Annotated in this window: 56 protein-coding genes and 1 pseudogene (1 of these 57 cut by a window edge); 18 read left to right on the top strand and 39 right to left on the bottom strand. The window is 58.5% G+C overall.

The window, feature by feature from the left end; genetic code table 11:
* From N7578_RS09985 to phnG, 15 genes are all read right to left on the bottom strand, one after another.
* Positions 1–386, bottom strand: partial view of an AraC family transcriptional regulator ligand-binding domain-containing protein gene (locus N7578_RS09985; RefSeq protein WP_311110200.1) — the beginning only. The gene continues 655 nt to the left of window position 1, outside the view; the window shows 386 of its 1041 coding nt (coding positions 1–386); the start codon lies at positions 384–386; its stop codon lies beyond the left edge, outside the window.
* A 56-nt stretch (positions 387–442) separates the two neighbouring features.
* Complete coding sequence (gene phnN, locus N7578_RS09990) at positions 443–1075, bottom strand: phosphonate metabolism protein/1,5-bisphosphokinase (PRPP-forming) PhnN (RefSeq protein WP_311110201.1); 633 nt, start codon at positions 1073–1075, stop codon at positions 443–445.
* Positions 1072–2208 (bottom strand): alpha-D-ribose 1-methylphosphonate 5-triphosphate diphosphatase, encoded by a 1137-nt coding sequence (locus tag N7578_RS09995; RefSeq protein WP_311110202.1) that lies wholly within the window; start codon positions 2206–2208, stop codon positions 1072–1074. The genes phnN and N7578_RS09995 overlap by 4 nt, the downstream gene beginning before the upstream one ends.
* Positions 2205–2903 carry a DUF1045 domain-containing protein gene (locus tag N7578_RS10000; RefSeq protein ID WP_311110203.1) on the bottom strand — a complete coding sequence of 233 codons (699 nt, stop codon included), beginning with the start codon at positions 2901–2903 and terminating at the stop codon, positions 2205–2207. The genes N7578_RS09995 and N7578_RS10000 overlap by 4 nt, the downstream gene beginning before the upstream one ends.
* 127 nt (positions 2904–3030) lie before the next feature.
* The gene (gene phnE, locus N7578_RS10005) at positions 3031–4380 is read right to left on the bottom strand and encodes a phosphonate ABC transporter, permease protein PhnE (RefSeq protein WP_311110204.1); all 1350 of its coding nucleotides are present in this window, start codon (positions 4378–4380) and stop codon (positions 3031–3033) included.
* Positions 4380–5366 (bottom strand): phosphonate ABC transporter, permease protein PhnE, encoded by a 987-nt coding sequence (phnE, locus tag N7578_RS10010; RefSeq protein WP_422646698.1) that lies wholly within the window; start codon positions 5364–5366, stop codon positions 4380–4382. Before phnE (N7578_RS10010) ends, phnE (N7578_RS10005) begins: the two co-directional genes overlap by 1 nt.
* 69 nt (positions 5367–5435) lie before the next feature.
* Complete coding sequence (gene phnD, locus N7578_RS10015; protein ID WP_311110205.1) at positions 5436–6341, bottom strand: phosphonate ABC transporter substrate-binding protein; 906 nt, start codon at positions 6339–6341, stop codon at positions 5436–5438.
* 94 nt (positions 6342–6435) lie between these two features.
* Entirely contained in the window at positions 6436–7311 is an 876-nt protein-coding gene (gene phnC / locus N7578_RS10020) for a phosphonate ABC transporter ATP-binding protein (RefSeq protein ID WP_311110206.1), read from the bottom strand.
* A gap of 83 nt (positions 7312–7394) precedes the next feature.
* Positions 7395–8033 (bottom strand): DapH/DapD/GlmU-related protein, encoded by a 639-nt coding sequence (locus N7578_RS10025; protein ID WP_311110207.1) that lies wholly within the window; start codon positions 8031–8033, stop codon positions 7395–7397.
* Complete coding sequence (gene phnL, locus N7578_RS10030) at positions 8030–8737, bottom strand: phosphonate C-P lyase system protein PhnL (RefSeq protein ID WP_311112458.1); 708 nt, start codon at positions 8735–8737, stop codon at positions 8030–8032. The genes N7578_RS10025 and phnL overlap by 4 nt, the downstream gene beginning before the upstream one ends.
* Before the next feature lie 66 nt (positions 8738–8803).
* Positions 8804–9580 carry a phosphonate C-P lyase system protein PhnK gene (phnK, locus tag N7578_RS10035; protein ID WP_311110208.1) on the bottom strand — a complete coding sequence of 259 codons (777 nt, stop codon included), beginning with the start codon at positions 9578–9580 and terminating at the stop codon, positions 8804–8806.
* Positions 9577–10479, bottom strand: coding sequence for an alpha-D-ribose 1-methylphosphonate 5-phosphate C-P-lyase PhnJ (locus N7578_RS10040; RefSeq protein ID WP_311110209.1), 903 nt, complete (start codon positions 10477–10479; stop codon positions 9577–9579). Before N7578_RS10040 ends, phnK begins: the two co-directional genes overlap by 4 nt.
* A 134-nt stretch (positions 10480–10613) precedes the next feature.
* Positions 10614–11723 carry a carbon-phosphorus lyase complex subunit PhnI gene (locus N7578_RS10045; RefSeq protein ID WP_311110210.1) on the bottom strand — a complete coding sequence of 370 codons (1110 nt, stop codon included), beginning with the start codon at positions 11721–11723 and terminating at the stop codon, positions 10614–10616.
* A 1-nt stretch (position 11724) separates the two neighbouring features.
* The gene (gene phnH, locus N7578_RS10050) at positions 11725–12333 is read right to left on the bottom strand and encodes a phosphonate C-P lyase system protein PhnH (RefSeq protein WP_311110211.1); all 609 of its coding nucleotides are present in this window, start codon (positions 12331–12333) and stop codon (positions 11725–11727) included.
* The gene (phnG, locus tag N7578_RS10055) at positions 12333–12800 is read right to left on the bottom strand and encodes a phosphonate C-P lyase system protein PhnG (protein WP_311110212.1); all 468 of its coding nucleotides are present in this window, start codon (positions 12798–12800) and stop codon (positions 12333–12335) included. The genes phnH and phnG overlap by 1 nt, the downstream gene beginning before the upstream one ends.
* Before the next feature lie 89 nt (positions 12801–12889).
* On the opposite strand from phnG, the gene phnF reads away from it, so the two are divergent.
* Positions 12890–13609, top strand: a complete 720-nt coding sequence (gene phnF, locus N7578_RS10060; protein WP_311110213.1) for a phosphonate metabolism transcriptional regulator PhnF — start codon at positions 12890–12892, stop codon at positions 13607–13609.
* A gap of 24 nt (positions 13610–13633) precedes the next feature.
* On the opposite strand, the gene dapB is transcribed toward phnF, so the two are convergent.
* From dapB to mepA, 4 genes are all read right to left on the bottom strand, one after another.
* Entirely contained in the window at positions 13634–14461 is an 828-nt protein-coding gene (dapB, locus tag N7578_RS10065; protein WP_311110214.1) for a 4-hydroxy-tetrahydrodipicolinate reductase, read from the bottom strand.
* A gap of 130 nt (positions 14462–14591) precedes the next feature.
* Positions 14592–15614 (bottom strand): glucokinase, encoded by a 1023-nt coding sequence (locus N7578_RS10070; RefSeq protein WP_311110215.1) that lies wholly within the window; start codon positions 15612–15614, stop codon positions 14592–14594.
* A 26-nt stretch (positions 15615–15640) separates the two neighbouring features.
* Complete coding sequence (locus N7578_RS10075) at positions 15641–16024, bottom strand: methylglyoxal synthase (protein ID WP_311110216.1); 384 nt, start codon at positions 16022–16024, stop codon at positions 15641–15643.
* A 100-nt stretch (positions 16025–16124) separates the two neighbouring features.
* A complete protein-coding gene (gene mepA / locus N7578_RS10080) occupies positions 16125–17168 on the bottom strand; it encodes a penicillin-insensitive murein endopeptidase (RefSeq protein WP_311110217.1) in 1044 nt (347 codons plus the stop codon).
* Between the two features lie 214 nt (positions 17169–17382).
* Here mepA and N7578_RS10085 point away from each other — a divergent pair, with 214 nt between their 5' ends.
* The 7 genes from N7578_RS10085 (at position 17383) to N7578_RS10115 (ending at position 27549) form a co-directional block, all read left to right on the top strand.
* Complete coding sequence (locus N7578_RS10085; RefSeq protein WP_311110218.1) at positions 17383–19227, top strand: extracellular solute-binding protein; 1845 nt, start codon at positions 17383–17385, stop codon at positions 19225–19227.
* Positions 19228–19431: 204 nt separating this feature from the next.
* Entirely contained in the window at positions 19432–20526 is a 1095-nt protein-coding gene (locus tag N7578_RS10090; protein ID WP_311110219.1) for a microcin C ABC transporter permease YejB, read from the top strand.
* On the top strand, positions 20526–21671 hold the full coding sequence (locus N7578_RS10095; protein WP_311110220.1) for an ABC transporter permease: 1146 nt from the start codon (positions 20526–20528) through the stop codon (positions 21669–21671). Before N7578_RS10090 ends, N7578_RS10095 begins: the two co-directional genes overlap by 1 nt.
* Before the next feature lie 5 nt (positions 21672–21676).
* Complete coding sequence (locus N7578_RS10100) at positions 21677–23317, top strand: ABC transporter ATP-binding protein (RefSeq protein WP_311110221.1); 1641 nt, start codon at positions 21677–21679, stop codon at positions 23315–23317.
* A gap of 113 nt (positions 23318–23430) precedes the next feature.
* Complete coding sequence (locus N7578_RS10105) at positions 23431–24678, top strand: FAD-binding oxidoreductase (protein ID WP_311110222.1); 1248 nt, start codon at positions 23431–23433, stop codon at positions 24676–24678.
* Between the two features lie 206 nt (positions 24679–24884).
* The gene (locus N7578_RS10110; protein WP_311110223.1) at positions 24885–26246 is read left to right on the top strand and encodes a glutamine synthetase family protein; all 1362 of its coding nucleotides are present in this window, start codon (positions 24885–24887) and stop codon (positions 26244–26246) included.
* Position 26247: 1 nt separating this feature from the next.
* Positions 26248–27549: an FAD-binding oxidoreductase gene (locus N7578_RS10115; RefSeq protein ID WP_311110224.1), complete on the top strand. Its 1302-nt coding sequence runs from the start codon at positions 26248–26250 to the stop codon at positions 27547–27549.
* On the opposite strand, the gene N7578_RS10120 is transcribed toward N7578_RS10115, so the two are convergent.
* From N7578_RS10120 to rirA, 7 genes are all read right to left on the bottom strand, one after another.
* Positions 27546–28034, bottom strand: a complete 489-nt coding sequence (locus N7578_RS10120; RefSeq protein WP_311112459.1) for a gluconokinase — start codon at positions 28032–28034, stop codon at positions 27546–27548. The two genes, N7578_RS10115 and N7578_RS10120, sit on opposite strands and share 4 nt — an antisense overlap.
* Before the next feature lie 111 nt (positions 28035–28145).
* Positions 28146–28886 carry an ABC transporter permease gene (locus tag N7578_RS10125; protein WP_311110225.1) on the bottom strand — a complete coding sequence of 247 codons (741 nt, stop codon included), beginning with the start codon at positions 28884–28886 and terminating at the stop codon, positions 28146–28148.
* On the bottom strand, positions 28883–29821 hold the full coding sequence (locus tag N7578_RS10130; RefSeq protein ID WP_311110226.1) for an ABC transporter ATP-binding protein: 939 nt from the start codon (positions 29819–29821) through the stop codon (positions 28883–28885). The genes N7578_RS10125 and N7578_RS10130 overlap by 4 nt, the downstream gene beginning before the upstream one ends.
* Positions 29818–30984, bottom strand: a complete 1167-nt coding sequence (locus N7578_RS10135) for an ABC transporter permease (RefSeq protein WP_311110227.1) — start codon at positions 30982–30984, stop codon at positions 29818–29820. The genes N7578_RS10130 and N7578_RS10135 overlap by 4 nt, the downstream gene beginning before the upstream one ends.
* Before the next feature lie 33 nt (positions 30985–31017).
* Positions 31018–31929, bottom strand: coding sequence for a glycine betaine ABC transporter substrate-binding protein OsmF (locus tag N7578_RS10140; RefSeq protein ID WP_311110228.1), 912 nt, complete (start codon positions 31927–31929; stop codon positions 31018–31020).
* Positions 31930–32092: 163 nt separating this feature from the next.
* A complete protein-coding gene (locus N7578_RS10145; protein ID WP_311110229.1) occupies positions 32093–33133 on the bottom strand; it encodes an AbrB family transcriptional regulator in 1041 nt (346 codons plus the stop codon).
* A 171-nt stretch (positions 33134–33304) separates the two neighbouring features.
* Positions 33305–33775, bottom strand: a complete 471-nt coding sequence (rirA, locus tag N7578_RS10150) for an iron-responsive transcriptional regulator RirA (RefSeq protein ID WP_311110230.1) — start codon at positions 33773–33775, stop codon at positions 33305–33307.
* Between the two features lie 172 nt (positions 33776–33947).
* Between rirA and N7578_RS10155 the strand changes: the two genes are divergently transcribed.
* A complete protein-coding gene (locus N7578_RS10155; RefSeq protein ID WP_311110231.1) occupies positions 33948–34997 on the top strand; it encodes a Fe(3+) ABC transporter substrate-binding protein in 1050 nt (349 codons plus the stop codon).
* A 51-nt stretch (positions 34998–35048) separates the two neighbouring features.
* On the opposite strand, the pseudogene N7578_RS10160 reads toward N7578_RS10155, so the two are convergent.
* From N7578_RS10160 to N7578_RS10170, 3 genes and pseudogenes are all read right to left on the bottom strand, one after another.
* Positions 35049–35414, bottom strand: a pseudogene (locus N7578_RS10160) (M48 family metallopeptidase); the annotation flags it as partial.
* A complete protein-coding gene (locus N7578_RS10165) occupies positions 35398–35628 on the bottom strand; it encodes a DUF898 family protein (RefSeq protein WP_311110232.1) in 231 nt (76 codons plus the stop codon). The gene N7578_RS10165 and the pseudogene N7578_RS10160, both read right to left, overlap by 17 nt.
* 78 nt (positions 35629–35706) lie before the next feature.
* Positions 35707–37203 (bottom strand): CoA-acylating methylmalonate-semialdehyde dehydrogenase, encoded by a 1497-nt coding sequence (locus N7578_RS10170; RefSeq protein ID WP_311110233.1) that lies wholly within the window; start codon positions 37201–37203, stop codon positions 35707–35709.
* Positions 37204–37354: 151 nt separating this feature from the next.
* Here N7578_RS10170 and N7578_RS10175 point away from each other — a divergent pair, with 151 nt between their 5' ends.
* From N7578_RS10175 to pncB, 8 genes are all read left to right on the top strand, one after another.
* Positions 37355–37669 carry a putative quinol monooxygenase gene (locus N7578_RS10175; RefSeq protein WP_311112460.1) on the top strand — a complete coding sequence of 105 codons (315 nt, stop codon included), beginning with the start codon at positions 37355–37357 and terminating at the stop codon, positions 37667–37669.
* Positions 37666–38547: a LysR family transcriptional regulator gene (locus N7578_RS10180; protein WP_311110234.1), complete on the top strand. Its 882-nt coding sequence runs from the start codon at positions 37666–37668 to the stop codon at positions 38545–38547. The genes N7578_RS10175 and N7578_RS10180 overlap by 4 nt, the downstream gene beginning before the upstream one ends.
* A 127-nt stretch (positions 38548–38674) precedes the next feature.
* On the top strand, positions 38675–39595 hold the full coding sequence (locus N7578_RS10185; protein ID WP_311110235.1) for a DMT family transporter: 921 nt from the start codon (positions 38675–38677) through the stop codon (positions 39593–39595).
* A 309-nt stretch (positions 39596–39904) separates the two neighbouring features.
* Positions 39905–41011, top strand: coding sequence for a DUF475 domain-containing protein (locus tag N7578_RS10190; protein WP_311110236.1), 1107 nt, complete (start codon positions 39905–39907; stop codon positions 41009–41011).
* Between the two features lie 363 nt (positions 41012–41374).
* Positions 41375–41719, top strand: a complete 345-nt coding sequence (locus N7578_RS10195; protein WP_311110237.1) for a MarR family winged helix-turn-helix transcriptional regulator — start codon at positions 41375–41377, stop codon at positions 41717–41719.
* 17 nt (positions 41720–41736) lie between these two features.
* Positions 41737–42588: an NlpC/P60 family protein gene (locus N7578_RS10200; RefSeq protein WP_311110238.1), complete on the top strand. Its 852-nt coding sequence runs from the start codon at positions 41737–41739 to the stop codon at positions 42586–42588.
* Positions 42589–42716: 128 nt separating this feature from the next.
* On the top strand, positions 42717–43043 hold the full coding sequence (locus tag N7578_RS10205) for a hypothetical protein (RefSeq protein ID WP_422646721.1): 327 nt from the start codon (positions 42717–42719) through the stop codon (positions 43041–43043).
* 137 nt (positions 43044–43180) lie between these two features.
* On the top strand, positions 43181–44485 hold the full coding sequence (pncB, locus tag N7578_RS10210) for a nicotinate phosphoribosyltransferase (RefSeq protein ID WP_311110240.1): 1305 nt from the start codon (positions 43181–43183) through the stop codon (positions 44483–44485).
* Between the two features lie 41 nt (positions 44486–44526).
* Here the strand turns inward: pncB and N7578_RS10215 are convergent, their stop codons facing one another.
* A complete protein-coding gene (locus tag N7578_RS10215; protein ID WP_311110241.1) occupies positions 44527–45921 on the bottom strand; it encodes a M17 family metallopeptidase in 1395 nt (464 codons plus the stop codon).
* Between the two features lie 352 nt (positions 45922–46273).
* On the opposite strand from N7578_RS10215, the gene N7578_RS10220 reads away from it, so the two are divergent.
* Positions 46274–46984, top strand: a complete 711-nt coding sequence (locus tag N7578_RS10220) for a tetratricopeptide repeat protein (protein ID WP_311112461.1) — start codon at positions 46274–46276, stop codon at positions 46982–46984.
* Between the two features lie 59 nt (positions 46985–47043).
* Here the strand turns inward: N7578_RS10220 and N7578_RS10225 are convergent, their stop codons facing one another.
* From N7578_RS10225 to N7578_RS10265, 9 genes are all read right to left on the bottom strand, one after another.
* Positions 47044–48030, bottom strand: a complete 987-nt coding sequence (locus N7578_RS10225; RefSeq protein WP_311110242.1) for a type II secretion system F family protein — start codon at positions 48028–48030, stop codon at positions 47044–47046.
* Between the two features lie 9 nt (positions 48031–48039).
* Entirely contained in the window at positions 48040–49044 is a 1005-nt protein-coding gene (locus N7578_RS10230) for a type II secretion system F family protein (protein WP_311110243.1), read from the bottom strand.
* 14 nt (positions 49045–49058) lie between these two features.
* Positions 49059–50534, bottom strand: a complete 1476-nt coding sequence (locus tag N7578_RS10235; protein ID WP_311110244.1) for a CpaF family protein — start codon at positions 50532–50534, stop codon at positions 49059–49061.
* A gap of 32 nt (positions 50535–50566) precedes the next feature.
* The gene (locus tag N7578_RS10240) at positions 50567–51856 is read right to left on the bottom strand and encodes a CpaE family protein (protein WP_311110245.1); all 1290 of its coding nucleotides are present in this window, start codon (positions 51854–51856) and stop codon (positions 50567–50569) included.
* A gap of 34 nt (positions 51857–51890) precedes the next feature.
* The gene (locus tag N7578_RS10245; RefSeq protein ID WP_311112462.1) at positions 51891–52580 is read right to left on the bottom strand and encodes a CpaD family pilus assembly protein; all 690 of its coding nucleotides are present in this window, start codon (positions 52578–52580) and stop codon (positions 51891–51893) included.
* A 53-nt stretch (positions 52581–52633) separates the two neighbouring features.
* Positions 52634–54223 (bottom strand): type II and III secretion system protein family protein, encoded by a 1590-nt coding sequence (locus N7578_RS10250; RefSeq protein ID WP_311110246.1) that lies wholly within the window; start codon positions 54221–54223, stop codon positions 52634–52636.
* Complete coding sequence (cpaB, locus tag N7578_RS10255) at positions 54220–55026, bottom strand: Flp pilus assembly protein CpaB (RefSeq protein ID WP_311110247.1); 807 nt, start codon at positions 55024–55026, stop codon at positions 54220–54222. Before cpaB ends, N7578_RS10250 begins: the two co-directional genes overlap by 4 nt.
* A gap of 126 nt (positions 55027–55152) precedes the next feature.
* Complete coding sequence (locus N7578_RS10260; protein WP_311110248.1) at positions 55153–55665, bottom strand: prepilin peptidase; 513 nt, start codon at positions 55663–55665, stop codon at positions 55153–55155.
* A 123-nt stretch (positions 55666–55788) separates the two neighbouring features.
* Positions 55789–55974, bottom strand: coding sequence for a Flp family type IVb pilin (locus tag N7578_RS10265; RefSeq protein WP_311110249.1), 186 nt, complete (start codon positions 55972–55974; stop codon positions 55789–55791).
* Positions 55975–55982 lie beyond the last annotated feature (8 nt).

Genomic DNA, 55982 nt, shown 5'->3' on the forward strand with positions numbered 1-55982 from the left:
GACGTGTACTGCCCGTCAGCCGCCATCGTGAAATGGCTGGTATTGGTCGCGTAATAAACATGGTCCTGAAGAAACTGCAGGAATGACCGGACGTCCGGTGCACTCATCAGGCCGTAGCCGAAAGCTCCCGAGCCTCCGGCCGGGAAGGTCGAAGCGCATTGCAGGCCGAATGCGTCATCGGCTGAAATCACGGCGCAGGTTTCCAGAAGGCGGCATAATTTCTCGAGGCTGACCCGCTCCGTGAGGCTGCCGAAACGGCTGGAGTCGATGCCCAGAGCTGAGCAGATAGGGACTATATCGATCCCTCGTGATTGCGCATAGCCAGCCACTCCGGCTGCCATACCGGCCACGACCGTTATGTCGTCGTTGACGTGTTTTCCGGGCATCCGTCGTCTGGCGCGTGATGTTGACGAATTGTCGTCAGATGCTAAGCCGTGATGAATTATTTGTCGAGTGTTGTCCTGTCGGAACGTGCGTTTCGGCAGGCGGAATAGCTCTGTTCCAGAACACGGATGATGGTTTTTCCGGCGTCTTCGATCGCGCCGCTGTTGTCGACAGTCGTCACATCGAAATCCCCGAGTACAGTCGGGGCGCTTCGTTGCAGTCGCCGGAGGATGTCGTCTCTGGTTTCGCGCCCGCGCTGCTCGAGCCGTTTTGCCAGAACCTCCGGTCGCGCAACGATATTGACGATCTTGAGATTTGGGAAAACCATGCCGAATTGCGGTAGGGCGGAGCGTGAACCATTGGCAACGACAACATGGCCCGCTTCGAGATGACCGTGGACGCTGGCGGGGATACCGTATTTCAGCCCATGCGCCTGCCAGAACACGGCGAAAGCACCATCCCTCTGGCGTTGATCGAACTCGCCAGCGGACACGGAATCGTGGTTTTCCCCCCCAGCATCACCGCTGCGCGTAATGACGCGCCGGGTGAAATGAAAACCTGGCTTGTCCGCAAAGTGCCTTGCGGCGTAGTCCATGAGGGTATCCTTGCCGGCCCCGCTCGGGCCGACCACTACAACCATCATGCCGGACGCTAGGTTGGGGCTCTGCGCGGTACGGTGTGGGTCGATCATGCGACACGTCTACCTTGGCGCCAGACGGAGCGAACGACCGGAACGCCGTCTTCGCGATGCACCCGAACGAGGTCGGCGCGAAGGCCGGTCTGTATGCGTCCACGATCATCGAGGCCCACGGTCCGTGCCGGCGTGGCCGTGACCATCGCCAATGCCTGCGGCAAGGTGATGTCTTCAACCTGATCGGCGAGCAGGAACGGCGCATATAGAAGGCTGAACGGCACATAATCGGACGAGAGGACGTCCAGCACGCCGATCTCGGCCAGATCGCGGGCGGCGATATTGCCGGAATGGGATTTGCCGCGCACGATGTTCGGCGCTCCCATCAGCACGCTCATTCCGGCGCCATGCGATGCCCTCGCGGCCTCGATGCTCGTGGGAAACTCCGCGAGCTTGACGCCATGTCCGATTGCTTCGCCGACATGCGCTTCCGTTGCGTCGTCGTGGCTTGCGACCGTGATGCCGCGTTCCGCGCAATTTGCGGCGAGGTAATCGCGGTGCTTTGCGGAATAGGCGGCGGAGGCGGCCACGCGGCGTTTCACGAATTCGGCGAATGCCTCGTCGGTCAGACCGCGCTTCTTCTGATAATAGAAGCTGTATTGCTCCATCGACTGGAACTGTCGCTGCCCCGGGGAGTGGTCCATCAGCGAGATGAGGCGTACGCGCGGATCGGTCTGGAAATCCTCGAAGTGATCGAGCACGTCCGACGACGCGACCTCGCATCGCAGATGCAGCAGATGATCGGCGCGCAGGCGGTTCTGGTCGGACGCCGCCTCGATGGCATCTGCCATCTCGCGCATTTCGCCTTTCTTGAAGCCGCCGTCTTCGTCCGACCCGAGCCGCAGGCAGTCAAACACCGTGGTGATGCCCGACGATGCGACCTGCGCATCATGCGCCTGAATGGCGGCAATCTTGTCCCAGGTGACACCGGGGCGGGGCGAATAGTGCTGTTCCAGATGGTCGGTATGCAGTTCCACCAGTCCGGGGATCAGGAAATCGCCACCGAAATCCTCGCCGACGGCGGAAGAGCCTTCGCTGATATCCGCGATCTTGCCGTCACGGATCAGGACGGAACCTGAAATGATATCGTCTTGCAGGACGATGCGGGCGTTGGAGAGAACATGTTCGGTCATGGCGTGGCATCTTTCTTTGGCGGTTGGCCGAGTGGCAACCAGCGATGGACGGCAAAAGGGGCGCCGCGCGTTTCTTCGGCAAACAGGGCAATGCCGGAAACGGTCAGCGGGCGGTCGGTAAATTCGGAGAATTCGTTGGTAAGGACATGGCGAAGGCCGGTCGCCTCGTTTTCATCCACGCGGCCGGTCAGCGTCATGTGAAAACGGAAGTCCTCCATCACATAGGGGTAACCCCAGAGCGAGAGGTTCTGACGCTGGCTTTCCGTCAGGCTTTGAGGCCTCCGCCGCGCAATGTCGCTTTCTGACAGCGGAGCGCGGAACCGGTCGAAATGATCGACGACCCCGGCCGCGAAGTCCTGCAATGGCTGATAGGTGCGATCCGGGACGAGGGCGAAAAACGGTCCAAGTGCATCAACGACGACACGTGGAATATCGAAGGCCGGTTGGTTCGCGGCAAAGTCGTCGAATGCTCTGATCAAGTCCGCTTCGCTGTATTTTTCAGACAGCTCGAACGGAGCTTTCAGCGTCGCATGGAAACCATAACGGCGTGGTTCCGCGGTGATGTCTGCAAAGCTGCTGTGGTCGTCATGCAATGTACCGGAAAACGCGTCTCGTCCTAGCCAGCGTGCCGCCGTTTCAGTCAACGGATGGTCTTTAGCCGGAGAAAAATAGATGGCATAGCGCACGTGCAGCACTCTTCAATGTCATGGAAACCGGAGGCGAGAAGCTATTTGGCGTGACTCGCCCGCTCCCCGCAAGGTCAGGAGTGCGACGTAAATGGTTTCCGTGACAGAATGATGATGACGGCGATAAAAATCGCCGTCAGTGGTGAGGTTTTCCGATGAGCCTGGAGCGCAGGGCGTTCGAAAGATTGTCGAAGACGAAAACTACGAGCAGGATCAGCAGAACCATGTAAGCAACTTTGTCCCAGTCGGCATTTGTGCCCATCGCTTCCAGCAGTTTCAGACCGATGCCGCCCGCTCCGACCGCACCGATGATCGTTGCCGAGCGGGTGTTGCTCTCCCAGAAGTAGAGCGACTGGGAAATGAACACCGGCAGAACCTGCGGCAGCACGCCGAAACGATTGATGGCGAGTGGGGACGCGCCGACGGACTTGACGCCTTCGCGCTGCTTGTCATCCACGTTTTCCAGCGCTTCGGCATAGACCTTTCCGAGTGCGCCCGTGTCGGTGAAGAAGATCGCCGCGATGCCCGGAATGGGCCCCGGGCCGAAGCTGCGGGTGAAGAACAGCGCCCAGATCAGCATGTCGATAGAGCGCAGGAAATCGAACAGCCGTTTCATGCCCCAGTTGGCAGCTTTGCTGGCGGTGATGTTGCGCGCGGCGATGAATGCCAGAGGCAGGGCGAAAAGCGTGCCGAACAACGTGCCGACAAAGGCCATGACGAGCGTCTGCATCAGCTTGGAGAGGATATCCGCATGCTGCCAGACATCGTTCTTCAGGAAGTCGTCCGTCATTGCCGAAAGGTTGGAGCGGGTGGGATCGACGCGCTGTTCCCAGAGTGCGAGTGCGGCCAGCTCGCCCCAGCTCTTGCCCCAGAACTGCGACCGCGTATCGAACAGGAAATTCGCCCAACCAAGGAAGCGGCGTTGCACGTAGACCTGGCTGCTGCGGATTTCCGCCTGACCGGCAAAGCCGTATTCGACGATGACCTTGGTTCCGTCCTGCCGGATCTGCGATGGCGCGCCTGCCGGTGCCTGCGCGGCGTCTTCGCTGATGCTGACGGGATAGGACACACCGTCGACATAGACGTCGGCGCGGGTGGGCGTCACATCGATGCGGTTCTCGGTGTTGCCATAGATCACGCTGTAGCCACCGTCCGGCAATGGCTGCAACCAGCTGATATTGGCATTGGCCGGATATTGCCCGCGGCTCGACCATTGCGGCACAACCTTGCCTTCGTCGAAGCGCAGCCGGGGCTGGGCGCGCCAGGAATACCAGTCCTGAATGTAGCTGGATGCACGATCCCATCGACCCTGCGTGAAAGCGGGACCGACGTTGAAGAAGAAGAAGCAGGCGACGAGATAGGCAAAAACGATGGATATGCCGATCAGCAGTCCGTGGCGCTGAGCAAAGCTGCGCTTGAAAACTTCCGGATGCGCTGCGGTGAGGCGTTCGCGGTCGGCGGCGTTGAGAACGAAGCTGGACGACATCAGGCGGCTCCCCGTCCGAATTCGAAGGATTGATGACCGATCAGCCTGCGACGCAGCCAGGCGGAGAACTGGTCGACGGCGATGATGGTGATGAGAAGCAGTATGATGATGGCATAGGTCTTGGCGGCATGATCGCGGCCGATGGCAAGGCGGAAAACTTCACCGATGCCACCGCCGCCAACTGCGCCGATGATGGTCGAGGCGCGGACATTGATTTCGGCGCGCAGCAGGGCATAGGAAACGAAATTCGGTAGAACCTGCGGCACAATGGCGAAGCGGACGCGCTCCAGCCAGCTGGCGCCTGCGGCTCTCAGGCCCTCATCCGGCTTCATGTCCGCGTTCTCGACGACTTCGAAGAACAGCTTTCCAAGCGCGCCGATCGTATGCACCGAAATGGCAATGATCGCCGCAATCGGCCCGATCGAAAGGATAGCCGTCAGGAGACCGGCAACGACGATTTCCGGGAAAGCGCGCAGGATTTCCATTGTACGGCGCACAGCGAAACGTACGGCACCTGCACCGACAAGATTTGTCGAGGCGAAGAAGCAGAGGATGAAGGCGAAAGTCGTGCCGATGATCGTAGAAACCAGGGCGATATTCAGCGTGATGATGAGCTGGTAGATGAAATGCGGAATGTAAAACCCGTCCGTGATATACACCCGGTCGGCCGTGTAGTCGTATTTGAGTGAGCCGTCTGCGTAGGGCGACGGCAGATCGAACATGGCGCGGAAGATTTCCAGCGGGCTGTCCGGCACGAAAGTTTTCAGAAAATCGAAGAAGTAAGGCAGGCGTTCGAAGAACTTCCCGGAATTCGCGTCATTGGCAAAATTCAGCGAGGCACCGAGGATGATCAGAAACACCACCAGCGAGATGACGGTGTAAACGCGCCGCGTGGCAAGCTGTCTCTGATAGTGGCGCATGACGGTGATGGAGGATGCGCTCAGTCCACCGTTTTGCAGGTCGCCTTGTTGCAGGGTCGTCGCCATGCCACTTTCCTTCTTGGAAAAAGCGGCAGTGCCCGGGGCACCGCCGCTCTCATAAAAATGTCGTTATGATCAGCCGCCGATAACGGACTTACGGGCGTCGATGATGGTCTGGTAGAAGGACGCATCAACCTTGATGTAGTCCTTGTTCTTGCCCTGGGTGAACGCCTGAAAGCACGCCAGATCCTTCTTCGGCAGTTCCATGAAGAAGTCCTCGATCTTCTGCTTCATGCCTTCACCGACCTTGTTGGCGACCATCAGCGGGCCATTCGGGATCAGCGGGGACTTCCAGACTTCGACGATATCGTCCATGTCAAGGTTGCCCTTGGCGACCATCTGGTGAAGGTTGCCGCCGGTGTAGCCCTCTTCCCACTTGCCAACGCCCGAACCGAAGGTGGTACCGACGTCGAACTTTTTGTCGAGAACGGCGAGAACGAGGTTCTCATGGCCGCCACCGAAACCGGTCTCGGAGAAGTATTCCTTCACCGGCGCGCCGATTTCCTTCGGCAGGGCGACGTTCGGAACGAGGTAGCCGGAGGTGGAGTCCGGATCGGCAAAGCCGAGCTTCTTGCCCTTGGCGTCGGCCAGTGTCTTGATGCCGCTATCCTTGCGGGCAACCATGATGGTGTAATAACCGCTGGAGCCGTCAGAACCGGTGTAGGTCAGGATCGGATCGACAGCCTTCGGATCCTGAAGGGCGATCTTTGCGTAGGAGGACGCGCCCATGGAGGCGATGTCGATCGTGCCGCCAAGCAGACCCTGGATAACGCCGTTGTAGTCCGGCGACGGGAAGATCTGCACTTCGGGGACGCCGGTTGCGACCTTCAGGCCATCGGCGACGCACTGTGCGTTACGCAGTTGGTCGGAAGCGTTTTCGGAACCGTCGAGGCCGATGCGCAGAACCTTGACGTCCTGAGCCATGGCGGAGCCGGCCAAAACGCCGAAAGCGACGGCCGAAAGAAGGGCTTTCTTCAACATGGTTTTTCTCCTGGTATCCGGCGAACCGGGTTTATTGTGATTGTGAAAGACGTACGGGCCACTTGACGCGGGCGCGAATGATACTGAGCGGCCCTCAGATTCCGACCATCGTAATCGGTTGATGAGCCAGCGGTTCGGAGCCGGCAGATTGCTGTGACGCGCGGGCTTGAAGCTGCGCGCCGGGAATGGTGATGCTGGTCGACGTCAGGGTTTCGTCGATGCCGGATCCTTGGGAATCCGTTCCGTAGATCGCCTTGACGGCGGAGGCGGTCAGCTCGGATGGCGTTCCGTCGAATACGACGCGTCCTGCGGCCATGCCGACGATGCGTTCGCAGTAGTTGCGCGCCGTATCCAGCGTGTGCAGATTGGTGATGACGGTGATGCCTTCGCGTTCGTTGATGTCACGCAGCGCGTCCATGACGATCTTGGCGTTCAACGGATCGAGAGAGGCGATCGGTTCGTCGGCCAGTACCATTTTGGGCGACTGCATCAGGGCGCGGGCAATGGCCACGCGTTGCTGCTGGCCGCCGGAGAGCGTACCTGCCGCCTGCATTGCGACATGCTCGATGCCAAGGCGCTCAAGCGCGGCAATCGCCATCAGGCGCTCTTCATGGGTGAAGATGTTCAGGAGGCTGAGCGCCGTCGAGCGGTGATTGAGGCGACCGAGCATGACGTTGGTGAGAACGTCGAGGCGTGGCACGAGATTGAACTGCTGGAAGATCATGGCGCAGTCGCGCTGCCAGTTCCGCAGCGAAGCACCCTTGAGCGAGGACACTTCCAGTTCGTTGAAGTGTATCGAACCGGATGAGGGATCGACAAGGCGGTTGATCATCCGCAGCAGGGTCGACTTTCCCGCGCCTGAGCGCCCGATCACGCCGACCATCTGGCCTTGCGGAATCTCGATATTCACGGCATCGACGGCAGTGTGATTGCCGAAGCGGCGCGTGACTTGCTTCAGGTGAAAACTCATTTCCCCGTCCAATCTGCTCTTATGACGGGGAACGACGTAACAGCGCTCCATGAAATGCGAATGTCAGTTTGATGAAGAAAATATTACGCGTTGGCCTGGAAAATCCTGTCTTCGTATTTGGAGACGAATTGCTCGGCACCGAGTGAACGGAAGTCATCAAGCGCAGTGCGAAGGGTGGCGTGATCCCAGTCCCACCACGCCAGCCGATCCATGCGCGTCCCGAGTTCTGCGGAAAAGCGCTCTCTTATCAGCTTTGCGGGGACGCCGCCGACGATGGTGTAGGGCGCGACATCTTTCGATACGACCGCCCCGGCACCGATCACCGCTCCATTGCCGACGTTGACGCCGGGCAGGATGGTGACGCCGTGGCCGATCCAGACATCGTGTCCGATCACGACTTTTTTGGCGCGGCGCGCATCGAAAAAGTCCTGCTCGTTTTCGGCATCATCCCAGTAACTGGCAGCGCGGTAGGTGAAATGGTGCAATGTCGCCCGCTCTACCGGGTGATTGGTCGCATTGATGCGCACTGACGCAGCGATGTTGACGAACTTGCCGATGGTCGCGCACCAGACCGCGCCATCCTGCATGATGTAGGAATAGTCGCCCATCTCGACTTCTTCGATCCGGCATCGCTCCGAGATTTCGGTGTACCGGCCGATGGTGGAACCGGTCACGCGGGCTGTGTCGTGAATGACGGGCTCGAGGCCAACCTTGACGCTCATGCTGCAGCCTTTCGTGGCGAGAATTCAGAAACGTCGATGATGCGGTCGGCGACGGCTTCGCGAACTTCCTCATCGTGGAAGATGCCGAGGAGCGCCGTGCCGTTGCGTTTCTTTTCGAGGATCATCTCGACCACGACACGCCGGTTTGCGGCGTCCAGCGAAGCGGTTGGCTCGTCCAGCAGCAGGATCGCGTGGTTCGTGATGAAGCCGCGTGCGATGTTCACGCGCTGCTGTTCCCCGCCGGAGAAGGTGGCAGGCGGTAGCATCCACAATTCCCGTGGCAGGTTGAGCTTGGCCAATAGTTCGCCAGCCCGCTCGCGCGCTTCCGCCACGGCGACCTTGCGAGCCAGAAGCGGTTCCGCCACGACGTCCACGGCCGAGACGCGCGGCACGGTGCGAAGGAACTGGCTGACATAACCGATGGTCCGGTGGCGAATGTCGAGGATCGTCCGTGGTGCGGCGCTGCCGAGATCCACAACCTGCCCTTCATGGCTGATCAGGATCTGCCCGCCGTCGATGGCATAGTTGCCGTAGAGCATTTTCAGGATCGAGCTTTTGCCGATACCCGACGGCCCGCCCAGAACGACGCATTCGCCGCTGCACACCGAGAAATTGACGTCGCGCACGACGGGCAGTTCGATGCCGTCGCGAAGATGCATGGTGAAGCTCTTGAAGACTTCTGAAACGACGAGAGGAGTTGGCATCATGAGTTCTTTCTTGTTGCGCGTGATTTTGTCCGAAAACGAGCGGCAGCTTTCGGAAGCACGCGGTTACACCTGCAGGATCGAGGAAACGAGAAGCTGAGTGTATGGCTCGCGGGGATCATCCAGCACGCGGTCGGTCAGGCCGTGTTCGATGACATTGCCGCCCTTCATCACCATCATGCGATGGGAAAGAAGCCGTGCGACGGCAAGATCGTGAGTGACGACAACTACGGCAAGACCGAGATCGGTCACCAGGTTGCGCACCAGATCCAGCAGGCGTGCCTGTACCGAAACATCAAGCCCGCCCGTCGGCTCATCCATGAAAACCAGGCGCGGAGCGGTTACCAGATTGCGGGCGATCTGCAGGCGCTGGCGCATGCCGCCCGAAAAGGCGCGCGGCTGGTCATCGATGCGGTCGGTGCCGATTTCCACGCGTTCCAGCCATTCGCTCGCCGACTGACGGATGTTGCCATAGTGTCTGTTGCCGACAGCCATCAGGCGCTCACCGACATTGGCACCGGCCGAAACCGTCATGCGCAGCCCGTCGGCGGGGTTCTGGTGCACGAAGCCCCAGTCCGTTCGCATCAGGAAGCGGCGCTCCGCTTCGCTCATCCGGTAAAGATCACGCACGGAGCCATCGCGCATCCGATATTCGATGCTGCCCGCCGTCGGCGCCAGCCGTGTGGAGATGCAGTTGAGAAGCGTGGTTTTTCCCGAACCGGATTCACCGACGATGGCCAGAACCTCGCCGGAATACAGTTCGAAGGACACGTTACGGCAACCGGCCCGGTCACCGTAATATTTGGAAACGTCCTGAATTTTCAGAAGTGGTGCGTCGCTCATTCGGCGGCCTCCTTCACGTCTGCCAGCATGGAGCCTTTGTGGCCATGAGCGCGACGATCTTCGCAATGATCGGTATCGGAGCAGACGAACATCCGTCCGCCTTTGTCGTCCAGCACGACCTCGTCCAGATAGACGTTCTCGGCTCCGCACATCGCGCAGGGCTTGTCGAAGCTCTGGATTTCAAAGGGATGATCCTCGAAGTCGAGGCTGACGACCTTCGTGTAGGGCGGAACGGCGTAGATGCGTTTTTCGCGACCCGCGCCGAAAAGCTGAAGCGCTTCCGACATGTGCATTTTCGGGTTGTCGAACTTCGGCGTCGGCGAGGGATCCATGACGTAACGCCCGGCCACCTTCACGGGATAGGCATAGGTCGTCGATATGCGGCCGTTGTGAGCGATGTCTTCATAGAGTTTGACATGCATGAGGCCGTATTCCTCCAGCGCATGCATGATGCGCGTTTCGGTTTCACGCGGCTCGAGGAAACGCAGAGGTTCGGGGATCGGCACCTGATACACGAGAACCTGTCCTTCGTGCAGTGCTTCTTCGGGGATGCGGTGGCGCGTCTGGATGATGCTTGCATCCCCGGTTCGTGTCGTGACGGCGACGTTTGCGACCTTCTGGAAAAAGGCGCGGATGGAAACGGCATTCGTCGTGTCGTCCGCTCCCTGGTCGATAACCTTCAGGACATCGTCCGGGCCGATGATGGACGCGGTGACCTGTACGCCGCCTGTTCCCCAGCCGTAAGGCATCGGCATTTCCCGGGATGCGAAAGGCACCTGATAACCGGGAATTGCGATGGCCTTGAGGATGGCGCGGCGGATCATCCGCTTGGTCTGTTCGTCCAGATAGGCGAAGTTGTAGGTCGCCAGGCCGTCTTCGAATGAAACTTCTTCAAGCATTGCGCGTTAACCTTGCGAAAAAAGGAGTACAAAGCTCATGGAGATGGGAATTCTTGCCGCAGTCTTCTTTGCTGTATTCGCAGCATCGAGCATTTTTTGCGCTTACTGGTTCGGCGAAGAGCGCGGTCGCTGATTTATTCGGCTGCATCGTTCATCCATTCGGCTTGTGAGGCAGTCATCGCGTCGAAATCGGCGCGCATTTTCCGGACGAGAGCAAGTTCCGCCTGAAAATCCACGTAGTGTGGCAGTTTCAGATGTTCCACGAAGCCGGTCGCCTGCACGTTGTCGGCGTGCGAGATGACAAATTCTTCGTCCTGTGCGGGGGCGACCACGTCTTCACCGAACTCACTGGCGCGCAGTGCGCGGTCGACGAGCGACATGGCCATGGCCTTGCGTTCGCTCTGGCCAAAGACGAGCCCATAACCGCGTGTAAACTGCGGCGGTGCCTTGGCCGAGCCCTTGAACTGGTTGACCATCTGGCATTCGGTGACCTGAATATCGCCGATGGAAACGGCAAAACCGAGTTCAGGCACGTCCAGCTCGATTTCCACAGAACCGATGCGGACCTCGCCCACGAACGGATGGTTGCGGCCATAACCGCGCTGCGTGGAGTAAGCCAGCGCAAGAAGAAAGCCCTCATCACCGCGCGCAAGAGACTGCAGGCGAAGGTCGCGCGGCATGGGAAATTCCATCGGCTCGCGCGTCAGGTCGCCCGGTACATGATCGTCCGGCATGTCGCCGTCTGTTTCGATCAGTCCCTCGCCAGCCAGAATGTCTGATACGCGCATCACGTGTTCGGCGTTGCCATCACGAAGATTGGCGGGTTCGACGGTTTCGTCGTCCAGCAGCGCGGGATCGAGCAGGCGGTGGGTATAGTCGAAGGTTGGGCCCAACAGCTGCCCACCGGGAAGATCCTTGTAGGTGGCCGAAACGCGGCGTTGAACTGCCATTCTTGCGTTGTCGACCGGTACCGAGTAACCGAACCGCGGCAATGTCGTGCGATAGGCGCGCAACAGGAAGATCGCCTCGATCATGTCGCCACGCGCCTGCTTGACGGCCATTCCTGCCAGTCCCGGGTCGTAAAGCGAGGCTTCCGCCATGACGCGATCCACGGCAAGGGAAAGCTGCGAAACGATCTGCGCGACAGACATGGCAGGCAGGTTGCGATCGCCGCGCCGTTTGTCGGCGAGCAACCGGTGAGCGTTGGCAATGGCGGCCTCTCCGCCTTTAACTGCAACATACATGTTACGCCTCCACTGGTTCGATGCGCGTCGTGCGCGGCAGGCAGATGAAATGGTCGCTCGACGTCAGGATGACATCGACGCCACGTGGGAAGATGGCGTTGTTCTCCGCCCACAGGGTTGCGAACATTTCTGGCAGGCCGCTCGGTCGGATGACGTTCCGATCGCGGATACCGGGTCCGGACAGGGTCAGTTCCGGGCCATTTTCAAGATCCGGCAATTCGATGACGATGGTTGTCGAGCGATCCGGGTAGTCCTGCGTTCCCTGCGCAAAAAGGCCAAGCGCGGGAACGCCGCTACCCATTTCCACGATTGCAAAACAGGCATCCTGCTTTTCTTCCGTCGTCGGAGCGCCCGTGTGAAAACCGATCCAGCTCGGCACGAGCGACTTTCGAACCGCGCCGCTCAGCCAGACCAGTGTATCGTGATCGCACAGCGCGAGTATGATGCCGCCCGTTGCCGCAGCGAGCGGTGCAGGTGGATGGATAGGGCCATCGATTGCTTGGAGCGTACCCGGCCGCGCCATGCCATCCATCAGTTTCTTGAAGATCTTCTGTGAATCGAGAACAGCATCGGTAAAGCCGCCCGTCAGTGCTTCTGCCTTGATGCCCATCAGTCTTCTCCCCGAACCATTGTGAAGAAATCGACGCGTGTTGCAGCCGTCTCTCTGGTCTGCCGGTCCTGTTCGTCGGCCAGCCTCTTCTCGACCGGCGCCAGGATCTCGTCTTCGACAAACCGACGCTTCAGCGTGTCCTGCCACAGCGCATCGAAGATCGCGGCATACCAGGCCCTCTTGCGGCTCGTACCCAGAAGGTGTGCATGACCGATGGAGCCGGAGGGCAGCTTAACGGTGGCGCGGGTCACGGTCGTTTCGCCGAGATTGAATGGTGCTCCGCCACCGCCAATGCGGCCTTTGACCATGACCAGCCCGGTTTCCGGGCCACGTATGGCTGTTGCCTGCGGGTCGGCATCCTGTTTGCTCCATGCAGCCTGCAGTTCCTGCAGCGTGGCGCGGGCGAGGAGTGCCGCCACCCGCCGGCGCTCTGAATGGTGAAGCTTCGTGTCTTGTTCGTGCATCATTGACCTCAAATGTCTATTGATATAGACAACTATACAATGTAAGGTACAATTACCGTCGATGAATGACAAGCGTGTGACACAGGCCCGTGATGAAGAGAAAGAATGGAGTGGCGCTCTGGCGTCAGATCGCCGACAGGATCAGGCAGGAGATCGCCGCTGGCGATCATGATGCAACGGGCATGTTACCGCCCGAGATGACCCTTTCGGAAAAATTCGGTGTGAACCGCCACACCGTCCGCAGCGCGATTGCGGCGCTCGCCAGCGAAGGCATCGTTGAGCCGTTGCAGGGGCGGGGGACGATGATCGTTCGCAAGGGCCGTCTGAGTTTCCCGATTTCGAAACGCACCCGTTTCACGGCTGGCATCGGGGAGCAGGCGAAGGATATGGAGGCGCTGCTTCTTTCGCATTCGATAGAGAAGGCGACCGAGGATTTGGCGACGCGCCTGAAGCTGGATGTCGGCGAGCCGTTGATCCGCATGGAGACACTGAGGAAAGCCGACCATCACCCTGTTTCCCGCTCGACGACATGGTTTCCGGCGAAACGGTTTTCGGGAATCGAGGAGGCTTACCGTGCCAGCGGTTCGATCACGGAAGCCTTCGCAAAGCTCGGGCTGAAGGACTATGTGCGCGATACGACGGTCATTTCAGCAACCCATGCGGATGCGGAGGATTTGTCCGATCTGGAGTTGTCTCCAGGTGCGATCGTGCTCGTCACATATGCGCTTAATACGGATATCGATGGCGTACCCGTTCAGTACGCCATCAGCCGTTTTTCAGCTGATACCGTGGAATTCACGATCGAAAACTGAGGTCGCAGTTTGGATGGGTGCTGCCTATTCGGGCAGTTGCAGGCCAAGTACATCCAGCATCGAATAGAGGCCCGGTTTTTTGTCGCGCCCCCAGATTGCCGCGGCAACTGCACCGCGCGCAAAGATCGATCTGTCGCCCGCATAGTGGGAAAGCTCGACGCGTTCGCCTTCGCCCGCAAAGATAACCGAATGTTCGCCGATGACGGAACCGCCGCGCAACGTGGCAAAGCCGATTGTGCCGGTTTCACGTGCACCGGTGTGTCCGTCACGTACGCGAACGGAAGATGCGGTCAGGTCGACCTTGCGTCCTGCCGCCGCCGCCTCACCGAGCAGAAGGGCGGTGCCGGATGGCGCGTCGACCTTGTGCTTGTGATGCATTTCGAGAATTTCGATATCCCAGTTCTGCGCATCGAGTGCGCGTGCCGCCTGTGCCGTCAGAACGCTGAGCAGGTTGACGCCGAGGCTCATATTGCCGGACTTGATGATCCGCGCATGACGCGATGCGGCCTCGAATTTCTCTTCGTCTTCAGGCGAGCAGCCCGTGGTGCCGATGACATGAACGATGCGTGCCTGCGCGGCAAGCCCCGCAAACGTGACGCTCGTTGCAGGCGAGGTGAAGTCGATGACACCTTCGGCATGAAGAAAGGCTTCGAGCGGATCGCTGGTGATCGCGATGCCGATTGGCCCAAGACCTGCGACTTCACCGGCATCGCGACCAACGAAGGCAGATCCCTCGCGTGCCACGGCGGCGTGGAGTGTGACGCCGGGTGTCTGGTGAACGAGGCGGATCAGCGCCTGCCCCATACGGCCTGCTGCTCCAACCACCACCAGTTTCATATCGTTGCCGCTCATGCTTTCACTCATTCCGTTTTCGGCGGATCAGCGTCCGCCAAGTCTGCCCGCTCAGGATTGGCGGCGAAGGTAAAGATCATCCGTCCGCTTCGCAAGCGTGGCATGCGAGCCTTTTTGCCGTGCCGTTAGCTCAGGCTTTCCAGCGTCGCCCATCAAGCGAAAGGCCGAAATCGGAAGGCGTTCTGGCATAGGTCGCCAGACCGGACAGTGCAGCCTGCGGATGGGTGACGACAAAGGTCGGGATGCTGCGCATCAACGCCTTGTGAGGCGCCTTGTCTTCGAACGCTGCCCGGAACTCTGGGCTTTTCAGTGCCGGGAGGATTTTCTGGGAGATCCCGCCCGCCAGATAAACACCTCCCTTGGCCATGAAGATCAGAGCAATGTCTCCTGCGACGCGGCCGAGATAGGTGCTGAACAGCGTCAGGGTTTCCTTCGCCTGGGCGTTCTCGCTGGAAAGTCCCTGGGATGTTATGTCGGCGGGATCGGAGAGCACTGGCTCGATGCCATCGGCGGCACACACGGCACGGTAGAGATTGACCAGTCCGCGTCCGCAAAGGATCTGCTCACCTGCAACACGTCCCTCGATGGTTTCGATATGGGGGAAAACGGCATAGTCGCGATCCGTTCTTGGGCCGATGTCGATATGACCGCCTTCGCCTGGAACCGGGAACCACATATGGCGGGCATAAACGAGACCTGCGACGCCAAGGCCGGTGCCAGGTCCAAGCACCACGCGGGACGCCAGTGCATCCTTCCGCTCGGGGCCGATAAGCTCGCGGTTGTCATCATCGAGAGCGGCAATCGCCAGCGCCTGCGCTTCGAAATCGTTGATGACGATGACGTCCTTCAGGCCGAGATTGGCCAGCATGTCCTTCGGTTTGACCACCCAATGGCAATTGGTCAGCGGAATTTCATCGCCCTCGATCGGCCCGGCAATGGCAAGAATGGTCGAAACCGGCTGGATGGACGTCTTGTCGAGAACCGCCTGCTGTATGGCGTCGTCGATGGTCGGGTACTCGGCCGTCTTGACCGTTGTGAAATGCGCGGGTTCCGCAAAGGCATCGATCAGAATGGAAAAGCGTGCATTGGTGCCGCCGATGTCGCCAATAAGGATCGGGAAGGAGAGATATTCGGTATCGGACGTCTTGGGCATTACCTGTTCCACTTTTGGTGCGAGCATCAGTCGGCGAGGTTGAAGTCGGTGAGCTTTTCCGCAGTGGCTCGATTGAGAGCCATGGGAATGTCGTAGACGGTGGCGAGGCGCGTCAGGGCCTTCACGTCCACGTCATGCGGCATCGGCGTCAATGGATCGGTGAAGAAAATCAGCATGTCCACGGCACCGGTTGCGATCATCGCGCCGATCTGCTGATCGCCGCCAAGCGGCCCGCTCTTGAGGCGAATGACGTTCAACCCCGGACAGGCTTCCTGAACGCGGCCACCCGTCGTACCGGTTGCAACGATCTTGAACTTGGAGAGCGCTTTTTGATGCCGGCGGGCAAAATCCGCCATGTCATCCTTTTTTTCGTCGTGGGCTATGAGCGCGATACAGCGTTCTTCAGCCATGGGCAGCTTATCTCCAATGAATAATTAAATCGATTTGAAGCCTTCTATAGCAGCTTGCCGCCATTTGAAAAGCGGCGCTTTTTAATGCTGCATTTCTGTTTCAGTTCAATGTCGGGCGCTGTAGCGGAAGAGGAATGTCGGCGGGTGGCTGAACGGGAGGAGCAGCCTGAATGACGGATTCGACGCTTTGCTGGTCTGTTGCCTGCGCTGGCGAATAGGCTTGCGCGGAGAGGCCTTCCGGATTGGCTGATGGAGCGGATGCGACAGCCGCGCATGCGGCCGGCAGATCGGACACCATGACCTGGCGTGGTTTGACCGGCTTGGCGTTCGGGTCTTTTTTCGGCGGCGCCCAAGGCTCCTTGGTAAACCACCATGCCAGCGATTTATCGCAACCGTCACCCTTGCCGACCGGTGCCTGAGGTTTGCAGTTCGCCGCACCGGGCGGGCATTCGAGCCTGATGTGAAAATGTTCGTCATGACCGTAGATCGGACGGATCTTGCCCATGAACGTGCGGTCGCCGGTCCACGTCTGGCAGAGTTTCTGCTTGATCGCCGGGTTGACGAAAACTCGTTCAACCTGCGGATAGCTGGCGGCCATCATCACGAGACGGGCATTCAGCGGCGTCCATTTGCGGTCGTCGACCGTCAGGAACTTGCTCTTGTCCAGCATGGAGACGAACGGCGTCGTTTCACGTTCCTGCGCGCTCAGCCGGTAGTTGGGCATCGGCCGCCACCAGACGTCGACATCGAGGCCGATCTGGTGTGATGCATGGCCGGAAAGCATGGGACCGCCACGCGGCTGGGAGATATCGCCGAGCAGAAGGCCCGGCCAGCCGATCTTCTGCGCATCCTGCGAAAACTGCTCGAGGAAGGATATCAGTTGCGGCTGCCCCCAGCGGCGATTGCGCGAAAGGCGCATGGCCTGCCAGCCGGGGCCATCCGTCGGCATGGCGATTGCGCCCGATTGGCAACCCTTTGCATAGGAACCGATCGGCTGGGATGTGGTTGCGGATGGCAGGGTTAGATGGCCGAAAACTTCCTTGGCAGGACGGTCTTCGGCAGTAACGGTTCCCGCCTGGAGCGCGGAAAGAACCGAAACGGCCAACAGAGCTCGTTTAAACACCCTCGATGATCCCGCCGTCATGTCGCTGCCGCCTGCTTCGTCCGAAATGATTCTCTTGTCCCGAGATTAAACTGGATCTGGAATTTGTTGAAACCATGTTTGGCGGCGATGCGCTCTGCGTTGAAAAGACCCTGTGATTGGGGAGATAAAGACCTTGTGAGCCACGGCATCTGTTTTTTGCCCATGTTTGTTTTATGCTTTGCGCAACGACCACGAAAAACAGGGGCTTTCCCGTATGGTATTGGTACAACTGAAATCCCGCCTCGTTATCGCGCTTGCCGCATCCGCATTGTTGATGCCGGCTTTTGCATCCGCTCAGGATGCGGATGGTTGGCGTAAGGGGATTTCAACCGTTGGCGACCTGAAGCACCCTGACGCTTTCCCCCATTTCGATTACGTCAATCCGAATGCGCCGAAAGGCGGCACGCTCCGGCTTTCGTCGGAAGGAAGCTTCGATACGCTGAACCCGCTTCTTGCACGCGGAGAGGCCGGTGAGGGGTTGGGTCTCGTCTACGAGACGCTGATGACCTCGGCACTGGACGAGATATCGTCCATGTACGGGCTTCTCGCCGAGGCCCTTAAACATCCAGATGACTTCAGTTCCGTGACATTCCGCCTGCGTGCGGAAGCCAGCTGGGCGGATGGCAAGCCGGTAACACCGGAAGATGTGGTGTTCAGCTTCGAGCAGGCAAAAAAATCGAACCCGCAGATGGAGTTCTATTACCGCCATGTCGTCAGCGCCGAGAAAACGGCAGACCGGGAAGTGACTTTCAAGTTCGATGAACCGAACAATCGCGAACTGCCGCAGATCGTTGGCCAGCTTCTGGTCGTTCCCAAGCATTGGTGGGAAGGCACAGGAGCCGATGGAAAGCCGCGCGACATTACGAAAACCACGCTTGAAGTGCCCATGGGCTCAGGCCCGTATCGTGTTGCCGCCGTCACACCCGGCTCCACCATCCGCTACGAGCTGCGCGACGATTATTGGGGCAAGAACGTCAACGTCAATGTCGGCCAGAACAATTTCGGTTCCATCGTCTACAGCTATTTTGCTGACCGTGACGTGATGTTCGAGGCATTCCGATCCGGCAATACCGACTACTGGTGGGAGAACTCCGCGCGTCGCTGGGCAACGGCCTACGATTTCCCCGCCGTCAATGATGGTCGCATCAAGCGCGAGGAGCTGGAAAACGAGATGCGTAAGGTCGGCGTCATGGTCGGCTTCATCTTCAACACCCGCCGCGACAAGTTTGCCGATCCGCGTGTCCGTGAAGCGCTGAACTATGCCTTCGATTTCGAAGAGCTGAAGCGCACGATCTTCTACGGCTCCTACGATCGCGTCGACAGCTTCTTCTTCCGTACCGAACTGGCGTCCTCCGGCCTTCCGCAGGGTCGTGAACTGGAAATACTGAACGAGGTGAAGGATCTCGTTCCACCACGCGTTTTCACCGAACCTTATACCAACCCAGTCAACGGCGATCCGGCAAAGCTGCGCGACAACCTTCGCAAGGCGGTCGCCATGCTGAAGGAAGCGGGTTACGAGCTGAAGGGCAACCGGATGGTCAACACGAAGACCGGCCAGCCCCTCACGTTTGAAATCATGCTCGGCGGCCCGACGATCGAGCCGGTCGCCCTGTCGTTTTCGCAGAACCTCAAGAAGATCGGCATCGATGCCACTGTGCGGAGTGTCGAGCAGTCCCAGTTCACCAACCGCTGGCGCTCGCGCGATTTCGATGTGATGTACAATGCCTGGGGCGAGTCGATGAACCCGGGCAATGAGCAGGCGGAATATTGGGGTTCGGATGCCGCCAGGCGCGAAGGCTCGCAGAATTACAGCGGCATCAGCGATCCCGGCGTAGACGCTCTCATCAAGAAGGTCGTCTTTGCGAAGGATCGCGAGGATCTCGTCGCGGCCGTCCACGCGCTGGATCGTGTCCTTCTGGCGCATCACATCGTCGTGCCGAGCTACAGCTCCAAGTCGTCGCGCATCGCCTACTGGGGCAGGTTGGCGCATCCCGAAAAACTGCCGGAATATTCTATTGGCATGCCGTCCGTGTGGTGGTCTGCCGAAGCAGCGAAATGATGGAACATCCTACACTCAAGCGTGAACGGAAGCTGCGGAAGGGTTACGTTTTCTCTCCGCAGCTCCAAAGCCTTGCTTTCGCTTCGAAGGCTTGATTCACATAGGCAGATACGAATCGCTTTAGAGCGCAGCGAGCGCTTTCAGGAAAGGACCGGGTTTGACCGAAACGAAAACCGCTGGCGCATTGGCCCGAGGCAGGGACTGATGGGAGGATATATTCTCAGACGTCTGGCTCTGATGATCCCGACGATGATCGGCATCATGGGCATTTCGTTTCTTGTCATCCAGTTTGCGCCCGGCGGCCCGGTGGAGCAGGTGGTTGCGCAACTGACCGGCCAAGGCGACAGCGCGTCGGATCGCCTGTCCGGTGGCGGTGATCTGCTCGGCCAGTCCGGAGGTTTCGATGAAAGCGGTTCGAAATATCGCGGAGCGCAGGGGCTTGATCCAGACCTCATTGCCAAGCTGGAAAAGCAGTTCGGCTTCGACAAGCCGCCGCTCACCCGTTTTCTCGATATGATGTGGAACTACATCCGCTTCGATTTTGGTGACAGCTTCTTCAGAAATTCGTCGGTCATCGATCTCATCATCGACAAGCTGCCGGTTTCGATGTCACTCGGTTTCTGGATTCTCATCATTTCCTACATGATCTCGATCCCCCTCGGCATCAAGAAGGCCGTGTCGGACGGCTCGACGTTCGATGTCTGGACCTCGGGTGTGATCATCATCGGTTATGCCGTGCCAAGCTTCCTCTTCGGTATCCTGCTGATCGTCCTGTTCGCTGGTGGGTCATTCTTCGACTGGTTCCCGCTGCGCGGACTGGTGTCGGATAACTTCGCCGAGCTGAACTGGTGGCAGAAGATCATCGACTATTTCTGGCACCTCACCCTGCCTCTGATCGCGCTCTCATTGTCGGCCTTTGCAACGACGACGCTGCTGACGAAGAATTCCTTCATCGACGAGATCAAGAAGCAATATGTGGTGACGGCTCGCGCCAAGGGCCTGTCGGAGCGCAAGGTGCTTTACGGCCATGTTTTCCGCAACGCCATGCTGATCGTCATTGCCGGTTTCCCCGGCGCATTCATCTCCGCCTTCTTCACCGGTTCGCTGTTGATCGAGAATATCTTCTCGCTCGATGGGCTGGGGCGTCTCGGTTATCTTTCGGTCGTCAACCGTGATTATCCGATCGTTTTCGGCACGCTCTATATCTTCTCGCTGATGGGGCTTGTCGTCGGTCTGCTCTCCGACCTTATCTATACATGGATCGATCCGCGGATCGACTTCGAGCGGAGGGATGTGTGATGAACGTCGCATCTTCCGTCGATGGCACCGTGACAGCGCCTCCGAAGCGTCCGTGGTTTTCGCCGACCAGCAAACGGCGCTGGCAGAATTTCAAGGCCAACCGGCGCGGTTACTGGTCGTTCTGGCTGTTCCTCATCCTGTTTTTCCTGAGCCTTGCCGCGGAATTCATCGCCAACGATAAGCCGATCCTCGCCTCTTACAAGGGTGAGATTCTGGTGCCTGTGATGGTAGATTACCCGGAAGAGAAATTCGGCGGCTTCCTGGCGCAGACCGATTACAAATCCTCCTTCATTCAGGATGAGATCAACGCCAACGGCTGGATGGTATGGCCGCCGATCCGTTACTCCTACCAGACGGTCAATTCCAACATTCCGCATTCCGCGCCCACACCGCCGTTCTGGCTGATGGACAGGCAGCAGCGTTGCTCGGCCTATCCTGAGGGCGATGCCGATCCTAACTGCACGCTTGGAAATCTCAACTGGCTGGGAACCGACAATCAGGCCCGCGACGTGACGGCACGCATGATTTACGGTTTCCGTATCTCTGTTCTGTTCGGTCTGGCGCTGACCATAGCGTCGGCTGTTGTCGGCGTAACCGCAGGTGCCGTTCAAGGCTACTTCGGCGGCTGGACGGACCTGTTGATGCAACGCTTTATCGAGATCTGGTCATCCATGCCGGTTCTCTACATCCTGCTCATCATAGCGGCGATCATGCCACCCGGCTTCTTCGTGCTGCTCGGCATCATGCTGCTGTTCTCATGGGTCGGGTTTGTCGGCGTGGTGCGTGCCGAGTTTCTCCGCGCCCGCAACTTCGAATATGTTCGCGCTGCTCGAGCGCTCGGGGTCGGCAATGGAACCATCATGTTCCGGCATCTGCTGCCCAACGCCATGGTCGCAACGCTGACCTTCCTGCCGTTCATCCTGTCCGGCTCGATCACGACGCTGACGTCGCTCGACTTCCTCGGCTTCGGCATGCCACCCGGCTCGCCGTCGCTCGGCGAAATGATCGCGCAGGGCAAGAACAATCTCCAGGCGCCCTGGCTCGGCCTGACAGCCTTCTTCACCATGTCGATCATGCTCTCTCTTCTGATCTTCGTGGGCGAGGCGGTTCGCGACGCCTTCGATCCGCGCAAGACGTTCCGGTGATCGCCATGACGGAAACAATGAACACTCCCCTTCTTTCCGTTCAGGATCTGTCGGTCGCCTTTCATCAGGGCGGCACGACGAGCCTTGCCGTCGATCATGTGTCGTTTGACATCATGCCGGGCGAAGTCGTCGCCCTCGTCGGTGAATCCGGTTCCGGCAAGTCGGTGACGGCCAACTCCATCCTGAAATTGTTGCCGTATCCGGCCGCAAGCCATCCATCCGGCAAGATCGTCTTTGACGGCAAGGACATGTTGAGTCTGCCGGAAAAGGCGCTGCGCGGCGTGCGCGGCAACGACATAACCATGATCTTTCAGGAGCCCATGACCTCGCTCAACCCGCTTCACACGATCGAGCGGCAGATCGGCGAAATCCTGGAGTTGCATCAGGCCATCAACGGCGCAGAGGCCAGAAACCGCACGCTGGATCTTCTGCGGCAGGTCGGCATCCGTGAGCCGGAAAAACGTCTCAAAGCCTATCCTCATGAGCTTTCCGGCGGTCAGCGGCAGCGTGTCATGATTGCGATGGCGCTGGCCAACCGGCCGAAACTTCTGATCGCCGACGAGCCGACGACGGCACTTGATGTCACGGTTCAGGCACAGATTCTTGAATTGTTGAGCGAACTCAAGACACAGCACGGCATGTCCATGCTGTTCATTACCCACGACCTTGGCATCGTCCGTAAATTTGCCGACCGGGTCTGCGTGATGACCAAGGGCAAGATTGTCGAGACGGGCACCGTCGAGCAGGTCTTCAACCGGCCTCAGCACGAGTATACGCGTCATCTGCTGGCAGCCGAGCCGAAAGGTGAGCCACCCGCAGCCGATGACGGAAAACCCGTTGTCATGCAGGGGGACGACATCAAGGTCTGGTTCCCTATCAAGGCAGGCCTGATGCGACGCGTGGTCGATCATGTGAAGGCGGTTGATGGCATCGATATTACGCTGCGAGCCGGTCAGACGGTTGGCGTCGTCGGTGAATCCGGCTCCGGAAAGACAACGCTCGGCCTGGCGCTGTCCCGCCTGATCGCTTCGAAAGGGCGCATCAGCTTTATCGGGCAGTCTATCGACAGCTATTCCTACAAGATGATGAAGCCGCTGCGAAATCGTCTTCAGGTGGTGTTTCAGGATCCTTACGGTTCGCTGAGCCCGCGCATGTCGGTCGGTGAGATCATAGAGGAGGGGCTGAAGGTTCACGAGCGGTCGCTTTCCGCGGATGAGCGAGACACGCTTGTCGCAAAGGCGCTGGAAGAGGTGGGGCTGGATCCGGCAACCCGCTGGCGTTATCCGCACGAGTTTTCCGGTGGTCAGCGCCAGCGTATCGCGATTGCCCGCGCCATGGTGCTCAAGCCCCGTTTCGTGATGCTGGACGAGCCGACGTCAGCGCTCGACATGAGCGTTCAGGCACAGGTGGTCGATCTGTTGCGTGACCTGCAGGCTCGTCACGATCTGGCCTATCTCTTCATCAGTCATGACCTGAAAGTGGTGAAGGCGCTTGCCAACGATCTGATCGTCATGCGCCACGGCAAGGTTGTGGAGAGCGGCCCAGCCTCCAGTATCTTCGCTGATCCGCAGGAGGATTACACCAAGGCGTTGCTGGCGGCGGCGTTCAACATCGAGGCGATGGAAACCAGGGCGGTTGGTCAGTAAGGGAGCCCGGTTAAACGGTAAGGTGATGATTTTTTTCATTGCTTTGCCGGATGCGCCGACCCATCTTGCTGGCATGTGCCTTGGCAGGTACGCGGTGAAAGTGGATGGGTGGAATGGCAGCGGATGTGATTGTTCTGGGGGCTGGAATCATTGGGGTTTCGGTGGCGTTGCAACTGGCGCGCAGGGGCAAGTCGGTCGTGCTGCTAGATCGGCGAGGGCCGGGTGAGGAAACCTCTTTCGGCAATGCCGGTTTGATCCAGCGCGAAGGCGTGGTGCCATACGGTTTCCCGCAGGATCTAGGCCTGCTGCTCAAATACTCGCTGAACAACCGTATCGATGCGCATTACCACCTGCGTGCGCTGCCTAAGATCGCGCCATTTCTCGGTCGATACTGGTTTCACTCCACCGCATCCCGTCACGCCGCGATTGCGAAGGCGTATGCGCCGCTGATCGAACATTCGGTTTCCGAGCATGATATCCTGATCAAGGAGGCGAAGGCGGAAGAGCTGATCGTCAAGAACGGCTGGATGGAAGCCTACAGAACCGCGGAAAAGCGCGATGCCGATTATGCTTTCGCTGAACGCCTGGCTCGTGACCATGGCATTTCCCATACGAAACTCAGTGGTGCGGATCTGGCCGAGGCAGAGCCGGATCTCAGCCACGATTTCGTCGGTGGCCTGAAGTGGAACGACCCCTGGTCCGTTCTCGATCCGCACGCGCTGACTCTCGCCTATGTCAGGCTTTTTGAAAGCCTTGGCGGTTCAGTCGTTCGCGGCGATGCGGCGACCCTCAGCCAGACGGTCAAGGGCTGGACTGTACGCACCGAGACGGGTTCGGTTGAAGCCGAACATGCCGTTGTCGCACTGGGACCGTGGGCAGACACGGTGACGGGGCGGCTTGGTTATAGGTTTTCGCTGGGGGTCAAGCGCGGCTACCACATGCACTACGCGCCGCAGACGGGCAGGAAACTCAACAACTGGCTGATCGATGTCGAGCGGGGCTATTTCCTGGCTCCGATGCGAAAAGGCATCCGCCTGACCACAGGCGCGGAATTTGCCGAACGCGATGCGCCGAAATCGCCGGTCCAGATCGAGCGCGCCGAACGCATTGCCCGCACGGTCTTTCCGCTGGGCGGCAAGCTGGACGCCGAACCATGGATGGGATCGCGGCCCTGCACGCCGGATATGATGCCGATCATCGGCAAGGCACCACGCCATGCCGCATTGTGGTTCGCTTTCGGTCACGCCCATCATGGCCTGACACTCGGGCCGATCACCGGCCGGATATTGGCGGAAACGATGCTCGGCGAGACGCCGGTTGTACCACTCGACCCTTACCGACCCGAAAGGTTCAATCCGTAAGAAGTGCGAAAATCTTCTGAATTCTCTGGCCTTTGGGCATTTGGCCACGTAGCATGGTCTCATAAAAGGGGAAAAGGCGCGGTTTAGCCGCGTAAAGAAGGGCGAACGTCATCATGACGGCGAGGTTTCTCATTTATCAGCAGCAGGACGATTTTCGTTAGCGCGCTCCGTGCTGCGCGAACCGAATGGAAACAGCCTGCTGGTGCATGATGGATGATATTGAAAACGCAAAGAAATTTTTCGCCGATAACCCTGATATCGAAATACTTGAAGCCTTTGTCATAGATGCCAACGGTGTGCCGCGCGGTAAATGGATTCCGCGTGAGCGGGCCATCGACGTGCTGGAGAAAGGCATGGCGATCCCGCGCTCCGTTTACGCGCTGGATATCTGGGGCCGAGACGTCCACGCCGCCGGGCTTGCGGAAGGAACCGGGGATCCGGACGGTTTCTGTTTCCCTGTTCCCGGTACCCTGTCGCGCGTGACCTGGCTTGGGCGGCCCACGGCGCAGGTTCTCCTTGCCATGCGCAACCCGGACGGGTCGGGTTTTTATGGCGACCCCCGGCATGTCCTGTCGCAGGTGCTGGAGGGGTACCGAAAAGCCGGACTGACGCCCGTTGTTGCTACTGAACTCGAGTTTTATCTGATCGATCCGGTGCGCTCGGCGCTCGATCCGGTCCGTCCGCCCAACAGTCGCGAAGGACGCTGGCATACCGGCCAGACGCAGGTTCTGTCGATTTCAGAATTACAGGATTTCGAGGATGTTTTTCACGATATCGCCACCGCCTGCCGTGCGCAGGGCGTGCTGGCCGATACCACGCTTCGGGAAAACGGTCCCGGCCAGTATGAGATCAATCTCAACCATGTGCCTGATGCCTTGAGGGCAGCGGACTTCGCCGTATTCCTCAAACGCATCGTCAAGGGCGTGGCGCGCAAGCATGATCTCGATGCCACCTTCATGGCCAAGCCCTATGGCATGCAGGCCGGTAACGGCATGCATGTGCATTTTTCGGTTCTCGACCGGGATGGCAACAATGTCTACGCCGGAGAAAATGGGCCTTCCGATGCGCTGATGCATTCGGTGGGTGGCCTTCTGGAGAACATGGGAGAAAGCATGGCGATCTTCGCGCCGCACGCCAACTCCTACCGGCGACTGACGCCCAGCGAACATGCACCGACCTACGCCTCCTGGGGCATCGACAATCGTTCAGCGGCGGTGCGCGTCATTGTCGCCAGCAAACCGGCGACGCGTATCGAACACCGTGTTGCGGGTGCAGACACCAACCCGTATCTGGTTCTGGCGATGATCCTTAGCGCGGCACTCGCTGGCATGAAGGAAAAACGTCAGCCGGGTGGCGCGATCTCGGGCGACAGCCACGCCATCAATCACGAACCGCTGCCGACCAACTGGGATTACGCCCTGCAGCGTTTCACGCGCTCGAGCTTTGCATATGCAACCCTCGGCCAGAAATATCGCACGCTGTTTTCCGCCTGCAAACAGCAGGAACTTTCCGAGTTTTCTTTGCGTGTAACCGACGTCGAGTATGACGCCTATATCAGGACGGTTTGAAATGGCTGAAGTCACGAGTATTCCCAATCCCGGCCATACCACGTCCTGGTATGCGGCCTCCGCCAACGTCAAATCCGTGCGTCCTTCGCTCGAGGGGCATCTGGATACCGATGTCTGCGTGATCGGCGGCGGTTTCACCGGAATTTCCGCGGCACTGGAACTCAGTGAACGCGGTTATTCCGTTGTCGTTCTGGAAGGGGTGCGGGTTGGCTTCGGTGCCTCTGGCCGCAATGGCGGTCAGATCGTCAACGGCTACAGCCGTGATCTGGAAACCATCGCCGGTCGCTACGGGCGTGACAAGGCGGTGAAGCTGGGAGCAATGTCGCTGGAGGGCGGCGCGATCATCCGTGAGCGGGTGAAGAAATACGCTATCGACTGCGATCTCGTCGATGGCGGTTTCTTCGCGGCCTTCACACCCAAGCAGATCCGCGAAATGGAGGCGCACAAGGCCCATTGGGAGAAGCACGGCCACAGTGGTCTTGAGATGGTGTCCAAGGCTGACGTTGGAAAATATGTGCGAACGGATCGTTATGCGGGCGGCATGATCGACCGTTTCGGCGGGCACATCCATCCGCTCAATCTCGTGCAGGGAGAGGCTGCTGCTGCCGAGAGCCTTGGTGCACGTATCTTCGAAAACTCAAGGGTGATTTCTGTCGAGCAGGGCGAAAATCCCCTCGTTCGCACTGCGGCCGGCAGCGTGAAGGCAAAATACGTACTGGTCTGCGGCAACGCCTATCTTGGCAAGCTTTTGCCCGAAATCGGTGATCGCATGATGCCGGTTTCCAGTCAGGTCATGGCAACCGAGCCTCTTGATCCGGCGCTGATCGAAGGTCTGTTGCCGGCGAATTATTGTGTCGAAGATGCCAACTACATTCTCGATTATTATCGTCGGACCTCCGACAACAGGCTGCTTTACGGTGGTGGCATCGGTTATGGCGGTAGCGATCCGTCGGACCTTACCGGCGTCATCCGTCCCAATATGCTGAAGACGTTTCCGCAGCTGGCGAAAGCCAAAATCGATTTTGCCTGGAGCGGCAACTTTGCGCTGACGTTGACGCGCATTCCCCACATGGGCAGGCTTTCGGATCGCATCTATTTTTCGCATGGCGATAGCGGCCATGGCGTTACGACCACCCACCTGCTCGGCAAGATTCTCGGCGAAGCTGTTGCAGGCCACGCCGAGCGTTTTGATATCTGGAGTTCGCTGCCGAACTATCCGTTCCCCGGCGGAAAGACCTTCCGCGTTCCGCTCACCGTGCTGGGCGCTTGGTGGTACGGACTAAGGGACAAGCTCGGGCTTTAGAATGATACCGTCTTGAGGCCGGAGAGGGCGTTTTCGACGATCTCATCCGGTGTGGCGTCGATGCTGACCGTCACGACGCCAGGTTCGCCGGTTGGCACCTCCAGTGTCGCAAGCTGTGTCTTGAGCAGCGATAGCGGCATGAAATGCCCCTTGCGTTCGCCCATGCGCTGGCTGAGCAATTCGAGGCTGCCTTCGAGATAGACGAAAGCGAGCTGACCGTCGCAGGCTTCGCGAAGTCGGTCCCGATAGATCTTCTTCAGTGCCGAGCAGGAAACGACGACACCGCTGCCTTCATATCCCTTGCGCAGTTCCGCGCCGATGAGGTCGAGCCACGGCCAGCGATCTTCGTCGGTCAGGGGAGTGCCGGCAGACATCTTGTCTACATTGGATTTGGGATGCAGCTTATCGCCTTCGATGTACGTGATGCCAAGCTTTTCAGCCAGTGCCTCACCAACCGTGGACTTGCCACAGCCGCTCACTCCCATCACTATGATTGCCTGCGTCACCCGAGCCTCGAATGTTTCTGTTTCGACGATCAGCCCCTAACACGGGGAGCAAACCATCGAAACAGAAAAGTTTACCGTCAGCAGTTCATATCAATGGCCTGCTTTTCTGGTGGCATTTTTTTCCAGCGCCGAGAATCCTGCGTGGATCAGGATTGCGAGGGCTGCAACGATCAAGCCGCCCTGAAGAATGAAGGCCAGATTGTTGGATTGCAGCCCGGCAATGATGACTTCACCCAGCGTTCGTGCCGCGACGGTTGAGCCGATGGTTGCGGTGGAAAGGCTGATGACGGCCGAAAGCCTTATGCCTGCAAGGATAGCGGGGAGGGCAAGCGGCAGCTCGACCTTCACAAGCCGTTGCCAACCCGTCATGCCACTGCCTTTTGCGGCGTCCAGCACAGTGGCGGGAAGCGTCGTGAGCCCGGTCAGCGTATTCTCGAAAACGGGGAGAAGGGCATAAAGAAAAAGGGCGATGAGGGTTGGCTTTTCGCCAAAGCCGATCATCGGTACGGCAAGCGCCAGAACAGCGACGGGCGGAAACGTCTGGCCGATGTTCACGATGCTGCGGGAAAGCGGCAGGAACTCTGCACCGAAAGGGCGGGTGACAACGATGGCGAGCGTGCCGGCAACCAGCGTTGCCAGTGTCGTGGCAACGCCAACGATCGCCAGATGCGACAGTGTGAGCGAAAACAGGTTTGCCTGAATGTAGATGGCAGGCGCATTGGGTTGCACGAGTGGCTCAAAGATCGGCGCAAAGAGTTCCGGCGCTGTCAGGAAGATCACGAGCACCAGAAGCAGCAGGCCATTCGCAAGAAACGTAACGGATTTGTTCATGTCGTTCCGGCTGCATGCTGGAGAAGAACATCACGGTGCACCCGACCGAGAAGCCTGCCCTCCTCGTCAGTTACCGGCAATGCGTCTAGCCCCGTCCACAGCATGGCGGACAACGCATCACGCTGAGTGGCGTGGATGGCAAGCGGGCTTCCTTCGGCCGTTCCCGGCTCGATCACATCGGCAATCGGCAGAACGGACAGCAATTTCAGGGACAGTTCGGTTTCGCCAATCATGGTGCGGACGAAATCCGTCGCGGGCTTCAGAACGAGTTCGGCGGGCGATCCGCACTGCACGACACGGCCCTTGTCCATCACGACGATCTGTTGCGCCAGTCGGAACGCCTCATCCATATCATGCGTCACCAGAACAACTGTCACACCCACCTTTTTCTGGATGCCAAGGAGATCTGTTTGCGCCTTTGCGCGGATGACGGGATCGAGTGCGCCGAAGGGTTCGTCCATAAGAAGGATGTTTGGTTCTGCGGCGAGAGCGCGTGCCACACCGACACGCTGCTGCTGCCCGCCGGAAAGTTCGTGTGGAAAACGGTTGGCGTAGAGCGCCGGATCGAGTTGAAAGAGCAGCATAAGCTCCTCGGTCTTGGCGTCGATCCTTTTCCTGTCCCAGCCGACCAGCTCTGGTACGGTCGCGATGTTCTGCGCAACCGTGCGATGCGGAAACAGGCCGTGCCCCTGTATGGCGTAGCCGATCTGCCGACGAAGCCTGAAACCCGGTAGCCCGTTGATGTTCTGGCCGTCGATCCTGATTGCGCCGGAACTCGGCTCGACCAGCCGGTTTATCATGCGAAGCAGTGTGGTTTTTCCCGATCCCGATGTGCCGACGATCACGGTGACCGTGTGAGGCGGAACGCTGAGCGATACGTCATCCACCACAGCAGTTCCGTTGTATCGTTTGGTTATGTTTTCGATCTCGATCATGCCTCACGCTTTCTGCTGGCGCTGAAGAGATTGCTGTCGATGAGCGCGTCCAGCAAGATTGCGGCGGTCAGTCCGAGCAGGACAGTAGGTATCGTGCCCAGCAGCACGAGATCCATGGCCGTCTGGCCTATACCCTGAAAAACGAACACGCCAAATCCGCCGCCGCCGATCAGGGCGGCAATCGTCGCAAGGCCGATGTTCTGGACGAGAACGATGCGGATGCCGGTCAGAATGACGGGGAACGCAAGCGGAAACTCGATCTGGAAAAGCCGTTGCGTGGCTGTCATGCCGAGCCCGCGCGCCGCCTCGCGCACAGCCTGTGAGACACCAGACAGTCCGACAACGGTGTTCGAAACCACGGGCAGCAGCGAATACAGAAAAAGCGCGACGAAGGCGGGAGCCATGCCGATGCCACGAATGCCGATGGCGGATGCACCAGCGATATTGGCGGCAATCCAGCCAAGGGGGGCGATGAGCAGCCCGAAAAGCGCGATGGATGGAATGGTCTGGACGATGTTGAGGACGTTCAGAATGGTAGAACGCACGCGTGTAACCCTTGCGCACAGGATGCCAAGTGGAATTCCCACGAGGGTCGCTACGAGAAGCGATCCCAGAGCAAGTTCAAGATGCCTGCGAGCTTCAGTCCAGAAAATGTCGGCGCGGCTGGCATATTCCTTGAGGATGGAAAGATCATTCCAAAGGCCGCTTGAAAGGAAGGCTGCAAGAGCAGACAGGCCACCTGCCAGCAGCGCGACCCGGACGATTGGCCTGGGTTGCAGTCGGGCAATGGCGTCGGTCGCAAGAAGCAGGAAACCTGCCAAAAGCAGCCAGAAGCCGCTGGCGGGGGAAACGCGGGCATAGCTGTTGTTTTCCGGCGTTATCGCCGTTGCTGCAATACCGGCGAAAACAGCAAGCGCAACGAGGCCGATGAGCGCAACGGAAAGCCGCAATCGTATCGGTGTGCGGAAAAATGCGGCCGCAGATGCAAGCAGTGCGAAACCAACAAATATAATTGCTGCCGAGACAGGAAGAGATCCAAGGATGCTTTTCGCTTCCCCGGTGACGATGCGATTGGCGCGAACTGTCATGAATGGCAGAGCGATGACGGCATAAAAAAGCAGGAAAGCGATCAACACACCTACTTTGTCAGGCCGCCTCGTCACATGCCGTCTCCCGCTGCACTGTGTTGCCGGTCGTTACTTGATGAAGCCGTTTTTCGTCAGGAAATCCACAGCCACCGTCTTGGCTTGTTCGCCGCCAACCTGCACACGGCCATTCAGTTCCTGCAATGTTGCCAGATCGAGCTTTTCGAATACCGGTTTCAGCAATGCTTCGATATCCGGATGCTTCTTCAGCACCTCCTCGCGAATGATCGGGGCTGGTTGATAGACCGGCTGCACATGCTTGTCGTCTTCCAGCACCACCAGCCCGGATGGTGCGATGCCGCCATCCGTGCCGTAAACCATGGCGGCATTGGCGTTGTTGGTCTGGTTGGCCGCGGCAGCAATCGTGGCAGCTGTATCGCCGCCCGAGAGAGTGATCAGCTGCGCGGATTTCATCGTGAAGCCATATGTCGTCTGGAAGGCTGGCAGGGCGGCAGCCGAATTGACGAATTCGGAGGAGGCGGCAAGGACGACTTCACCGCCGTCCGCGACATACTTGCCGAAATCGGAAAGCGTTTTCAGATTGTTCTTTTCCGCCACATCCTTGCGAATGGCGATGGCCCAGGTGTTGTTGGCGGGCGATGGCGTGAGCCAAACGATCTTGTTGGCTTCGAAATCGAGTGTCTTTGCTTCGTTATAGGCCTTGGCCGCATCCTTCCAGATCGGGTTATCTGCCTTTTCGAAAAAGAAGGCGGCGTTGCCCGTATACTCAGGATAGATATCGATCTCCCCGGCGGTGATTGCCTTTCGCACGACAGGCGTCGCACCGAGCTGGATACGATCGGTCGTCTCGATATTGTTCTGGTTCAGAACGGCGAGAATGATATTTCCGAGAACTCCGCCTTCAGTGTCGATCTTCGATGAAACGACGACCTGTGCCTGAGCAATGGAGGCGTAAAATGTAAGGGCGAATCCGGCGGCTGTCAGACCTGTCATGCGTTTCATGAAAATTCCTCCCCGATCGATTTTCCAGACGAGCATGACTATTCGCGCACGTCGATTGAACTGTTCAACGAGGCAGCCACAAAATGGTTGCGACAGAAACGTGAATTCTCACCGCAAAAGTTGTGCGCGTAAAGGTCTGGTCGGGAGAGCGGGAATTATTCGCTCAGTTTTCCGTTTTGCGCGCAGACTTGCCCATGACCAGCGGCATCAGCACGGAGAGGAAAAGAAGACGCAGTACGTGGTGGGAGCCGACGTAGGCGGTGTCGGCATGCATCATCACTGCCATGGCGGCCATGGTTTCAAGACCGCCGGGTGAATAGGCGATCATGACGGCGTTGAGTGGAACGCCGGTAATGCTGGAAATCATCCAGGCAATGACGCCGGCGATGAACATCACGGCGATGGTAACGACAAGACCTGCGACAAAGCCCTTGCGTACATCCATCAGCGAGACATTGGAAAACCGCGTCCCGATAAGGCAACCGATGAGGACGTAGACAGGAAGGCTGAGCCAGGTCGGAACACCGCCCTCGGTGAAACCGGTAATATGCGAACCGATGGAGATCGCGACGCCGCCAAGCAGCAGGGCCGCCGGAAACCGCAGGCGCAGAAAGAGCCACCCGAGCGCCAGAGACGCGGCAATTGTCACGATCAGCGTCACGATGTCCATCGGTGGGTTGCTGATGGGCGGTTCTGTGCTGACGAGATCGAGATATTCAACGATCAGCGGCACAGAAAGCGTCAAGGCCAGAACCCGCACGCTTTGAACGATGCTGACAGTCGCAAGATCGCTTTTGGTATCCGCGCTGAGGCTGATGATGTAGCTGAGATGGCCGGGTGAGGCGCCGAGCATCGCGGTCGTCCGGTCATAGCCGAAACCGTAGTGCAGAATCCAGTAGGCGACGTAGAGCATGACGACGACGGCGACGAGGACCACCACGAAGCTGATGGGCCACGTCTTTGCTGCATCGATCACGGAGGGCGTGACACTCGTTCCCATCGATATGCCGACGACCACGAAACAGGCGTTGCGGATCAGGGCAGGTACACCAAGTTTGAGGCCGGACAATCCGGATAATGTTACGGCAAGCGCCGGTCCGGACAGAAACGGTGCCGGTATGGCAAGCAGGCTGGCGAGGAACGCTCCGATGCTGCCGATAATGGTGGTCAGCAAAAATGTATGGAATGCCGGCTTGATGATCATTACAACGCGAATGGAAACTGCTTGGAAAATCTCGGTTTCACATGCGCCGTTTCACGCCGTTTCGTCAACCTTTGGGCGGAAAATATCGTCTCTCGCGCCGTGATCGACAAAAAAGCAACCCGCAACGATGCGCTGCGGGTTCGCAAAAATCTGGAGAAAATGCTGGATGGATCAAGCCGCGGGAAGAGCGGCCGTGCGGGGCATTTCCGTGTCGAGACCGAGCAGGAAGTTGATCTGCGGTCGGGCCTTGACGAGATCGTCGATGGAATATTCGGTGAGCACGTCGAAGAATGCGTTCAGCGCCTTACGAAGCGCGGAGTTGAGGCCGCAGCTGTCAACCAGCGGACATTCGACGGCGCCATCCTCGAAGCATTCTGCCATGGCGAAACTGTCTTCGGTGACCCTGACGACATCGAACAGGCTGATCTTGTCGGCGGGCTTGCCAAGCCTGACGCCACCGTTGCGACCACGGACGGTTTCGACAAGTCCTGCCTTGTTCAACGGCTGAAGAATCTTGAAAAGGAACAGCTCCGATACGCCATATGCCCTTGCGATCTCGGGGATGCGGCTCAGATTGCCTTCGTTTGCGGCGCAGTACATCAACATGCGAACGGCATAGTTGGTCTGTTTGGTCAAGCGCATGCTGGTCTCCTAACTCTCAATGTGGAGTTATATAGTCTGTTTTTCAGTTTAGAACAATTCCAGAAACTGAAAAAATCTCGTCCGCCCCGAATTTCGGGAACTGAAATGTTGACGGTCATGCAGATTCATGAACAGAAAACTCAAGAATCTGACTTTAATGGAGACACCCTCAATGGCAAGCATGAAATCCTGTTTTCCCGCTGCCGTTTTTGCATGCCTTGCCTCTACATCGATGGTGACGGCTGCATCGGCGCAAGGTGAGGTGAATGTCTACTCTTATCGACAGCCTGAGTTGATCCAGCCTCTGTTCGACGCCTTTACGAAGAAAACCGGCATTGAGGCGAACGTGTTGTTCCTCGACAAGGGGCTGGTCGAGCGTATCCAGGCCGAGGGTGTCAACTCGCCGGCCGATGTGCTTCTGACGGTCGATATCGCACGTCTGGTGGAGGCCAAGGAGGGCGGTGTCACGCAGCCGGTTTTGAATGATCCGATCATCGAAAAGGATATTCCGGCCAATCTGCGTGATCCGCAGGGTGACTGGTTCGGGCTGACGACGCGCGGTCGTGTGGTCTACGCCTCGAAGGAGCGGGTAACGCAGGACGATATTACCTATGAGGAACTTGCCGATCCGAAGTGGAAAGGCAAAATCTGCATTCGCGATGGCCAGCATTCCTACAACATCGCGCTGTTCGCCTCGATGATCGCGCATCACGGCGTCGATTACACCCGCACGTGGCTGACGGCTCTCAAGAACAATCTGGCCCGTAAACCCGACGGAACGGACCGCACGCAGGCAAAGTCGATCTTTTCAGGTGAGTGCGATATCGCGCTGGGCAACACCTATTATGTCGGCCTGATGCTAACCAATGACCGGGAACCGGAAGAAAAGGAATGGGCGGGTTCCGTTCGGGTGATCTTCCCCAATGCGGCGGATCGCGGCACGCACGTCAACATTTCGGGCATGGCCATGACGAGATATGCGCCGAACAAGGAAAATGCACTGAAGCTGATGGAGTTTCTCGCCTCCCGCGAAGCTCAGGAAATCTACGCCCAGCAGGTCTTTGAATATCCCGTTCTTCCCGGGGCGCAGCCTTCTGACGTGGTGAAGGGATTTGGCCCGATCAATCCCGACAAGCTGTCGCTCACGGATATCGCTGTCTATCGCAAACAGGCCTCCGAGCTGGTCGATGAAGTGGGCTTCAACGAGGGACCAGATAACTGAATGGAGGCCGCGAACGCTTCCGGCAGACGGAAATCGCTCGCGAATGACAGGTCAGTTGGCCGCCGGTTTGTTGTCAAGCGAAGCGTTGTAATCGAGGATCGCCTTGCGCCTTTCTGACGTTCCGGGATGGGTGGAGATGATGCTGGTGCCGCCTTTGTCGCCCAGCTTGTCTTCGAGCAGCGCGAAGAAACGTTCGATGGCTGTGGCGTCCAGTCCCGCAGCACGCATGAGTTCCACGGAGCGTTTATCGGTTTGACGCTCGGCATCGCGGGAATGGGAAAGTGCCAGAAGGCCGCCGCCCTGCGTCAGAGTATCCTCCATCGCCGAACCGACGTCACCTGCAATCAGCATCACCAGCCCTGCGACACCTGCGGCGCGATAAAGCTGGCGCAGGCTATGTTCATATTCCACATGGCCGCATCAATCCGATCGTGATGACGCTGGCGACGAGGTTTGAAATGACGATCCACAGATAGCGGCCGCGATTGCTATCGCTATGCAACGGATGTTGCCCGTCGAGAGCCATGGACGAGACGACGGCATTGTGAACGCCTGCCCGATAAACGATACCGGCAAGTGCGTAGACAATGAGGGCGCCAAAAAGGTCAACGTACAGCGAGCCGAGTGGCATTGCGATAGCCGTTGCCTCATCGACAGCAACCCCGCTCGGGAGAGCGGGGTTGCTGATTGTCGAAGAATGAGGGGAGGCTTACTTCATCGTCGGCATGACGAATTCGGCGCCGGATTTGATGCCGGAGGGCCAACGCGACGTGATCGTCTTGGTCTTGGTCCAGAACTTGATCGAATCCGTGCCGTGCTGGTTGAGATCGCCGAAACTGGAAGCTTTCCAGCCGCCGAAGGAGTGGTACGCCAGCGGAACCGGGATCGGCACGTTGATACCGATCATGCCGATGTTGACGCGGCTGGCAAAATCGCGGGCCGCATCGCCGTCGCGGGTGAAGATGGCGACGCCATTGCCGTATTCATGTTTCATCGGCAGTTCGAGCGCGTCTTCATAGTTCTTGGCGCGAACGACGGAGAGAACCGGTCCGAAGATTTCCTGTTTGTAGATGTCCATGTCCGGGGTCACGTGGTCGAAAAGGCAGCCGCCGACGAAGTAACCGTCTTCATAGCCCTGCAGCTTGAAGTCGCGACCGTCGACCAGAAGCTCTGCACCCTGTGCGACGCCGCTGTCGATAAGACCCTTGACGCGCGTCTGCGCTTCTTTGGTGACGAGCGGGCCCATGTCGGCCTTGTCATCGGTGTAGGGGCCGATCTTCAGCGCCTCGATCTGCGGAATGAGTTTCTCGACAAGGCGGTTCGCAGTGTCTTCACCAACCGGAACGGCGACGGAGACGGCCATGCAGCGTTCGCCTGCAGAACCGTAGCCTGCGCCCATCAGCGCGTTGACGGCCTGATCGAGATCGGCATCCGGCATGATGATCATGTGGTTCTTGGCGCCGCCGAAGCATTGAGCGCGCTTGCCGTTCATTGCGGCGGTTCCGTAGACGTAACGGGCGATCGGCGTCGAACCGACGAAGGAAACCGCGCCGATATCCGGGTCGGTGAGGATGGCATCGACTGCACCCTTGTCGCCGTTGACGACATTGAGGATGCCTGCCGGAAGACCAGCCTCGATCATCAGTTCGGCAAGACGGATCGGCAGCGATGGATCACGCTCGGAAGGCTTCAGAATGAAAGCGTTGCCGCAGGCGATTGCCGGCGCAAACATCCACATCGGGATCATGCCGGGGAAATTGAACGGCGTGATGCCTGCACCGATGCCGACCGGCTGGCGGATCGAATACATGTCGATGGCGGGACCAGCGCCTTCGGTGAACTCGCCCTTCTGAAGATGTGGGATGCCGCAGACGAATTCGCACACCTCGAGGCCGCGGATGATATCGCCCTTGGAATCTTCGACCGTCTTGCCGTGCTCGCTGGAAAGCAGCGTCGCAAGCTCGTCCATGTTCTGGTTCAGAAGTTCGACGAACTTGAAGAACACGCGTGCGCGGCGCTGCGGATTGGTGGCTGCCCACTTCGGCTGCGCTTTCTTGGCGCTTTCCACGGCAGCGTGCAGCTCGGCATCGCTGGCAAGGGCGACGGTCGCCTGCACTTCGCCCGTTGCCGGGTTGAAAACATTCGAGGTGCGACCGCTGGTGCCGGGCACATGCTTGCCGTCGATGAAATGACCGATTTCCTTCATGGATTTTCCTCCTGGATTCTTTGGTGGAGGAACCATCGCACTTCAATTTGTACAAATCAATGAACTAGGATAATAATCCGTTGTGCGTAAATTAAAGTGCGATGACCTGTTCAGCGAGTCTACCAAGCTGATTGAGAGGGCCAAAAAGCGGATGCAGGATGAACCAGTCGTGCGGATGGCCGAGATAGAGATCGATCCGTTACATGTTGAAGCCTATCGCCGTTTGCTTGTGGAGGAAATCGAGGCTTCCGTCAGCCATGAAGACGGCGTGCTGGCGTTGAACGCCGTGGCGATCAAAGGCAGTCCGGAAAAAATCCGTATCCTTGAAATCTACGCGGGCCAGGCGGCCTATGAAGCGCACCTGAGGACGCCGCACTTCCTGAAATACAAGGCAGCAGTGGAGGGCATGGTAACGTCACTCGCTTTGGTTGACGTTGATCCAGTGGTCATGCGCAGCAAGCCATGAATTGGGATGACGTTCGTATATTTCTTGCTGTTGCCCGGACAGGGCAGATCCTTGCGGCGTCCAAACGGCTCGGGCTCAACCACGCAACCTTGTCACGGCGATTAACCTCGCTGGAAGGGGCGCTGAAGACCCGGCTTTTTATTCGTCGGACGAATGGCTGCGAGCTTACCGAGGAGGGGCAGCGGTTTTTGAGCGCCGCCGAGCGCATGGAAACCGAGATGCTCAATGCGCAGGCAAGCCTTGGGCGTGTAGATACCGCCGTTGCAGGCACGGTTCGCATCGGTGCGCCAGACGGCTTCGGGGTCTCCTTCCTTGCGCCGAGACTCGGTCGACTGACGGCGCGTTATCCGGATCTCAAGATCCAGCTTGTGCCGGTGCCGCGTTCCTTCTCGTTGTCGCAGCGCGAAGCCGATATCGCCATCACCATTGAAAGGCCGGAGCAGGGGCGATTGATGCTGTCGAAACTCACCGACTACTCGCTCGGGCTCTACGCATCCAAAGCGTATCTGGAAGAAAATGGCATACCGGAAGACGTCGAAACCCTGAAACGCCATCGCCGTATTGGTTATGTCGAGGATCTGATCTTTTCACCGTCCCTGAACTACACGGGAGAAGTCATGCGCGACTGGGACGCCGCTTTCGAAATCTCCAGCGCGATCGGCCAGACAGAGGCGGTGCGTTCGGGAGCGGGGATCGGTATTCTGCACAACTATATCGCCGGGCAATATCCGGAGTTGGTACGGGTGTTGCCTCGGATCGGTATCAGTCGTGCCTATTGGACGGCGTATCACGAATCTGCGCGCCAGCTTGTTCGGGTACGGACGGTTGTTGATTTTCTCCAGGAGTTGGTTGCGTCAGAACGGCGGATTTTTGCCTGAAATCCGCATGGAACAAATTTCGCGACCCTAATTGTATGATTATTGCCGTAGGGCGCTGGTACCGGACTTGACAACAGGCAGTCGCCTGAACGACCAATGCAGTCATTGGGAGACATCAGGAACTGAAATGCCGAATATACTTAGAAAGCTCTCGCCGACTGGCCTCGGCGTGGCTGTCATGCTGCTTGGAATGCTGCTTTTCGCATTGAACGATGCAATGGGGAAATGGCTGGTCGCGAGCTATAGCCTGGGTCAGGTCGTGTTTATCAGAAGTGCGGCCGCACTCGTCATTCTTGTTCCCATTCTCTGGAAAGCGGGTCTTTCCGGTGTCGTGAAGATCGAGCGTCCGTCCCTGCAGGCAGCGCGCGTTTTCTTTTCCACTGCCGAGCTTTTCTGTTTCTACTTTGCCGTCACCGCCTTGCCGCTGGCCGACGTGATGACCTACTGGCTTGCCGCGCCGATTTATGTTGCAGCTCTGTCGCCGTTCCTGCTGGGTGAAAAGGTTGGCTGGCGTCGCTGGACGGCGATCGCCATCGGTTTTGTCGGCGTTATCGTTGCCTTGAAGCCCAGTTCGGCCAGCCTCACGTCTGCGGCTCTCTTTTCGATACTTGGAAGTGCGGCTTTCGCGTTCATGATGCTGTCCGGCCGTCAGCTTCGGAATACGCCCGATACCGTTCTGGCATTCTGGCAGATCGTCGGTGCGGCCATTGCCGGTTTTATCGCCCTGTTCCTGGTGCCGTCCGGCTGGGCGCCTGTCCAGAGCAGCTTCGATCTCCTGCTGCTCTGCCTACTGGGCGTAATCGCCATGACGGCCCATGTACTCGTGAACCGCGCCTTGAAGCTGGCAGATGCCGCAACCGTCGCACCTTTGCAGTACACGCTGTTGCTGTGGGCCGTGATATTCGGCTGGTTGTTCTTCGGTGACGTGCCAGAGGCCAGCATCATCGCAGGCGCCGGATTGATCGTTGTGTCTGGACTCTATATCTTCTTTCGCGAAAATACCCTCAAGCGTCGCCGGGAGGCTGGAGAACGGGCAGCAGCGGAATAGTGTAAGCCTGTCTTTTTTCGTTGCGCCACCCGGTGTGAATATCACGGGGGCTTGACGAAAGCGTGATCTTCAAGGAGTAGAAAGAAGTCCTGCGGCGACGCGTCGCGCAAGGACAGAGGAAACAAAGGTGCCGGGCCCCTCTGGCGAGAGTTTTACGGCGCTCTCGTGATGTCGGTACCGCCTGCAAAAAATGGCCGGCGGATTAAAGATTATGAAAAACCTGAATGTGCTTCGCGCGCGTCCTTTCTGCGTGTGGCACGACGCCTCGCGTCGTTCCACAATCGTCTCCATGACCGGTGGTGACCGCACATGAGCGCCGCCCAGAAAACCACGCTGTCCTACTTCAAGTGGGCTTTTATCGTTACCGTTGTTGGTTTGATCCTTGGCGGATATCTCGGCTGGGAAATGACGGGAACGGTCGGTGGCACGGCCACGATCTTCTTTATCTGTGCGGTTCTCGCCGTGCTGGAAATCTCGCTCTCCTTCGATAACGCTATCGTCAACGCCAACAAGCTCAAGGATATGACGCCGGAATGGCAGCATCGCTTCCTGACCTGGGGTATCCTGATCGCCGTTTTCGGCATGCGTATCGTCTTCCCGCTCCTCATCGTTGTTGTCGCCGCGAATGTCGGCCCATGGACAGCGCTTGTCATGGCGGCTACGCAGCCGGAACGTTATGCGGAAATCATGCATGACGCCCATCTGCCGATTGCGGCCTTCGGCGGCACCTTCCTGATGATGGTCGGCCTCAACTTCTTCTTCGATCACGAAAAGGATGTGCACTGGGTGCGCTGGATCGAGGAAAAGGCTGCGGTCTATTCCTCCGTCAAGGGTATCGAAATCGCTTTCGTGCTAATCGTCATGCTCATCTTTTCCCGCATCATCGGTGCAAGCGAGGATCCGGCACTTGGCCCGGTTGCGGCCAACACCTTCTTCCATTCGGCGATCTGGGGTCTTTTGACCTTCCTGCTCGTTGAAGTCGTTGGTGGCATTCTCGACCGCAGCCAGGAAATGCTGGAAGGCGCGGCAAAGGGCGGCTTCGGCGCGTTCCTTTACCTCGAAGTGCTTGACGCCAGCTTCTCGTTTGACGGTGTGATCGGTGCTTTCGCGCTGACGCAGAACCTGTTCATCATTGCGATCGGTCTGGGTATCGGTGCGATGTACGTTCGTTCGATGACGATCATGCTGGTGGAGAAGGGAACGCTTGCCGAGTATCGCTATCTCGAGCATGGCGCTTTCTATGCGATCCTCATCCTCTCGGTCATCATGTATGTTCAGACGATGTTCCATATTCCGGAGGTCATCACCGGCCTTGGCGGAGCTACCTTGATCGGTGTTTCGCTGTGGTCGTCGATCCGGCATAACCGTCTGGAGAGCGCGAACGCGGTGGAAGCCGCTCGCGGCGCGGAAATCTGAGTTTGTCGATTGAAGCCTTCCGCCAGCCAGGCGGGAGGCTTTTCGCCCAAAAAACCGCCGATGCCTGTTTTTGCGGCGCGGTGGGGTAGGCGAAAATAGCGCCCTTGAGGTCGCATGACTGTAAGTTATTGACTCTCCTTGTACTTGCTCGCCGATAGCAAACTGGCACACTTCCTGCTTCTATACTGGTAAGTCCAGAGGGGACGTAAAAAGCCCGAAAAACGGGTCCATATGACGCCGCGTTGCCGTTTATCCAGGAAAGGATTATCGCAGCGCGGCGTTTGTGTTTTGCTGCACAGTGCTTGAGTTTTCATTCGGGTTGCTTGAAAACACTACGGGAACAAGGCTGGAGGGTTTATCGACGTGCCCGTAGAACTATCGCCAAGTGCGGCTTTGGGCCTCTGGCATCGCGTATCGCTGTCACAGGTGACGGCCGATGCGCCGGACCTGACCCTGCGCCAGACCGCGATCCTCCTGCAGATTTATCTCGTGCCGCCGCCGCATACTGTGCGCGGCCTTGCGGCGGTGCTTGGGGTTACCAAGCCGGTCATCACGCGGGCGCTCGATAGTCTGGGGGCTCTCGGGTTGGTGGAGCGCGAGCGTGACGATCAGGATCGGCGCAACGTTGTCATAAAACGAACGGTTAGCGGTGCGCTCTATCTGGAAAAATTCGGCGATCTGGTTATTGATCAGGCGCGAAAGATTTAAACCCTTGGACGTGAATCATGATACTCGACCGCCGCCTGAATGTCTTCCGCTCCGATCTGGCCGATGAAAAGTTGAAGGGCGCTATCGAGGCCGAACGCTTCGTCAGCGGTATCGAGGCACAGGTCAGTGTGCCGGTCGTCGCGCTCAGGCCGTCGCCCGATCTGGCAGGCGGTATCGATACCGAATTGCTGATGGGCGAAACGGTGAAGGTATTCGACAGGGCGAATGGATGGGCCTGGGTACAGGCCGATGCGGACGGTTATACCGGTTATCTTCCCGAGACTGCGATAGCTGATGTCACCGCTGCGACCCACCGCGTGACTGCGCCGCGGACCTTTCTGTATCCTGCGGCGGAACTTCGCAAATACCCGGTGACGGCGCTCTCGATGGGAAGCCTGATCCGTATTGTTGGCGAGGCGGAAACGCGCGGTACCCGTTATCTGCTGACGGAGAAGGGGGAGGGTATCATTGCTGCCCATTGCCAGCCCGTCGATGCCGCTGCTGAGGACGATTACGTCGCTGTGGCACTGCGCTTCATTGAAACACCCTATCTCTGGGGTGGCCGGTCGGGTTTCGGTATCGATTGCTCCGGGCTGGTTCAGCTGTCCATGGCGATGACCGGGCGTCTGGTTCTGCGCGATACAGACATGCAGGTAAGAACGCTCGGACTGGAAATCGAGCGGGACGAATTGCGGCGCGGCGATCTCGTTTTCTGGAAGGGGCATGTGGGCCTGATGGAAAACGAAGAAACGCTTCTGCATGCCAACGGCCACACGATGAATGTCGCCCGCGAAAATCTTGACGCGGCGATCGAGCGTATCGGCTGGCTCTACGAGAAGCCGACGGCTTTTCGTCGTCTCGAAGGTTGATCTCGCTTTTCACGAAATTGTGCCTCGTTTGACCTTTGTAGGAATGCTTCGGAAGACTTACATCTTTCTGGCATGACGATACGGGAATGGCATGGATGACGCTAAAGGCTGAGATCAGTTTGATTGTTATGGTGGCGGTGTGTCTCGTATCCTCCGCCGCCCATGCGCAGACCGTTTTCCAGAAAGGTTTCGAACCTGCGCCGGATGCCTATGTCAATCTGCCCGGCGTCAAGGATCCAAGAACGTTGGAGCCAAAAGTCCGATACAGGTGCCACAGCGAAATGGGTTCGACGGGCTATTCGCGTGGCCCTTACCGCAATGTCTTTGGTAGTCGCGGGCTCGCCGTGCAGGGCTATCGCTGCACCGATGAGAACGGTATTTCCACCTTTGGTGGACGCAACCCCACCTCGCAGGGATGGTATCCCGGCATAAATCCCCACGATCCGACCTTCTGAGGCCGCATCGACGCCACCTTTCGCTTTCTCCCGCTCTGGACTTGTCCTCGCATTTTCAGATAAGTCTCTGGTGTAGCAGATTGATACTGCCGGAATGCGCAGTGACATCGGCCATGCCGATGGGGGGAATGCGAGCCATGACGAAGACCGATATAGCAACCCGTGTTTACAATCACACCTGGAAGCTCGATCCGATCATCCGCAGCCTGATCGATACGGATTTCTACAAGCTTCTGATGTTGCAGATGATCTGGAAGCTTTATCCGGAAGTCGACGCGACTTTCTCCGTCATCAACCGCACGAAGACGGTGCGCCTCGCCGACGAGATCGACGAAATGGAACTGCGTGAGCAGCTCGATCACGCGCGCACGTTGCGGCTGTCGAAAAAGGAAAATATCTGGCTCGCCGGTAACACCTTCTATGGCCGGTCGCAGATCTTCGAACCGGAGTTCCTGTCGTGGCTTTCCAGCTATCAGCTGCCGGAATACGAGCTTTACAAGCGCGACGGGCAGTATGAACTGAATTTCCACGGACGCTGGATGGACACCACGCTCTGGGAGATTCCGGCGCTTGCCATCATCAACGAGCTGCGGTCGCGCAGTGCCATGCGCTCCCTCGGTTATTTTACCCTCGACGTGCTTTATGCCCGAGCTAAGGCAAAGATGTGGGAAAAGGTCGAGCGGCTGCGTGAGCTTCCCGGCCTTCGCATTTCCGATTTCGGCACGCGCCGTCGCCATAGCTTCATGTGGCAGCGCTGGTGCGTCGAAGCTCTGAAGGAAGGTATCGGTCCGGCCTTTACCGGCACGAGCAATGTTCTTTTGGCCATGGATTCCGATCTGGAAGCGGTCGGCACCAATGCCCATGAATTGCCGATGGTCGTCGCGGCCCTCGCCAAGACGGATGAGGAACTCTCGACGGCGCCCTATCAGGTTCTCAAGGACTGGAACCGGCTTTACGGCGGCAATCTGCTGATTGTTCTTCCCGATGCCTTTGGCACGGCGGCATTCCTGCGCAGCGCGCCGGAATGGGTGGCAGACTGGACGGGTTTTCGCCCGGATAGCGCACCGCCGATCGAGGGTGGTGAAAAGATCATCGAGTGGTGGAAGAAGATGGGACGCGATCCCCGCAAGAAGATGCTCATCTTTTCCGATGGACTTGATGTCGATGCGATCATCGACACCTATCGGCATTTCGAAGGCCGGGTACGGATGAGCTTCGGCTGGGGTACCAACCTCACCAACGATTTCGCAGGTTGCGCTCCGAAGACTATCGCCAGCCTGAAGCCGATCTCCATCGTCTGCAAGGTGAGCGATGCGAATGGTCGGCCGGCAGTGAAGCTCTCCGACAATCCGCAGAAAGCCACCGGCGACCCGGCCGAGGTTCAGCGTTACCTCAGGTTCTTCGGTCAGGAAGACCTGAAGGAACAGAAGGTTCTCGTTTAAAAAAGCGGAGAGTGGGAGCCCACTCTCCGCTTTTTTTGTCGTTACTTCGCGAAGTGATGCGAGATGTAGTGGAACAGAGCGCGGATGCCCTGTGCCTCGCCACCGATGGAAGAATGGTGCCTTTCGCTTGGCGACCAGCCGTAGATGTCGAAATGAACCCACTTCTTGGTGTTCGTGACGAAACGCTTCAGAAACAGCGCTGCGGTGATCGATCCTGCCATGCCGCCAGAAGGCGCATTGGTGATGTCTGCTGCGCGTGTGCGTATGTCTTTGTCGTAGCCCATATAGAGCGGCATGCGCCACAGCGGATCGTCGGTGTCGATACTGGCCTCGAAGATGTCGTGGGCGAGGTCGTTGTCGTCGGTGAAGAACGGCGGCAGGTCGGGGCCAAGCGCTACGCGGGCCGCACCCGTCAGTGTCGCCATATCGATCATCAGGTCCGGGGCATCCTCATCGGCATAGGCCAGCGCGTCGGCCAGAATGAGCCGGCCTTCCGCATCCGTGTTGTCGATCTGCACGGTCAACCCCTTGCGGCTTCTGTATATGTCGCCGGGACGGAAGGCGTTGGAAGCAATGGAATTTTCCACTGCGGGCACAATCACGCGAAGCTCGACGGGGAGGTTGGCATCCATGATCATCAGCGCAAGGCCGAGCACGTTGGCAGCGCCACCCATGTCTTTCTTCATGAGTGCCATGGAGGCGGCAGTCTTTATGTCGAGGCCGCCGGTATCGAAGCACACACCCTTGCCGACGAGCGTCAGGCGAGGGTTGCCTTTCTTGCCCCAGTTCATCTCAAGCAGGCGGGGAGCACCCTCGCTTGCGCGGCCGACGGCATGGACGAGCGGGAAGTTCTGTTTCAGTAGATCTTCGCCGGAAACGGTTTTCACCTTCGCCTTGTAGTGGGCGGCAAGCGCCCGGAATGCGATCTCCAGCTGATCCGGCCCCATGTCATTGGCCGGCACGTTGATGAGGTCGCGGGCAAGGAACACGCCGGCGAGAATACGCACGATTTCGCCGTCTTCCGCATCCTGCGGGACGAGCAGTTTCGCACCGTTGGATTTCACGGTTTTGTATTTGTCGAAGCGGTAGCTTCCAAGACCAAAGCCGAGCGCCAGACGGTTGGCCGTCAGTGGAGCGGTTTCGATATGCCAGTCGCCTTCGGGCAGCTCACGCGCCAGCTTGCCCGTGATGAAGGGAACCTCGGAAGGGTTCCCGCCAAGCCCTAGGAGAACGCCGCCCAGCGAACCGTCGGCGGACGGAATCAGCAATACCGCGCCCGCGTCTGCCTTGAAGCCTGCCTTCTTCGCCCAGTCGAGTGCGAGAGGATCGATGGCTCCCTGCTCGATATGTGCAGGCGTGACGGCAAAAACCGGCAGGGTTTTTCCGGACTGGGTGCTGAAAGGGGTGGGGCGTTCGATGAACTGGTAGGGCGCCATGGTCTGCTCTCGTTGCCGCATCGGTCCGAAAATCCTACGTGATTTTTCACGGGAACGATGCGCAGTTTCAAAAAGGGTTAGAGCGTCCTTTCGGATGCGAGGCGCTCCAACGTCCAGAATCGGTGCGATTAACACTCTGTTAGGGTTAACAGATTATTGCTTTAGCGAAAGTTGCGTCATGTGAGTCTGTCGTGTGTCGGGCGCAAGATCGATATAACTCATGTGCGGGGGCAATGTCATGGTTGCTTTTTCTTCAGGATCCATCAACCGGAAGAGGTTGCTGAGCGGCGTTTATATGATGGCGCTGGTTCTGGCTGTTTCCGGATGCGCAAGCACCAACAAGCCGGATCGCATGTCAACGGGCTCCATCCCCACAGCCTCGCGCTCCTACGACCAGATGAACATGGATCAGCTGCGGCAGGCCGAAAGTGCGGCTGGAAAAGCCTATGAGCGGAGCCCCAGAGACAAATCCGTTGGTATGAATTACGCCAACCTGCTGATGATGACCGGCAAGAATACGCAGGCACTGGCCGTCATGCAGCAGGTTGCCATTGCCCACCCTGCCGACCGCGATGTGCTTGCGGCCTTCGGCAAGGCGCAAGCCGCGGGCGGTCAGCTGGAGCAGGCATTGTCCACCATTCAGCGCGCGCAGACCCCGGACCGGCCCGACTGGCGGCTTTACTCCGCCGAAGGCGCGGTTCTCGACCAGCTTGGGCGGTCGAACGAGGCGCGCGCCAAATATCGTCAGGCGCTGGATCTGAAACCCAATGATCCGAGCGTCCTTTCGAACCTTGGCATGTCCTACGTGCTTTCGAGCGATCCGCGCACGGCCGAAACATATCTTCAATCGGCGATTTCCCAGCCCGGTGCGGACAGCCGCGTTCGCCAGAATCTTGCGCTCGTGGTTGGCCTGCAAGGCCGTTTTGCCGATGCTGAACGGATTGCGGCGCAGGAACTTTCACCGCAGCAAGCTCAGGCAAATCTCAGCTATCTGCGTGCCATGCTCGCGCAGCAGAATTCCTGGCAGCAGCTGGCGAAAAAGGACGACAGGACGACCGGCTGAGCCAGCCCTTTTTCCTTATATAGCGTATCAAGCCGCCGTTTTGGGCGGCAACCGTCCGATCAGAACGTATCGGCGACGCGGATGCCCGCAGGGCCAAGAATGACGGCGACAAGCACCGGCAGGAAAAACAGGATCATCGGCACGGTCAACTTGGGCGGCAAGGCAGCGGCTTTCTTTTCCGCCTCGTTCATGCGTTCGTCGCGACCTTCCTGCGCCAGAACGCGCAATGCCTGCGCCAGCGGCGTGCCGTATCGCTCAGCCTGAATAAGTGCCTGTACGACGCTCTTCACCGCTTCCAGTTGCGTCCGCATGCCGAAGTTTTCAAGCGCCACGCGCCTGTCCTGAAGGAAGGACAGCTCGGCGGTCGTCAGCATCATCTCTTCGGCGAGTTCCGGTGACTGTTCAGCCATTTCCTCCGCCACGCGGCGCATGGCTGCCTCCATCGACACGCCGGATTCGATACAGATCAACATGAGATCGAGTGCATCCGGCCAGGCCCGCTTGATGGAGAGCTGCCGCTTGGTCATCCGGTTGGAAATGTAGATGTTCGGAGCATAGAAGCCGACGTAACCGGATATCAGAACGACCATCAGCCGCACGATGAAAGACTTGTCGGCAAGGTTTCCGAGAATGAACACCCAGGTGGCTGCAAGACCAAGAAAAATGAACGGCAGGACGAAGCGAGCCGCTAGGAACAGGTTGAACGCGTTCTGCGAGCGCAGGCCAGCCGCGCGCAGCTTGTTCATCGTGTTCTTGTCGGCAAGGGCTTCGCGCAGGTTGAAACGCTCCACGAGGCGATGTGCAGACTTGTTGTTGGTGCTTCGCAGCGAGGCTTTGTTTTCTCTGCCCACGGTCGCCATACGCTCGCGCTCGCGGGTGCGGATAAGATCGCGTTCCGAAGAAACCGCCTTCATCCGCTTGTTGAAATCCTTCCTTTCGAGGAAGGGCATGACCATTGTGTAAAGGGTCGCAAAAACGGCAAGCGTAACGAGTATCGCGATCAGCGTCTGCGGGTCGGTGAGGCTTGAAAGAAGACTTCCTGTCATGGCCGTACCTTAGATGTCGAAGTTGATCATGTTGCGCATGATGATGATGCCTATCGACATCCATAACCCGGAAGCTCCGAGAATGATGTGGCCGCGCGTGTCCGTGAAGAGGACAGCGAGATAGCTCGGCGACGTCAGGTGAACCAGCAGCATGACGATGAACGGCAGGGCGCCGATGATGACTGCCGATGCCTTTGCTTCCATGGAAAGCGCCTGCACCTTGGCGCGCATCTTGCGGCGCTCGCGCAGAACCTTCGACAGATTGGCGAGTGCCTCGGAAAGGTTGCCGCCGGCCTGCGCCTGAATGTTTATGACGGTGCTGAAGAAATTCACCTCGAAAAGCGGCATGGTCAGCATCATGCGCTCGATTGCCTGCGGGATACCTATCCCGACCTGCTGGGCATCGATGACGCGCTGGAACTCGGTTTTGACCGGCTCCTGTCCATCCGACGCAATCAGGCGAACGGCATCGTTCAGTGGCAATCCGGATTTGATGGAACGGCACATGACGTCCAACGCATTCGGAAACTCCTCGAGAAACTTTTTCTGGCGGCGTTTGATCAGAAAACCGATAATCCACCGTGGCAGACCAAGCGCCAGAACAATCGCCAGAAGCGGAACAATCATCAACGGGAGGCCGTAGAGAAGCGCAACGAAGCTTGCAGCCAGCGCCGACCCTATGCTCATGACGTAAAACCGGCGGACCGAAATTTCCAGACCCGCCTGAACCAGCTTTTCCCGCAAGCTGATGTTCCTTGCCTTCTTGGCTTTCTCGTCCTGCTTCTTTTCCAGCTCGCGCAGGCTGTCTTGCATGGACTTCCGGCGTTTGCTCAGGTCCTGAACGCGATCCCGCGCGGCCTTGATTTTTGTATGGTCCGTTTCCGCCGTCTTCACCCGCTTCATGCGGGTGGTGGTCTTTTTCTCCACCTCTATCTGCGGAAACAGGAATGCATAGGCGAGCCCCCCCGCCGAGATGGCGACAAGCGTCACAAGCAGAACGATTGTGAGGTTCATCGAGGACGCCTTCCTTAGGAGTTCTTTTCCATGTCGTCGAGTGCTGCCGCCAGCCGGGTTTCTTCCCCGTAATAGCGAGCGCGATCCCAGAAGTGGGGTTTGCTGATCCCCGTAGAGACGTGTTTGCCGATCAGCTTTCCGTTTGCGTCCTCGCCCTCGATTTCGTAGCGCATCAGATCCTGGGTGACGATCACATCACCTTCCATTCCGATGACTTCGGTGATCTGGGTGATGCGGCGCGAACCGTCTCGAAGACGGGCAGCCTGAATGACCACGTCGATAGAGCCTGAAATGATTTCGCGAACCGTCTTTGCCGGCAAGGTAAAGCCGCCCATTGCGATCATCGATTCAATACGGCTCAGGCATTCGCGTGGCGTGTTGGCGTGGATCGTGCCCATAGACCCGTCGTGACCCGTATTCATTGCCTGCAGAAGGTCGAAGACCTCCGGCCCGCGCACTTCGCCGACGACGATGCGTTCCGGACGCATACGCAGGCAGTTTTTCACGAGGTCGCGCATGGTGATCTCGCCTTCGCCTTCAATATTCGGCGGGCGGGTTTCGAGCCGGACGACATGTGGCTGCTGTAGCTGCAGTTCGGCGGTATCCTCACAGGTGATGATGCGCTCATCCTTTTCGATGAAGCTTGTCAGGCAGTTGAGGAGCGTTGTTTTCCCCGAACCCGTTCCGCCGGAAATCACCACGTTGCAGCGGACACGCCCGATGATCTTGAGCAGGGTCGCGCCTTCCGGCGTGATGGCGCCAAACCGCACGAGCTGCTCGAGCGTGAGCTTGTCCTTCTTGAATTTTCGGATGGTCAGCGCCGGACCGTCAATTGCAAGCGGTGGAGCGATGACGTTAACGCGGGAGCCGTCTGGAAGACGGGCGTCGCAGATCGGGCTGGATTCATCCACGCGGCGGCCGACCTGGCTGACGATACGCTGGCAGATCGAAAGCAGCTGCGCATTGTCACGGAATCGGATGTCGGACTCGATGGTCTTGCCGCCCACTTCGATGAAGGTCTGGCCAGAACCGTTGACCATGATGTCGGCGATGTCGTCGCGGGCAAGAAGCGGCTCCAGCGGCCCGTAACCCAGAACGTCGTTGCAGATGTCCTCTAGCAGCTCTTCCTGCTCGGAAATGGACATCGCGAAGTTCTTGATCGTGATGATATCGTTGACGATATCGCGGATTTCCTCGCGCGCGCTTTCCGCGTCGAGCTTGGCGAGCTGCGAAAGATCGATCGTGTCGATCAGCGCCGAAAAGACCTGGCTCTTCGTATTGTAATATTCTTCGGTGCGTGCACGCTTTTTGGGTTGCGGCGGGGTGGTAACGTACGCCTGCCGCGACGCCGCGGCGGCTTGGCCCGGTTCGACCGTGGCCACAGGTTCCGGACGAGGCTCGGGCGCAACGGGTGCCTGCACGGTTACCGCAGCGGGAAAATCCGTTTTTGCACTTTTGGCTGGGCTGTCGCTTCCGCGTTTTCCGAACATCGGTGTTTTCCGTTCAGGCTCAAAGGCAAGCGCTACTTGCGCTTGATAAGATTCATCAGCTTGTCCAGACCGCCCCGCTTGTTCTTGCGGATCATGGTGCGGCCGGTGACGATATGGGAGATCTGCGAGAAGGTTTCGGCGACCGAAGACTTCTCGTCGATCTCCCGGATCATGCGGCCGCTGTTTGCGGCGCTGCCGAACAGCTGCACGTCGAAAGGAATGATGGCGATCGGTTCTATTTCCAGCGGATCGAGGAAATCTGCAGGCGCGATTTCCGGACGCTTCGGCATGCCGACCTGATTGAGAATGAGGTGAGGCGGTTTGTCGTTCGGGCGCAGCTTCTTCAACGCGTCGAAAAGGTTCTTGGTGTTGCGCAGGTTGGCGAGGTCGGGAACGGCGGTGATGACCACCTCGTCGGCTTCCGAAAGCACCGTACGGGTCCAGTCATACCAGTGATGCGGCAGATCCAGGACGGCGACCGGCGCGCTTCGTTGCAGAACCTCCATGATCGGCTGGAACGCCAGCCGGTCGAGATCATAGGTTCTGTCGAGCAGGGAAGGGGCTGCGAGGAGGGACAGATGATCCGAACACTTCGTCAGCAAGCGGTCGAGAAACACCTCATCCAGTCGTTCCGGTGAAAACACGGCTTCCGCCATGCCCTGCGCGGGATCCTGATCGAAATCGATGTTGGCCGTGCCGTAGGCAAGGTCCATGTCGGCCAGGATCGTTTCCGTGGAAAACAGGCTGGCAATCCCAAACGCGCAGTTGTGCGCGATCGTCGAGGAACCAACCCCGCCCTTGGCGCCGATGAAGGCGATGTTGCGTCCGAGCGGCTCGGCCTCCGGGTCGACGAAGATGGCCGAAATGGATGCCAGCAGATCGGTCATTCCGACCGGAGCAACAAGATATTCCGAGATGCCGTTGCGGATCAGATCGCGATAGAGCGTGATGTCGTTGTGCCGGCCGACGATGATGACGCGCGTGGACGGATCGCAGACTTCGGCGAGTGGCGACAGGTCGTCCAGCAGGGAAGACGGGTTGCTTGCCGTCTCGAGAATGATGAGGTTCGGGGTGGGAGACGATGAGAACATCGTCGCCGCTGCATTGATATCGCCCTTGGTGACGCGCAGCGTTACCTTGCTCATGCGCCGGTCGTTGGACAGGGCGTCCATGACCTTCTGCATGCTGTCGCTGATGCAGAAGGTGTGAACGGATATACGGGGAAGCGGGCGCAGCCGATCCATGTCCGATACACGGATTGACGGCTCGGCATCGGCGTCGCCGCTGTTTTGCGTCTGAATGTCGTACTCTACCGTGCTCATCGTCTTGTCCGTCGTAACATTCGTTTGAAACGCATCAGTTCGGGGTCGCGGGGTTCTTGCCGGCGCGGTACGCGTCGATAACCACCGCACGGCGTTCCGCATCGATCGGGCTCATGCCGCGCGGACCGACGAGGTCCATGGGGTTGGCCACCTGTGCAGCCAGATTGTTCTGCGAGGCGCAGCCGAAATTGTACCAGTTCTTGTTGGCGTAGGTGTTGTCGGAAAGGTCTTCCGGCCACTGGCCGCATTGGCCGGTCATGGCGGTAACTGCGACATAGCTCAGGCGGATAGGCGCGGCATCGCCGCTTGCGCCCGCACTGTAACGTGTTTCCATGATCTTGGCTGACGGCACACCTGCGCCGGAAAGCGCTGCGCGTATCTGCCGGACCATCTTCGTGGCAGTTGCGGAATTCGGTGAGCCGGATGGCGTCTGGATATTGATGATGCCCGTCGACGTGGAGGTGTAGCTCTGGGCAAAACCGCGAACATTGTCCGCCATTGCTCTCGTCAGCCGGCTATCGCCCGCCGAAACGGGAATGTCGATTGAATGTTCCGCTTCCGAAAGGGTGATGGGATGACGGGTGCGGTAGTCATCGGGAATGGCGTTTGTCGTCAGCGGATCGCGCGCGCAGCCCTGCAACAGGCCGGCGGCAAGTGCCACCGCAATCACCAGCCCGGTTTTGGCGGCGAAGCGCTTGGAGGGAAAAGAGGAGGCTTCCTGCATGACATGTCCTGTCGTGACCGGGCTTGACGGGTGGATGTTGTGTGTATGTGCCATCATTTGTAGATGAACCCCACTGATCCCTGGTACGGTGCTGCCTGAACCTTGTCCTTGCGGCCATAGACCTTGTTGACCCGGTTCATGAAGTACATGGCTGCATCGTTTTCCGGGTTGAAGTTGTCGTCGGGCCGGGCGATCTGGTTACGTGCGACTGGCCGTACGAGGTACGGCGTGGCAATGATGACCAGTTCGGTTTCATTGCGGATGAAGTCCTTGCTGCGGAACAGCGTGCCGAACACGGGAACCTTGGAAATGCCCGGCAGGCCGGACATCGCCTGGCGGATGTTGTCTTGCACCAGACCGGCGATCACGATGGAACCGCCGGAGGGAAGCTCGACGCTGGTCGATGCCTCGCGTTTGCGGATCGACATGTACGTGCTGCCGGGAACGGCGAGGCTCGAGCCGTTGCCGGTCGTGACGTTGCCTTCATATGTCGGCTCGGAAACATTCGTTTCGATCCGGAGGCTGATACGGCCCGGAGACAGAACGACCGGGCGGAAATTCAGCTCGATACCGTAGTCCACGGTATTTGTGGTACGCGTCACCGTCGGACGGCCGGTTTCTTCATCGATATCGACTTCCTGCGTTCCAGCCTGGCGGAATTCTCCGCCGACGTAGAACTTGGCCTGCTCGCCGGAGATAGCGGTGAGGCTGGGTTCGGCAAGCGTGCGCATCACGCCTGCCTGTTCCATGGCGTTGAAATAGCTTCCAAGCGTGACTTCACCGATCGCGCCGACAACGTTCCCGGTGGAACCGAGAGCGATGGCGTTGCCAAGATTTGCCGGGTTCGAGAACGAGACGCCGCCCCGTGCCTGATTGCCGCCGACGCCGATGGATCCGTTGAAGCCAAGCTGCTTGAGAACCTGACGGCTCACCTCTGCAACCGTGACTTTCAGCGTGACCTGATCCTCGCCTTCGATCGTCAGCATGTTGACGATCTGGGAGGTCTGCCGGTCTTCCGCGAAGATAGCCGCGTCTCCGCCCTGCTTGCCGCCTGTCAGGGTGATGCTGCGCGTGGTTGCTTCGCCGCCTTTGAGGAATATTTCGGCAAGCTGGACGGCGCGCGCCGAATCCTGCGGCGTGCGCACGCTGCCAGACAGCACGATGTTGTCCGAGACGATCTCCACCTTGATGTCGGAATCGGGGATGAAACGCCTGATATTGGCCTCGAGGCCTGAAATGTCGCGCTCGACCTCAAGGTCGAGGCTGACGATTTCCCGCCCGTTATCGCCAAAAATGAAGATGTTGGTCTGGCCGACAGTTTTACCAAAAAGATAGATGCGTCTGGAAGTGCGCGTCACGGCATCTGCAAGCAGGGGGTCTGCGACGAGAATGTCGTGCGCGTCTTCCGGGAGGTCGATCACCAGCGCCTTGTTCAGACCGAGCTTCAGACGCTTGCGGACACCCGTCCCGCTGTCGGTGATCCGCACGATGCTGGCATTCTGAGCCAGCGCTTCGCTCATCCGCAGGGAGTCTGGCGCGTAGTGGCCCGGAATGCCGGAAAAAGCCAGGCAGAATGCCAGGCTGCCGGTTATCGATGCGCGCAGATGGCTTTTAATGCGCTTCGCCATGGTTCCCCCGGTCATTGTGATGCTCCTTGACCGCCCTTGACGATCGAGCCGGATTTGATCACCTGGATTTCCGGCTGCCCCGAGCCGCCACTCAGAAGATAACCGGCAGAAAACGTGTCGTTTTCCTGTGCGTCGGCGACTGAGCGCAGCGCCAGTGTCAGGCGGTCCGCCATCTGCTGCGCCACCGTCATGATTTTCGCCTGTTCCGGCGTCAGTTCCAGCGTTGCCGTTGCGCCCACAACGGCCGTCGTGCCGTCCTCGCCTTCCTTGATCTGCTGATCGATTGCCAGAACGCGCACGTTGTTCAGAACGTTTTCTGTTAGGAAGGCACCGCTATCGCTCTTGCGAACCATGATGACATCGACACGGTCATTGGGCAGCACAAAACCGCCGGCACCGGTGGAAACCGATATCTCCGTTGCGACGGCGCGTTTACCGGCGGGCAGAAGAGATGACATGATGCGGGCGCTGGAATCGACGACCTTTTCCGGCCGCAGTGGCTCACCTTCGAACAGAGGCAGCCTTACAACGGCGCCGGAAAGCTCTGCTATGGCATTCGGCCTCTGGGCGTCGGTGATGAAGCTGTTCACGATGTTGCCTTGCGGCCATGGTGCCCAGCGCATGGAACTGTCGTTCAGACGGCTGCCGACCGGCAGGCTGACGGAAGAGACGAGAACGTTGACCGTCGGCTCCTTCTGGATGATCGTTTCCGCTTTCTCTATCACCTGTTTCGCGCCGGAAAGCCGCATGGCCAAAACACCGGCAAGACCGGCGGCCACCAAGGCGACAGACAGGATGATGATACGCGACGGTTTCATGCTCGATCCTTGAGGGGAACAGATTCTTCTCCACTCAGGATGGCCCGTGATTCGTATAATTATGGTTAATTTCGCGCTTAGATTTGTGGTTAACGGGTGTTTAATCCGTTTCCGCGCGTTTTTTACTTAAGAAAGGCTGGCGATAGCGGCGTTAACCAGTGGCGTATCGCCATAGGTAAGAAGTCCTGCGATGGCGATGCCTATTCCATAGGGAATCTTTTTTGCAACCAGAAGCGAGTCGGGAACTGGAAGACCGGTTGCCATGATCTGTTGCGCGCGGGAGCGGAAAATGACAATGCCGATTGTCAGCAGACCACCGATGAAGGCGACTGCGATCAGGAACTCGACGAGTGAGAGATTGAAGCCGAACCACACGGCGGCGGCTGTCAGAAGCTTGGCGTCGCCCCCGCCCATGACATTGGCGGCAAACAGGGCAAAGCAGACGAAGAAGACGGCGGCACCCGCTGCAAGCGACATGGCGAAGGTCTGCCAGTCCATGCCCGTAAACGGTGCAATGAAGACAAAGGACACAAGCAGGATAAGCGGTATCCTGTTGGGGATGGTCATGCTGATGAGGTCTGTCAGCGCTGCAAAGGCAAGGCAGAGCGGCAGAATGAGGAAAATGGCTGCAATCACCATGGCCAGTCCTTCTTTTCAGCTAGTTTGTTCCACAAAAGACTGAGAACACTATGCCACTCAAAAGTAAAAATGCCGCCCCCGGTGAAGGAGCGGCATGGCGGTCATGCCGCGGCGACTAGCAAATTACTTGGTGGCAGTCGCTGCCGTCGTCATTTCTGTGCCGATGTTTTCGAACAGCGTCGTCAGCTGAGTTCCAACGGTTGTGGCTCCGCCGATGATGGCAACGGAAATGAGGGCTGCGATCAGGCCGTATTCGATTGCCGTCGCGCCGGATTCGTCTTTGAGGAAACGAGCGAAAATCTTGGACATGGAGAACT

Source organism: Agrobacterium tumefaciens (genome assembly GCF_031801495.1).
In the GTDB taxonomy this organism is placed as follows: Bacteria; Pseudomonadota; Alphaproteobacteria; order Rhizobiales; family Rhizobiaceae; genus Agrobacterium; species Agrobacterium tumefaciens_K.

What these genes read in the sequence shown, in the direction of transcription:
- phnN (WP_311110201.1), bottom strand. Translation starts at nt 1,075, where the DNA reads ATGATCGACCCACACCGTACCGCGCAGAGCCCCAACCTAGCGTCCGGC.
- N7578_RS09995 (WP_311110202.1), bottom strand. Translation starts at nt 2,208, where the DNA reads ATGACCGAACATGTTCTCTCCAACGCCCGCATCGTCCTGCAAGACGAT.
- phnE (WP_311110204.1), bottom strand. Translation starts at nt 4,380, where the DNA reads ATGTCGTCCAGCTTCGTTCTCAACGCCGCCGACCGCGAACGCCTCACC.
- phnE (WP_422646698.1), bottom strand. Translation starts at nt 5,366, where the DNA reads ATGGCGACGACCCTGCAACAAGGCGACCTGCAAAACGGTGGACTGAGC.
- phnD (WP_311110205.1), bottom strand. Translation starts at nt 6,341, where the DNA reads ATGTTGAAGAAAGCCCTTCTTTCGGCCGTCGCTTTCGGCGTTTTGGCC.
- phnC (WP_311110206.1), bottom strand. Translation starts at nt 7,311, where the DNA reads ATGAGTTTTCACCTGAAGCAAGTCACGCGCCGCTTCGGCAATCACACT.
- N7578_RS10025 (WP_311110207.1), bottom strand. Translation starts at nt 8,033, where the DNA reads ATGAGCGTCAAGGTTGGCCTCGAGCCCGTCATTCACGACACAGCCCGC.
- phnL (WP_311112458.1), bottom strand. Translation starts at nt 8,737, where the DNA reads ATGCCAACTCCTCTCGTCGTTTCAGAAGTCTTCAAGAGCTTCACCATG.
- phnK (WP_311110208.1), bottom strand. Translation starts at nt 9,580, where the DNA reads ATGAGCGACGCACCACTTCTGAAAATTCAGGACGTTTCCAAATATTAC.
- N7578_RS10040 (WP_311110209.1), bottom strand. Translation starts at nt 10,479, where the DNA reads ATGCTTGAAGAAGTTTCATTCGAAGACGGCCTGGCGACCTACAACTTC.
- N7578_RS10045 (WP_311110210.1), bottom strand. Translation starts at nt 11,723, where the DNA reads ATGTATGTTGCAGTTAAAGGCGGAGAGGCCGCCATTGCCAACGCTCAC.
- phnH (WP_311110211.1), bottom strand. Translation starts at nt 12,333, where the DNA reads ATGGGCATCAAGGCAGAAGCACTGACGGGCGGCTTTACCGATGCTGTT.
- phnG (WP_311110212.1), bottom strand. Translation starts at nt 12,800, where the DNA reads ATGATGCACGAACAAGACACGAAGCTTCACCATTCAGAGCGCCGGCGG.
- phnF (WP_311110213.1), top strand. Translation starts at nt 12,890, where the DNA reads ATGAAGAGAAAGAATGGAGTGGCGCTCTGGCGTCAGATCGCCGACAGG.
- dapB (WP_311110214.1), bottom strand. Translation starts at nt 14,461, where the DNA reads ATGAGCGGCAACGATATGAAACTGGTGGTGGTTGGAGCAGCAGGCCGT.
- N7578_RS10070 (WP_311110215.1), bottom strand. Translation starts at nt 15,614, where the DNA reads ATGCCCAAGACGTCCGATACCGAATATCTCTCCTTCCCGATCCTTATT.
- N7578_RS10075 (WP_311110216.1), bottom strand. Translation starts at nt 16,024, where the DNA reads ATGGCTGAAGAACGCTGTATCGCGCTCATAGCCCACGACGAAAAAAAG.
- mepA (WP_311110217.1), bottom strand. Translation starts at nt 17,168, where the DNA reads ATGACGGCGGGATCATCGAGGGTGTTTAAACGAGCTCTGTTGGCCGTT.
- N7578_RS10085 (WP_311110218.1), top strand. Translation starts at nt 17,383, where the DNA reads ATGGTATTGGTACAACTGAAATCCCGCCTCGTTATCGCGCTTGCCGCA.
- N7578_RS10090 (WP_311110219.1), top strand. Translation starts at nt 19,432, where the DNA reads ATGGGAGGATATATTCTCAGACGTCTGGCTCTGATGATCCCGACGATG.
- N7578_RS10095 (WP_311110220.1), top strand. Translation starts at nt 20,526, where the DNA reads ATGAACGTCGCATCTTCCGTCGATGGCACCGTGACAGCGCCTCCGAAG.
- N7578_RS10100 (WP_311110221.1), top strand. Translation starts at nt 21,677, where the DNA reads ATGACGGAAACAATGAACACTCCCCTTCTTTCCGTTCAGGATCTGTCG.
- N7578_RS10105 (WP_311110222.1), top strand. Translation starts at nt 23,431, where the DNA reads ATGGCAGCGGATGTGATTGTTCTGGGGGCTGGAATCATTGGGGTTTCG.
- N7578_RS10110 (WP_311110223.1), top strand. Translation starts at nt 24,885, where the DNA reads ATGATGGATGATATTGAAAACGCAAAGAAATTTTTCGCCGATAACCCT.
- N7578_RS10115 (WP_311110224.1), top strand. Translation starts at nt 26,248, where the DNA reads ATGGCTGAAGTCACGAGTATTCCCAATCCCGGCCATACCACGTCCTGG.
- N7578_RS10120 (WP_311112459.1), bottom strand. Translation starts at nt 28,034, where the DNA reads ATGGGAGTGAGCGGCTGTGGCAAGTCCACGGTTGGTGAGGCACTGGCT.
- N7578_RS10125 (WP_311110225.1), bottom strand. Translation starts at nt 28,886, where the DNA reads ATGAACAAATCCGTTACGTTTCTTGCGAATGGCCTGCTGCTTCTGGTG.
- N7578_RS10130 (WP_311110226.1), bottom strand. Translation starts at nt 29,821, where the DNA reads ATGATCGAGATCGAAAACATAACCAAACGATACAACGGAACTGCTGTG.
- N7578_RS10140 (WP_311110228.1), bottom strand. Translation starts at nt 31,929, where the DNA reads ATGAAACGCATGACAGGTCTGACAGCCGCCGGATTCGCCCTTACATTT.
- N7578_RS10145 (WP_311110229.1), bottom strand. Translation starts at nt 33,133, where the DNA reads ATGATCATCAAGCCGGCATTCCATACATTTTTGCTGACCACCATTATC.
- rirA (WP_311110230.1), bottom strand. Translation starts at nt 33,775, where the DNA reads ATGCGCTTGACCAAACAGACCAACTATGCCGTTCGCATGTTGATGTAC.
- N7578_RS10155 (WP_311110231.1), top strand. Translation starts at nt 33,948, where the DNA reads ATGGCAAGCATGAAATCCTGTTTTCCCGCTGCCGTTTTTGCATGCCTT.
- N7578_RS10165 (WP_311110232.1), bottom strand. Translation starts at nt 35,628, where the DNA reads ATGCCACTCGGCTCGCTGTACGTTGACCTTTTTGGCGCCCTCATTGTC.
- N7578_RS10170 (WP_311110233.1), bottom strand. Translation starts at nt 37,203, where the DNA reads ATGAAGGAAATCGGTCATTTCATCGACGGCAAGCATGTGCCCGGCACC.
- N7578_RS10175 (WP_311112460.1), top strand. Translation starts at nt 37,355, where the DNA reads ATGCAGGATGAACCAGTCGTGCGGATGGCCGAGATAGAGATCGATCCG.
- N7578_RS10180 (WP_311110234.1), top strand. Translation starts at nt 37,666, where the DNA reads ATGAATTGGGATGACGTTCGTATATTTCTTGCTGTTGCCCGGACAGGG.
- N7578_RS10185 (WP_311110235.1), top strand. Translation starts at nt 38,675, where the DNA reads ATGCCGAATATACTTAGAAAGCTCTCGCCGACTGGCCTCGGCGTGGCT.
- N7578_RS10190 (WP_311110236.1), top strand. Translation starts at nt 39,905, where the DNA reads ATGAGCGCCGCCCAGAAAACCACGCTGTCCTACTTCAAGTGGGCTTTT.
- N7578_RS10200 (WP_311110238.1), top strand. Translation starts at nt 41,737, where the DNA reads ATGATACTCGACCGCCGCCTGAATGTCTTCCGCTCCGATCTGGCCGAT.
- N7578_RS10205 (WP_422646721.1), top strand. Translation starts at nt 42,717, where the DNA reads ATGGTGGCGGTGTGTCTCGTATCCTCCGCCGCCCATGCGCAGACCGTT.
- pncB (WP_311110240.1), top strand. Translation starts at nt 43,181, where the DNA reads ATGACGAAGACCGATATAGCAACCCGTGTTTACAATCACACCTGGAAG.
- N7578_RS10215 (WP_311110241.1), bottom strand. Translation starts at nt 45,921, where the DNA reads ATGGCGCCCTACCAGTTCATCGAACGCCCCACCCCTTTCAGCACCCAG.
- N7578_RS10220 (WP_311112461.1), top strand. Translation starts at nt 46,274, where the DNA reads ATGTCAACGGGCTCCATCCCCACAGCCTCGCGCTCCTACGACCAGATG.
- N7578_RS10225 (WP_311110242.1), bottom strand. Translation starts at nt 48,030, where the DNA reads ATGACAGGAAGTCTTCTTTCAAGCCTCACCGACCCGCAGACGCTGATC.
- N7578_RS10230 (WP_311110243.1), bottom strand. Translation starts at nt 49,044, where the DNA reads ATGAACCTCACAATCGTTCTGCTTGTGACGCTTGTCGCCATCTCGGCG.
- N7578_RS10235 (WP_311110244.1), bottom strand. Translation starts at nt 50,534, where the DNA reads ATGTTCGGAAAACGCGGAAGCGACAGCCCAGCCAAAAGTGCAAAAACG.
- N7578_RS10240 (WP_311110245.1), bottom strand. Translation starts at nt 51,856, where the DNA reads ATGAGCACGGTAGAGTACGACATTCAGACGCAAAACAGCGGCGACGCC.
- N7578_RS10245 (WP_311112462.1), bottom strand. Translation starts at nt 52,580, where the DNA reads ATGCAGGAAGCCTCCTCTTTTCCCTCCAAGCGCTTCGCCGCCAAAACC.
- N7578_RS10250 (WP_311110246.1), bottom strand. Translation starts at nt 54,223, where the DNA reads ATGACCGGGGGAACCATGGCGAAGCGCATTAAAAGCCATCTGCGCGCA.
- cpaB (WP_311110247.1), bottom strand. Translation starts at nt 55,026, where the DNA reads ATGAAACCGTCGCGTATCATCATCCTGTCTGTCGCCTTGGTGGCCGCC.
- N7578_RS10260 (WP_311110248.1), bottom strand. Translation starts at nt 55,665, where the DNA reads ATGGTGATTGCAGCCATTTTCCTCATTCTGCCGCTCTGCCTTGCCTTT.
- N7578_RS10265 (WP_311110249.1), bottom strand. Translation starts at nt 55,974, where the DNA reads ATGTCCAAGATTTTCGCTCGTTTCCTCAAAGACGAATCCGGCGCGACG.